The organism is Neptunicoccus cionae (assembly GCF_002860325.1).
GTDB lineage: Bacteria > Pseudomonadota > Alphaproteobacteria > Rhodobacterales > Rhodobacteraceae > Amylibacter > Amylibacter lutimaris.
The window spans coordinates 229,115-286,785 of sequence record NZ_PKOJ01000004.1; the positions used below are offsets into that span (position 1 = coordinate 229,115).

Sequence of the window (57,671 nt, forward strand, 5' to 3'; positions counted from 1 at the left end):
AGCAGCGACTTGGACTTCAGTCCGAACGGACACAAATGCCCCGGCATTGCCATACGATAGAGCGCGGCGGTCTTAGCCTCGCCTGTTGATTTGCTCGCGGCAGTTTGCGGTGTGTCGATTGCTTTGGCCTGTGTCATCAATGCCTCCGGAACATACGGAGCCGCGCAAAGATCTGCGTCGGTCCCACGGGTTTTTACTGTCCCGATAACGGTAGATCGCGGTTAGGTCTTTTCAATAGCGGGCCGGTTGTCCCTGACACCTCGGCGCTGCTTGACTTGTGCCGCCAACCTCCCTAGACCCCCGCTTCCGTCTCAAAACAGGAGCCTTCGCAATGGTCCAGAACAGCCACACACTCGGGATAGATTTCGGTACTTCGAACTCTGCCGCAGGGTATTTTCGCGATGGCAAACCCCAGTTGATTACGATGGACGGTGGTGAAACCACATTGCCGACCACCTTTTTCTTTGACTTTGAAAACCGTGAAACCCTGATTGGGGAGCCTGCCAATCAGGCGCTTCTGGCGGGGGCAGAAGGACGCTTCATGCGTGCTCTCAAGCGGGTGCTTGGCACCAGTCTGATGCACGAAAAACGCCAATTGTTCAACGAGCGTATCAGCTTCGTCGACATCATCGGGCGGTTTCTGGCAGAGATCAAAGCCCGCGCCGAAGCTGAATCCGGCCTGCATTTTGACAAGGCCCTGTCGGGGCGGCCCGTGGTGTTTCACGGCAGCGACGATCCCCGCGAGGATCAGGCCGAAGCAGACTTGCGTGCCTGTTATCTCGCCGCCGGTTTTACAGAGGTCAGCTTTATGGCCGAACCGGAAGCCGCCGCTATAGCTAGCGGTGCGCTGGATCAGTCGCGCGAGATCGGATTGATTGTGGACATCGGCGGCGGTACTTCGGATTTCTCGGTATTTCGCGCGCGGGACGGCGAGGTTGAAATCCTTGCCAATCATGGAATACGGATCGGGGGCACCGATTTTGACCATGACATCAGCTTTGCACAAGTGATGCCTTTGCTTGGCAGGGGCAGCCTGCTGCGCGACGTGATGGGATCAGGCACAAAGCCGGCGCCCAATGCGATCTACAACGATCTGGCTACATGGGAGAAAATCCCATTTCTTTACACCGCGCAGAACCGCAAAATGGTTGCTGATATGGTGCGGCAGGCGGAAGAGGCGGAAAAACTGGAACGCCTTGCAGAGGTACTGGAAGACGAACTTGGCCACGAGATCGCCTTCGGGGTAGAACAGGGCAAAATCCGCGCGAACAAAGGGCTGGTTGATGCGGCGATCCCGCTGGACGGGATTTCACACGGGCTGAAGGCGCCATTGTCGGGAATCGCCCTGTCAGAGCTACTCTCTCCCTATGACACTGCATTGCGGGTCGCGGCGCAGGACACGGTGAAACGGGCGGGACTGAGATATGCGCAGGTTGACAAGGTGATTTATGTCGGCGGGTCGAGCCTGATGTCTGTGGTCGCCCGCGCCATGAAGGCCGAGTTTCCGGAAGCGACACACAGCTTTTCCGAAGTCTTCACAGCGGTAACAGACGGGCTGGCGCTGGCGGCAGGCAGGGCTTAACCTGCCTGCGCATCCAACCTAGTAGAACCAGCGCACCAGAACCATTGTGATCGAGGGGAAGGCCACCAGAATGGCAATCCGGACAATATCGGACGCCACGAAAGGAAGTGAGCCGCGATAGGTTTCCCGAATGCTGATGTTTTTCGCCATCGCATTGATCACAAACAGATTCATACCCACCGGCGGGGTGATCAGGCCGATTTCGGCAGACATCAGCACCAGAATACCAAACCAGATACCGACTTCGGCGGGCGGAATGCCAAAATCCAGTTGCGTAATGATTGGTACGAAAATTGGCACCGTCAAAAAGATCATCGCCAGAGAATCCATCACCGTTCCCAGAACCACGTAGAGCACGAGCATCCCGATCAGAATAAGCCATGGACTGAGGCTCGCCTCAAGAAAGACCGCCGCAAGAGTTTGGGGCACTTGTGCGGATGACAGGAAGGAATTGAAAACCCCTGCGGCAAGAATAATGAAAAAGATCATACCGGAAGTTTTTGCCGTGGATAAAAGGGCGTCTTTCACAGCAGCCCAGTTCAGCGCCCGTTTCGACATGGCAACGATCGCAGTGCCTGCAACGCCGACCGCAGCCGCCGCAGTCGGAGAGAAAGCGCCTGTGTAAATACCGCCGATCACCAGTGTGAAGATCACCACCACTGGCCAAACCGCGACAAGTGCGCGGAACCGGTCTCCATAGGGCATCCGTGGCAGGCTGTTGCCACTGCCCGGCACCATGCGGGTATAAATTGCTACCGTCAGCATATAGCCAAGCATGGCAAGAATGCCCGGGATCAGTGCGGCGGTGAACAGTTTCTCGATGTTTTCTTCTGCCAGAATGGCATAGACCACCAGAACCACAGAGGGCGGGATCAGAATGCCCAATGTGCCACCCGCGGCCAGTGCACCCGTGGACAGGGCACCGCTATAACCAGCACGATCTAGTTCCGGCAGGGCAACGCGCCCCATGCTGGACGCGGTGGCAAGAGATGATCCGCAGACCGCGCCGAAACCGGCAGATGCCCCGATCGCAGCCATGGCCAAGCCGCCGCGACGATGGCCAAGCCATGCTTCGGCCGCTTTGAACAGCGATGAAGACATGCCGCCCCGCGTCGCGAATTCGCTCATCAGCAGGAACAGCGGGATGATTGACAGCGAATAATTCGTCAGCGTGCCGTAGGCAAACGTCTTGAGCTGGCTATCCATCATCCGCATGTTACCCGCCACCAGATAGGTGCCGACAAGCCCGACTATAAACATGGCCGCAGCCAGCGGAATGCGAAATCCGATCAGTACAAGAAGCACCGGAAAACTGAACATGCCGATCTGGAACGGCGTCAGGGAATTTGAAATCAGGTCCAGCATAAATCAGACTTCCGTAGTATGGGGAGAGAGCAGCGCACGCACGCGCCGCCAGACACAAAACAGCGCAACCACAAAGAAAACGGCAACGCAGATTTCGGCCACGATATAGGTAGGCCAGAGCGGCAGGCCGAGGATTTGGGATTCCTGACTGGTGCGCATCCGGTCTGCCGCCGCTGCGAAATCGCCCTGCAACAGAAGATTACCGAGCGGTTCCTTGGAACCCCGCGCTTTGGAAAACAGCATATACCACTGGCGGGTCAGGATCAGATAGGCCAGTGCTGCAAGGATTACATCGCCGATCAGATCCAGCACACGGTTGAACCGTTCACCGAAAACCGGCTCGAACAGATCAATCTTGATATGACCCCGCTGGATCATCACCCAAGGCAGAGCAGCGAAAAGGGCAAATCCTACGCCGTATGTCACCAGCTCCTCTTCCCCGAGAATGGGCCGCAACCATGAGAGAGACTCTGTCGTGTTGCCAAAAACCCGCCCTCCGAGTTTGAGCAGGATACTTGTGCAGGTCACAAGCGTCGCAAAAATCAGGCCCAAGCCGCCAAGCAGCGCCAGTCCAGCCGCAAGCCGTGTCATGCCGCGTTCGGTACGTTCATAAAATGTCATGGGGATATCCGCTCGGGAATGTCCGGCCCCCCGCTTCGGGGACCGGACTGGTTTGGGGTAAAGTCGGGTTACTGGTTTTCAGCAATCAGGCTTTTGGCCTGTTCGATAGCGGCCGCGCCGTCAAAGCCTTCTTCTTTCGCCCGTGCGATCCAGCGGTCGTAGACAGGTTGTGCTGCTTCAATCCAGCGGGCAACTTCGGCTTCGTCCAGTTTAATGATGTTGTTGCCTTCAGCTTTGGAGCGACCGAACGCATCAGCATCCAGCATGGCTTGCGCTGCTTTCGCACCCAGAGCCTTGCCGGTTTCAGCATCCAAAATGGAGCGCAGGTCATCGGGCATGCTTTCGTAAACATCCCAGTTCATCGCCAGAACGAAAACAGCCGTGTAAAGCGCACGGTCCCCGCCCAGTTCGGTGTGATTGCTCACCAGCTCGGCCAGTTTGATCGAAGGGGTTACTTCCCAAGGAACAACCGCACCGCTGATCACACCTTTGGACAGGTTTTCAGGAATCTTCGGCAAAGGCATCCCGACAGGTGTCGCACCCAGTTCGCCCAGCAGGTCTGTCACAAGACGGGTCGGACCACGCATTTCCTTGCCGGCAAGGTCTTCCAGTTTGGCGATAGGCTCTTCGGAGTGGATCACACCCGGACCGTGTACCCAACCTGTCAGGACTTTAACGTCTGCCAGCTCACCATCCTGCAATTCGCTTTCAACCATATCGTAATAGGCTTTGGAGGTTGCAACTGCGTTCTGCATGATAAAGGGCAGTTCGAAAACCTCGGTGCGGTTGAACCGGCCCGAAGTATAACCCGGCAAGGTCAGAACAGCCTCTACCGCGCCATCAGCGGCCTGATCGAACAGATCGCCCGGACGTCCGCCAAGGGACATGCTGTCATAGGGTTCGAGTTTGATGCGCCCGTCGCTGGCCTCGGCCAGACGCTCTGCCAGTGGCACAAGGAAATTGGCATGCAGCGGGGCTTTGGCGGACATGAAGTGGTGCACACGAATGGTGACCTCTTGAGCTTGCGCAAATGTTGTTGCGCTGGCGAGTGCCAAAGCTGTGATAGATGTTTTAATGAACCGGTTCATCGGATCCTCCCAGAGTTTAACTTGATTGCAGATCCACTTGCGCCTTGGTTAATGCAGGGTCCGTTTGGATCGCTATCCTTTAGTCATAGAGCAAAATTGCCTTGCAATCGCAATAACCGTTTCGAGGAAGCTGATCAAGACTCGTTCTAAATGCAACGATTTTAAGGCCCGCCCGCATTAACGGGTCGGGACCCTGTTTTCAAACTTGCGGAACAGCAGAGTGATGACACCGGCAATGATCAAATAGAACAAAGCCAGTAGCAGCAAGGGTTCGTAAACAATCAGCATATCAGAGCGCACCCGCGACGAAACAGCGTAAATTTCCACCACTGTAATTGTCGCCACAAGCGGTGTCGCTTTCAGCTGGAGAATGGTTTCACCGCCAAGCGTAGGCAGCACATTTCGGATCGCTTGAGGCAGCCAGATGCGACGGAACATCGTGAATCGCGGCATCCCAAAAGAATTGGCCGCTTCCAGTTGCCCTTTGTTCACACTTGAAAAAGCCCCGCGCATGACTTCGCCTTCATAGCCTGCATAAGACAGAGTCAGGGCCAGCACCGCATAGGGCCACGCCTGACGCAGATAAGGCCATAAATCGCTGCCACGAATCCAGGGGATTTGTGGAAACAGCGAACCAAGCCCGTAGTACAGCAGCCAGATTTGCAACAAAAGCGGCGTGCCGCGAATGACGGTGCAAAACACCCGCGCCGGTGCCGCAAGATACCAGGGCCCGATTGCCTGTGCCAGCCCGAGCGGGATCGCCAGCAGAAACCCGAGAATACAGGTGACGATCAAAATCCAGATCGTGCGCCACAAGCCCTCCAGCGCAAGGGGAGCATATTGTGGAATCCAGTCCCAACGCAGGGACATGGCGCACCAGATCACGAAGATTGCAAACAGCACCATCATTACGATGCGGTGGGGTTGAAACAAGGCACGCAGGGTCATCGGCTTTGCCCCGCCCGCAAGGAAGGCTGGCCCCGCCGCGCCCATTTTTCAATGCGCCCGAAAACCACGCCGGACAGAAGGGTTACGACAAGATAAAGAGCACCGGCCGCCAGAAAGAAGGTGAAATAGGCCCGCGTACTTGCCGCAGCCTGTTTGGTTTCAAGGGTCAGTTCGCTAAAGCCGACGATCGCCAGCAGAGCAGTGTCTTTAGTTGCGATCAGCCAGAGGTTCGCCAACCCCGGCACGGCAAAAGACATCATCGCCGGAATGGTTACGCGGCGCATCACCAGAAAAGCGGGCATGCCGTAGGCGCGTGCGGCCTCTATCTGGCCCTTGGGCACAGCCTGAATCGCACCGCGCAAAACTTCGGTGGAATAGGCACCCTGCACAACCCCAAGCACCCAGATACCGGCCACGACGCCACTGATTTCAACCCTGCCATATCCCATCGCTTCGGAGGCCTGATTGATCAGATCGGTTCCCACATAATAAAGGATCAGGATCAGCACCAGCTCCGGCACCGCCCTGATGACAGTGGTATAAATGCCGAGGAGGTCACGAATGACCACCCCGCCATAAAGTTTACCATATGCTCCGAAAAGCCCGATCACCAACCCCAGACCGAAAGCGCCAAAGGCGATTTGCAGAGAGTTGACCAGCCCGCGCAGAAGGTTGCCGCCCCAGCCCGGGGGCGAAAGCGACAACAGTTCCATGCTCTGTGCAAGACCGAGCGTATCTAACAGAGTTTCCAAACCGGCGACTTACTTCTTGTAGATGCTGGTTTTGAAGTAGTTGGAAGTGATTTCAGCATGGGTACCGTCATCGAGGATTTTCTGGATACCCGCGTTCAGCTTTTCGCGCAGCGCATCGTCGCCCTTGCGCACACCGGCACCCACACCCAGACCAAGGATCGCCTTGTCATCCGGAACCGACCCTTTGATTTCGCAACATGCACCGCCCGGTGTGCTGACAAAATCGGCCAGCGCAATGCTGTCGGCCTGTGTCGCGTCAATCCGGCCAGCAACCAGATCCTGATTGGCTTCGTCCTGTGTCTGGTAGACGCGGATTTCACCGGCATCAGAGAAATGCGCGTTTACATAAGCCTGATGGACGGTCGAGGCCTGAACGCCAATGATCTTGCCCTTCAGGGATTCAGCCGTCGGCTCAATGTCAGAGTTTTTGTCCGCTGCAATCACGGTAGGCGTGTCGTAATACGGATCGCTGAAATCAATGGTCTTCTTGCGTTCATCCGTAATGGACATAGATGCCATGATCACGTCGATTGTGCCGCCGGTCAGCGAAGGAATGATACCGTCCCAGGCCACAGGTGTAATGACGCAGTCGAGTTCCGCAGCTTCGCACACAGCGTTGATGACATCCACTTCCCAGCCGTTCCAGTTGCCTGCGGAATCAACCGAAGCGAATGGGGGATAGGGTTCGGCGGCAATGCCGACTTTAACTTCTTCGGCAGAGGCAGCGCCTGCGCCCAGCACAGCTGCTGTTACAGTCGCCTTTACGATATTCTTGAGCTTCATGATTTAGTCTCCTTGTTGAATGGGCCGGTTTACCAGCCTACGGTTTTTAAGAATTGCTGTAGCCGGGGGGATTTCGGATTACCGAAAACCTCGTCGGGGGGGCCTTGTTCTTCGATCCGGCCCTCGTACAGATAGATAATATGGGTCGCCACTTCGCGCGCGAATTTCATTTCATGGGTGACAAGCAGCATGGTCCGCCCCTCAGCGGCCAGATCGCGGATCACGGTCAGAACCTCGCCCACCAGTTCCGGATCAAGGGCACTGGTCGGTTCGTCAAACAGCATTACGCTCGGATCAACGGCCAGCGCGCGCGCGATCGCGGCCCGTTGTTGCTGACCGCCAGACAGAAAAGACGGAAAAGTCTCGGCCTTATCGCCGAGCCCGACCCGATCCAGCAGAACCTTTGCCTTCTTGATTGCCTCAGCGCGAGGGGTCTTTAGAACATAGACCGGAACCTCGATCACGTTTTCCAGAAGGGTGCGGTGGGTCCAAAGATTGAACGCCTGAAACACCATTGCAAGCCGCGTGCGGATACGTTCGATCTGGCGCCGGTTGGCAGGGGAACCGTCGGCGCGCATCTCTACATCTTCTCCCCCGACGGTAATCGTGCCGGAAGAAGGTGTCTCAAGAAAATTGATACAACGCAGGAACGTCGACTTACCGGAGCCACTGCCACCGATAATCGCTACAACATCGCCTTTGCGGGCAGTCAGGGAAACCCCTTTCAGGACTTCCAGCGTTCCAAAGGATTTGTGCAGATCCGTGACCTTGATGGCTTCATCTGCTGTGTTCTGGCCGACCTCATTCATGAGGTTATCGTCCAAGCCCATTTGTATCCCCTTCAATTCCTGCCTTGTAGTAATGCAAGATTCGAGTAATTATGCAAGTGTATAATTACTGCAGGAAAGCCCCCGTGTCAGAGCCACGCCCGAAATTCAGGAGAGAATCCGCGACCCAGCGGAAAGAGGCGCTTATCCAAGCTGCGCTTGGCCTGATTGCAGAAAAAGGCATAGGCGGGGCCACAGTGCGCGCTATTGCCCAGAGGGCAGACGTCACGCAGGGGCTGATCCGGCACTATTTTTCCAGCAAGGAAGACCTGATCGCGGCGGCCTATGAATATCACATGGACCAGATGACAGAGCTGACAGCCACCCCCGTTGCGGCCCCCGAGGTAACGGCGCGCCAGCGGCTTTGCACGTTTGTCGCAGCAGGTCTGACGTCTCCGGTCATGGACACACGCTCGGTCACGCTTTGGGCCAGCTTCATCAGTTCGCTGCGTCACGACAACAACATGCGCGCCATGCACCAGCGGACCTATTACAACTTTCGCAACCGTTTGGAAGTTCTGATCGCAGAAGCACTGGCGGAGGCAGGCAAACCCGCACCGAAAAGCGAATTGCGCCGTATGGCCATCGCCGGGAACGCGGTGATTGACGGGTTGTGGATGGAAGGCGGTGCCTTACCCGCAGCTTTTGAAAATGGCGAACTTGCACAGATCGGCCTGCACTCGGTCGGCGCCATCGTTGGGCTCAAGCTGGACCAGAACGCGCCTGAACAAACTGACAAGAATTTACTTACAAAAGAGGAGGGGTGAGCCATGAAACTTGCTGCAATCACAAACCGGCTTGCAGGGCTCGGAGGGGCGAAATGGGAAATCCATGCGCTTGCACGCAAACTGTCGGCACAGGGGCAGAACATTATCGAACTAACCATCGGGGAACCGGATGTCGCTACGCCCGATGCTCTTGTTTCGGCTGCGGTGGATGCGCTTGGCCGGCACCGCACCGGATACTCCAGCGGCGAAGGCGAACCCGGCCTGCGGGCCGCGCTGGCAGAACGTTACAGCACACGCAACGGACGCGAAATCACCCCGAACCAGATCATGTGCTTTCCGGGCACACAGACCTCCCTTTACACGATCTTTACCGGTATCGTTGAAACAGGGGACGAAGTACTTGTCGGAGATCCGATGTACGCCACTTACGAAGGTGTTATCCGTGCAAGTGGCGCGACAATGGTACCCGTGCCGCTGCGCCCTGAAAACGGCTTCCGGATGCAGGCCGCCGACATTGAAAACCGGATCACGCCGAACACGCGCGCCATTTTCCTGAACACGCCGCACAACCCGACGGGTTCGATCCTGACGGCAGAGGATATTACAGCGATCGGCGCTTTAGCGAAGAAGCATGATCTCTGGATTGTCTCGGACGAAGTTTATGAAGACCTGATTTTTGACGGCAGCGCATTTACCTCGCCCCTGTCCTTTCCCGATCTGGCAGACCGCGTAATCGTCGCCTCTTCCATCTCTAAATCCCACGCCGCACCAGGGTTCCGCAGCGGCTGGCTTGTTGGGCCTGCCGACTTCACCGCAGCCCTGTTGCCACTGGCGGAAACCATGTTGTTTGGTAACCAGCCGTTCATCGCAGATATGACCGAAAAAGCCGTGCGGGACGGATCCACCGTGGCGACCGGCATGTGTGAACGCTTCGCCAAGCGGGCGGCACTTCTGGATCAGCGGCTTTCAGACGAAAGTGATCTGGTCGTTCACCGCCCGGATGCGGGTATGTTCGCGCTGATCAATGTGGCCTCCACGGGCATGAGCGGGCTCGACTATGCGAAACACCTGCTGGAACACGGCAATGTTGCAGTTATGCCCGGCAACTCGTTCGGGGACTCGCTGAAGGACTGGGTACGGGTTGCGCTAACAGTGGATGACGCCGCTTTCGACAGGGCCTGCGACCACATCATTAAACACGCACATTCTTTGCAAATGGAAACAGTATGACCGACCCGACCTTCGAATTTACCCGCGCCATCACCCGCAAACCTGCGGCTAGCATTATTGACGGACTGCGCGCCGAGGACATCGGAACGCCGGATCTTGACCGGATGCTGGCGGCCCACGCCCATTACGTCGAAACCTTGAAAAAGACCGGCGCGGAAGTGATCGAATTGCCCCCGTTGGAAGATTTTCCGGACGCGGTGTTTGTGGAAGACACTGCACTTTGCCTGCCGCAAGGCGCTGTCCTGATGCGCCCCGGTGCGCCAAGCCGTATGGGGGAAGTCGCCGAAATGAGCCCGACCCTGAACCGCGTCTACGATGATGTACGCCGGATCGAAGGACCGGGCCATATCGAGGGCGGCGATATTCTGGTCACAGGCCGCGAGGTTCTGGTGGGCCGTTCTGACCGCACGGATGCGGAAGGCGTAGAAGAACTGCGCAACATCATCAGCGAATGGGGCCATAGCTTGCGAGAGGTTTTCACGCCGGAAGGTGTTTTGCACTTCAAGACCGACTGTTCGCTGCTGGACGGAGAAACCATCCTGTCTACCAAACGGCTCGACGACTCCGGTTGCTTTAAAGGGTACCGCGTTCTTCACACCGCCGAAGGAGAGGAAGCGGCGGCCAACAGTATCCGGTTCAACCAGTTCGTTCTTTGCCCCGATGGTTTCCCGAAAACAGCAGAGATGCTCGACAAGGCCGGATATAACGTAGTGCAGATCGACAATACAGAATGCGCCAAACTCGATGGTGGCATGTCCTGCCTGTCCTTGCGCTTCTGAGTCGAAGCACACTCTGAAATTTAGAAAAGTAAGAGACCGCTCCACCTATCGGAGCGGTCTTTTTTTTCAACCACGCGAAAAAAGTTTTGCCGGTTTCGGCTTTGCGACATGCCTGCACCTGATCCTTGCGCCGCGGCATTCTCCGGCTGCCATGGCTAACCCCCTCAACCAGAACAGATTTTCTGAAGCGTAAACAACCTGCGGCGCTGCCGACAGCAGCCTTCCGGTGCTGATGTTGACAGAAATTCGATTCTGTCTCAATATATGATAACTTGTTTCGATAAGCGATACAACACTGGGAGGATTACAATGAAGCATTTTCTTATGACAGCGGCGCTGACCTGCGCCCTGCCCCTGTCCGCAATGGCGCAGGACGTTACGATCAAGATGGGCCATGCGGCCTCTTCCAAACATATTTTCCATGAAGGGCTTGAGATTTTTGCGCAAAAGGTAGCCGAGAAAACCAACGGCGCTGTCGCGGTGGAAGTTTATGGCGACCGCCAGCTTGGCGATGACAAACAACTGCTGGAAGGCCTGCAAATCGGCCTGATCCACGGCGCACTCGTGTCATCTGCGACGCTGCCTCTGGTGCTGGGCGCCGGTGGGTTTGATGCCTTGCAACTGCCATTTGTGGTATCCAGTTACGAACAGATGTCCGGCGTTCTGACGTCCGATCTCGGAGATGAACTTCTGGCCACTCTGGATGAAAAATCCATCAAAGGAGTTGGTTTTGTCGAGGCAGGCCAACGGCACTTTCTGGCAAAATCCAAAGTAGGATCAACCGCCGATTTTGCCGGATTGAAAACACGTATCGTGCCAATCCCGCTGCACAAAGCCACATGGGAAGGCATTGGTGTGAATCCGATCGGCATGGCCTACGGCGAGGTTTACTCTGCCCTTGAAACCGGAACGATTGACGCAGTGGAGATCAATCTGTCCTCTATCCAGTCCGAAAGCCTGTTTGAATCCGCCAAGGATGTGACCTTGACCGGCCACTACTTCTGGCCGGGTGTCATCATGCTGTCCGGCAAAACCTTCGACGGGCTGACCGCGGAACAACAAGAAGCCGTTACAGCCGCCGGTAAAGAAGCTACAGCCGAGGCCTATGCCCTTGCTGCCAGTCAGGAAGCGGACACAACAGCGTTTCTTGAAGAAAACGGTGTGACCATCACGCCACTTTCCGATCTGGATGCAATGAAGGCCAAGACGGAATCTGTGGTTGAGACATGGACCGCCAAAGATCCGATGGTGGCCAAAATCACCGAAGCCTTCCGCGCAGGTAACTGAAACATGGCTACCAATGTCTACCGCTGGACCGATTTGCCCCGCGAAGATGTCCGCCCCGGAGTATCGCGCACTGCCTTTCGGGGTGACGGAGCCATCATGGTGATGAACTGGCTTGAACCGGGAATGGAGAAAAAACCCCATTCCCACCCGTTCGAACAACTCGCCTATATTCTGTCGGGTCGTGTCCGGTTCGAAATCGGCGACGAAGTAATAGAAGTCGGTGCAGGCGAAGTTGTCCGCATTCCGCCTGATGTGGTCCATTGCGGAGAGGCTTTGGGCGATGAAACCGCCGTGAACCTTGATGTCTTTGCACCGGCCCGAAAGGATTATCTGCATCTGACGGAATATCAGGAAGCAGATTTCACCTGAACCATGGGCTGGTCTGTCCCGATCTGGCCAGCCCGACTACCCGCAAATTTACGTTTCCAACTGCCACCGCCTGATAGGGGATTAGGGGAATGACCTTTCTCATGCCTGCCCAAACTGCTTTGCGTTCAGCAATCCGCTGGCTTCTTGTCACATTGATCGCAGCACTGCTGGTGTTGATGACAACCCAGATAGTGATGCGCTACGGGTTCAACGCCTCGTTGTTGTGGGCGGAGGAAATCTGCCGCTACATGCTGATCTGGCTTTCGTTTCTTGGCATTGTACTGGCCTACGAAAGAGGAGAGGTCGCCGCCTTGGGCTTTCTGTCCTTGTCCCTGCCCCGCGTACCAGCCCTTTTACTTGGTTTGCTATGTACAGGGTTGTCCCTCCTGCTTTGTATATTGCTGGTCTGGTATGGTCTGAAATTTGCCGATCTGGCCGGAAGTTCGAAAATCCCTGCCTTGCGTTTCATTCTTGAAGACCTGTTTGGTGCCAATGCCCCCGAAGCAGCGACGATCTATTGGGTCTACCTCGCGCTGCCGGTCGGCATGGCCTTTGTCGGGCTGCGTCTGGTCGTTGATCTGGTGTTGTGCCTGCGGGCGATCGGCTCCGGTGAGACTTTGAAAGACGCACTTCAGCGGTTTGAGAGCGGGGTGGCCCAATGACCCTCTACTTGATCACATTTATCGTTTGCCTGATCCTCGGCGTGCCGGTTGCCTTTTCGCTGGGTCTGGCCTCGGTTGCCTATCTGCTGGTGAACGACCAGTGGCAGTTGATGATCGGTTTCCCCCAGAAGATGATTGCAGGGGTCGATAATTTTGTTCTGCTGACAATTCCTTTCTTTATCCTTGCAGGCAACCTGATGAATTCTGCCGATCTGACCCGTCAGATCGTGCGGTTTGCACAAATGCTGGTGGGCCGTGTCAAAGGCGGGCTGGCGATGGTTAATGTACTGGCCTCCATGATGTTTTCCGGTGTGTCCGGTGCGGCCACTGCGGAAGCCTCTGCAATCGGTTCCGTCATGATCCCGGCCATGCGCCGCGACGGATATCGCGCGGAATATGCCGCGGCGCTGACAGCCGCAGGTTCGATCCTTGGTCCGCTTGTACCGCCTTCGCTGGCGCTGATCCTTTACGGGGTTCTGACCAGCACGTCGATTTCGAGCCTGTTTCTGGCGGGGATCGTGCCAGCCTTCACGCTGTGCGGGCTGTTGATCCTGTACACCTTGTGGCGCGCCCGCGTGGAAGACCACCCCGTTCCGGCCCCTGTCGCCAAAGAAGAACGTTTCGGTCTGACCCTGCGGGCCCTGCCCGCGCTGATGCTGCCGGTGATCATTGTCGGTGGCATCCGCGCAGGGATCTTCACCCCGACAGAAGCCGCCGCAGTTGCCGCCGTTTACGCCTTGTTGATCGGCTTGTTCCTCTATCGCACGCTGTCCCCGTCAAAGATCGTCACCGCCTTTTACGACACAGCCACCATGACCGCGGGTGTGATGCTGATTGTGGCAGTCGCTTCTATGACATCGTTTATTTTGGGGATCGAAAACATCCCACGCGCCATTGCCGCACAAATGCGCGACATCAGCGAGCAGCCTTGGGTTCTGATCCTGCTTTTGAACATCGTTCTGCTGGTCTTGGGCCTGTTTCTGGAACCGCTCGCTGCCCTTGTGCTGGCGATGCCGATCCTGAACGAGGTCTTCCCGCTGCTGCAAATCGACCCTGTGCAATTCGGTGTCATGGTGGTTCTGAACCTGATGATCGGAATGATCACCCCGCCCGTCGGGCTCTGCCTGTTCATTGTCGCTGCCATCAGCCGCGAACCGCTGGAAAAAGTCGCATTGGCCATTCTGCCGATGATCGGACTTTGCCTGCTGGTTTTGATGCTCGTGGCCTTTGTCCCTGTCCTGTCCCTTGGCTTGCCAACCCTATTGGGAGGAAACTGATGCCACCCACCACCGATTCAAACCGCACGAACCAGTCCACTGTGGCCGCTTTCGCGGTGCTTGAGGAAATGGCCCAACACACCGAAGCGGCCCGCGTGACGGATATCGCCAATGCGCTCGGAATGCCGCGCGCGCGCACCCACCGCTATCTGCAAACGCTAGTGCAACTGGGCTATGTGCGGCAGGACGCAGCGACCGAACGCTATCGTCTGACACTGAAACTGTTCCATCTGGGGCAGGCCATTGCGGACGGCACCCAACTGACAGCCGTGGCGCGCCCTGTCATGGCTGCCTTGCGCGATAGTATTCAGCAGACCGTCACCCTGTCCATCCCCGAAGAAGCAGGCATGCGGGTGATTGACATTGTGCGGGTGGAAACCCCTGTGCAGATCATCACCCGACCGGGTGCGCTGTTGCCGCTGCACAGTTCCGCGCAGGGAAAGGTGGCGCTGGCCTGGGGAAACAAGTCCCTGCTGGATCGGTTCAACGCGCGGCTGGAAGCAGGCGATCCCGAACTGGCCGGACTGGACCGCGACACCCTGCAAAGCCAAATCGCAGAAGCGCGGTCCAAGGGTTGGGCAATGGCCCCGCAGGAAATCCTGCCCGGAGTGAACGCCATCTCGACACCTGTCTTTGACAGTGACGGGCAGTTCGTCGCCACGATCACTGTTGTCGGTTCTGTCCAGCAGATCACATCCGAACCCGACTCGTCCTACATCCGCGCCGCACTTGATGCAGCCCGCGAAATTTCGACCAATTTAGGCTATCTGGAGTACCCCGTATGACCCGACATTCCCTTGCAATCGACATTGGCGGCACGTTTACCGATGCTGTACTGTTGTCCTCGGACGGGCAAAGCTATGTGGATAAAACCCTTACAACCCACAATAACCTGCTCGAAGGGTTTTTCAGAGGTGTCGATCTGGTGCTGGGCCGTGCCGGCCTGACAGCAAAAGACGTGGATGATGTGGTTGTCCACGCCACCACCGTTGTGACCAACGCATTGATCGAACGCAAAGGCCCGCCCGTGGCGCTGATCCTGACGGAAGGCTTCCGCGATGTGCTCTATATCCGCGAGGAACACCGCTATGATATGTACGATCCGCAGATCGAATTTGCCGAACCGCTGATCCCCTCCGATCGCACCTTCACGCTAAAAGAACGCACCTTCGCAGATGGCTCCGTTGGCACCCCCGTTGACGCCGATGCCGTACGCGATGTGATCCTCCAGTGCCGCGAAAAAGGTATCGTTTCGGTGGCTGTGTGTTTCCTCAATTCCTACCGCAACGGCGCGAATGAAGATGACGTGCGCCGGATTTTTGCGCAAGAGGCGCCGGACATTTATGTATCTCTGTCCTCCGTCATCGCACCGCAAATGCGCGAATACCTGCGGGCCTCGACCGTGGCAATCAACGCCTATACCGTGCCTATTACGCGCCCCTATCTGACCGCATTGATCGAGGAACTGAAAACCCGCGGCTTTAACCAGCAACCCCTGATCATGCTATCGAACGGCGGCGTGATCGGCGCGGAACGGGCCAGCACCATGCCCGTGCGCATGATCGAAAGCGGCCCCGCAGCTGGCGCGTTGGTGGCCTGCTATTTCAGCCGCATCTTTGATATTCCCGATCTGATTTCCTTTGATATGGGCGGCACCACTGCCAAAGCCTGTCTGGTGCAAAACCACGAACCCCTTGTCACTGGCACATTCGAGGTGGACCGTCGCTACCGCTTCAAACCCGGATCGGGCATGCCGATCACCGTGCCATCCATCGACATGATCGAAATCGGCGCAGGCGGCGGGTCTATTGCATCTGTGGACGATCTTGGCCTGCTGAAAATCGGCCCTGAAAGTGCCGGATCCATGCCCGGACCTGTCAGCTACGGGCGGGGCGGAACCGATCCTTGTGTTACAGATGCTGATCTGGTGCTCGGCGTTCTGGATGCCGATAACTTCCTTGGCGGTGACATGGCGCTGGACCTAGCCGGAGCGCAAGCCGCCTATGATGCGCTTGGCGATGCGCTGTCCCTGCCCCGCCATCAAGCCGCTTGGGGCGTGTTCGAAGTGGTCTGCGAACAGATGGCCGCGGCCACCCGCACCCATGCGACCGAACGGGGCATTGATTATCGCGGCATGCCGCTTCTGGCTTTTGGCGGCGCGGGTCCGGTACACGCCTGTATGGTGGCCGAACTGACCTCCAGCACCAAGGTAATCTACCCCCCGCTGGCCTCTGTTTTGTCGGCTTTCGGCACGCTCGTCACACCGGCGCAAATTGATCTGGTGCGCAGCCATGTCAGCCCCCTTGAATCGCTCGATTGGGATGCTGTTGATACACTTCTGGATGCCATGACCGGCGAAGGTGCAGCAGCTTTGGCCGAGGCCGGCATCCGAGAAGAGGACTTCCACTTCGGCTTTGCCCTTGAAATGCGCTATCTCGGTCAGCAATCCGAAGTGCGTATCACGCTCGACCTTGATCCGCGCAAATCCCGTGATAGCGACGCAATCAAAGAGTTGTTTGAAGCGGAATATTTGCGCCAGTACGGGTTGAAACTGGACGGCATGAAGATCGAAACCGTCAACTGGCTCGTCACTGCTTCAGGCGTGCAGCCGGATCGCAACGCATCGAAATCCGCGGGCGCGGACACATCCGGCCCGAAAGGCACCCGCCCCGTTTACATCCGCGGAGAGGCCCAAGATGTGCCGGTCTGGTCGCGCGACGCAATTACCCCAAACGACAGCATAATTGGCCCGGTCATCATCGAGGAACGGGAAACAACCATCTTCGTTCTGGAAGGCTGGACAGTCACCTATCACGAGAGCGGAAGCCTCGTTGCAGAAAAATCGGGAGAGAAATGATGGACGGCGTAGAACTGCAAATCCTCTGGAGCAATATGATCGGCATCGTCAGCGAACAGGCCCGCGCCCTGCAACGCATCGCCTTCAGCCCTATCGTGCGCGAAGCGGGCGATCTGGCCAACGGGTTGTTTGACGAAAAAGCCCGCATGGTGGCACAGGCGGTCACAGGCACCCCCGGTCACATCAACTCTCTGGCGGCTGCCGCACGGAACCTGTTGAAGGACTATGACCCTGCCAGCCTGAAACCCGGCGATGTGCTGATCACCAATGATCCGTGGATGTCTGCGGGGCATTTCTTTGACATCACGGTCCTGTCGCCAATTTTCCGCAACGGGCGCATCATCGCCTATGCAGGATCGACCATCCACCATTCCGATATCGGCGGCTATGGTATCGGGTCAGGCGCGCGCGACATCCACGAAGAGGGCCTTTGGATTCCCACAATGAAGCTCTATGAAGAAGGCCGCCCGAACGAGACCCTGTTCCAGATCATCAAACGGAATGTGCGCACACCCGATGCGCTGATGGGTGATCTGGGGGCGCAAGTGTCTTCGGGCATGATCGCCTCTGAACGGCTGAACGCCCTGTGCGACCGCTACGGACTGGAGGATATCTCAGAACTTTCGGAAGCAATCATTACTAAATCGGAAACCGCCACTCGCGATGCAATCCGCAAACTGCCCGCTGGCACCTATCATGGATCGTCCAAATTCGATGTTCCGGGCGGCGAGGTGATCGAGTTGAAAACCGCAGTCACCATAGACGCGGAAAAAGGCGAAATCGAAATCGACTTTGAAGGCAGTTCCGGCCCGAGCGCGATGGGGATCAATGTTGTTCCGGCCTACACGCACGCCTATGCGACATTTGCGGTGCGCTCCACTCTCAACCCTGATCTCCCGAATAACGCGGGATCTTTGACGCCTATTAAACTGAAATTGCCTGAAGAATGCGTAGTGAACGCTAAGTATCCGTCGCCCGTAAACGCCCGCCACGTGGTCGGCATGTACGTGCCCTTCCCGATCCTCAAAGCGCTGGCACAAGTGGTGCCGGATGCAGTGGTTGCCGAAGGGTCCGGTGCAGTCTGGACCGTTCAAATTCAGGGGCGCGACGCAGACGGCAAACCCTTCACTTCTTCCATGTTCAACTATTCCGGCGGCATGGGCGCGCGCGCGACAAAACCGGGTATTTCCGCCGTCTGTTACCCCACAGGCGTGTCGGCGGTTCCGGTGGAAGTGCTCGAAGCCTCCTACCCGATCGCCTTTACCTGCAAGGAACTGGAACACGGAACCGGCGGTGCTGGCAAACAGCCCGGCGGCGATGGTCAGCGGATCGGCTATAAAATGCGCACCGATCGCCCGTGGCTGCTCAACACCATCCCGTCCCGCCTGACGTCCGGTCCGGAAGGTTTGCTTGGGGGCTCCGACGGAGCAGCAGGTAGCTTCAAGATCAACGGAAAATCTGTTAGCGACACTCGTAAGAAAGAGATGCAACCGGATGACGAGGTCATGATGGTCACGCCGGGTGGTGGCGGATACGGGGCGGCGTAATGTCTTACCGTGCCACCTTTGCAAAACGACTGCGGGCAAGAGACCGTTTGGTCGGCAGCTTCATAAAATCAAGTGATCCGGCGAATGTGGAAATACTGGGCCTTGCGGGGTTTGACTTTGCCATTCTGGACGCAGAGCACGCCGCCATTGATCGGACCACCATTGCCGCAATGGCAATGGCAGCGCGGGCAGCAAAGCTGCCATTGCTGGTGCGTATCCCTGAAACCGGACACCATTGGGTTGCGACGGCACTGGATGCGGGGGCTGCGGGAATTATGGCCCCACAAGTACGCGACGCAGAAATGGCGCGTGCCTTGGTGGCTGCGACCCGCTTTGGTGCGCAAGGGCGCGGCTTTTCCCCTTCTACTGCAGGGGCGGACTATGGCGCACGTGGTATCTCGGCCCATCTGAAACAGGTCGCACAGGAAACGGTCCTGATCTGCCAGATAGAGGATGAACCCTCCGTCGCACAGGCTGGCGACATTGCTGCCGTTAACGGTGTTGACGGGCTTCTGCTCGGGCCGGTTGATTTGACGGTTTCACTCGGCCTGACCGACCCGGCTGCCGCAGAAGTCGAAACACTCTGTCAGGACACCATCACCGCGGCCGAGGCGACGGGAACCGCCGCGGGGCTGTTTCTGGGGAATCCGGCAGACAGCGGAAAATGGCAGAAAGCTGGGGCAAACCTGTTTGTTATCGGCAGCGATCAGGCATTTCTGATGGGGGCGGCGAGGACTGCGTTGAAACAATTCGGACACAATTCGTAACCATGCGGCACAACGAAAAAAGCGCCTCTTTTGCCCGTGACAGGGCTGGGTCAACTTGCCATAGTTCCGCCAAATGAGGAGAAAACCATGACACATGACATTTGCATCGTTGGCAGTGGCCATACCAAATTCGGCCGGCTGGACGAAAATCTCGAAGACATGATCGTAGCTGCGACCCGCGAAGCGATTGAAGAAGCGGGCGTTGATCCGGCGGATATCGACGCGCTGTTTCTGGGGCATTTCAACTCCGGCATGGTCAGTGACGGTTTTGCCTCGTCGCTGATTATGCAGGCCTATCCGGAGTTCCGCTTCAAACCGGCCATGCGGGCTGAGAACGCCTGTGCCTCCGGCTCCGCAGCGATCCATGCTGGGATGAACGCAATCAGGGCGGGCAAGGCGAAAACCGTGCTGGTTGTCGGGGCTGAAAAGATGACCCACCGCCCGACAGCTGATATTACAACTGCATTGGCGGGTGCCGGATACCAGAACGACAGCACCGAAGCAGGGCTGAGCTTTCCACAGGTGTTTGCACTGGCGGCCAAAGCCTATGGCAAGCAGTATGACAGCCCGCTTGATGCGATGGCGCGGATTGCGTCCAAGAACCATATGAACGCAATGGATAACCCGCTGGCGCAGATGCAAAAGCCTTTCACCTTTGAGGATTGCAGCCAGATCACCAATCGCAATCCGGAAATCGCCCCTCCCCTGCGCCTGACCGACTGTTCGCTGGTCACGGACGGGGCGGCGGCTGTGGTGCTGACCACCGGTGAAAATGCGGTGAATTTCCCCAAGGTGGCGGGTTTCCGTGCGGCGGCCCATGTCAGCGATACGTTGCCCATGTCCTCCCGCGATTTCCTGAAATTCGAGGGTCCGGAGCGGGCGTTCCAGAATGCCTTTGCAGACTCCGGCACCACTGTGAAAGACATCGACTTTGCCGAAGTGCATGACTGTTTCACCATTGCAGAACTGCTCACCTACGAAGCGATGGGCCTGACAGAAAAGGGTCAGGGCGCACGGGCGCTGGAAGACGGCACGGTGTTCAAGGATGGCGCATTACCGGTAAACCTGTCCGGCGGGCTGAAGGCGAAGGGCCACCCTGTTGGCGCGACCGGCGTGTCCATGCACGCACTGGCCTTCCGTCAGGTGACAGGTCAGGCAGGTGGCATCCAGAAAGACGGGGCGAACCTTGGTTTGGTCTTTAACATGGGCGGTTCCGGCGTGGCCAACTACGTCTCTGTTCTGGAAACTGTAAAAGCGTGATAAAATGAACCTCGCTCATTGGCTGCACCAGACTGCGCGGACCCGTCCTGCGCGCCCTGCAATCCAGACAGGCGAGGATCTTCACGCCACATACGAAGATTTTGCTGCGCAAAGCTGTGCCATCGGCCAGCACCTTGCGCAGCACTACAACATCAAAAAGGGCGACCGCGTTGCCCTTTTCACCCGAAACTGCGCCGAATATCTGGAAATTCTCTACGGAGTCCTGTGGATCGGCGCAGTGATTGTTCCGATCAATTACAAACTCCACCCGCGAGAGGCCGCCTGGATTATCGACAACGCCCGCGCTTCGGTTGTTATTACCGAAACCGGCAATGTGTTTGGTGAAGATGCCTCCCTGCCCTGCCCCGAACTTGGCTTGACCGACTTCAATTCACTGCCCCGCGACGTCTATCAACCGCCCCGCCCCGTGGCGATGGATGATGTGGCGTGGCTGTTTTACACGTCCGGTACCACGGGGCGGCCCAAGGGGGTGATGATCACCCACAGGAATATCCACGCGATGGCAGGCAGTTATACGCTGGATGTAGACAGTGTCTCTCCCGATGACGTCTCGCTTTATGCGGCACCCATGTCCCACGGGGCGGGGCTTTATAACTTCCAGTTTGTGCGGGCCGGTGCGCGGCACCTGATCCCCCCGTCCCAAGGGTTTGATCCGGCGGAAATTGCCGCACTCGGCGGGCAGTTCGGCAATCTTGTGTTTTTTGCCGCCCCTACAATGATCAAGCGGCTGGTGGAATACGCCAAGGCCGATGGCTATGACGGCAGCGGTATCCGGACGGTAATTTACGGCGGTGGTCCGATGTATCTGGCCGACATAAACGAGGCGCTGAGGGTGTTGGGACCAAAGTTCGTGCAGATTTACGGACAGGGCGAAAGCCCGATGACCATCACCGCCCTGCCCCGCGATCTGGTGGCAGACCGCGCGCACCCTGATGCCGAGTCGCGGCGCGTGTCGGTCGGTTTCGCCCAAACCTGCGTCACCCTGCGCGTGGTGGATGACGCAATGAACGATATGCCTTCGGGCGAAACGGGCGAGATCATCGTGCAGGGCGACAGTGTAATGGCAGGGTATTGGGACAATCCGGAAGCGACCGGAAAAACCTTGCAGGACGGCTGGCTGAAAACGGGCGATATGGGACGGTTTGACGGAGATGGCTTTCTCACCCTGACAGACCGGTCCAAAGACGTCATCATTTCGGGAGGCAGCAACATTTACCCCCGCGAGGTAGAAGAAGTCCTGCTGACCCATCCCGATGTGTTCGAGGTCTCGGTCGTGGGGGCAACGGATGCCGAATGGGGAGAGATCGTGGTAGCATTTATTGTCTTTGAACAGGACAGGGCTTGCGATACGGCGCAGCTCGACGACTGGTGCAGGTCGCAAATCGCGTCTTTCAAAAAGCCGAAGCGATACGAAATCCTGACTGCTTTACCAAAGAACAGTTACGGAAAAGTGCTGAAAACAGAGCTGCGTCAGCGTCTTTAACCTCTAGCGTAATCTGATCGCGAAAAGATGAGACCGCTTTCCCTTCGCATTTAGACCGTTCCGGCCTAAGTGTGGAGAAAGAAGGCGTAGAAATGACCAGAAAAACTGACAGAGAACAAACCGTACTTGTGTTGCAGGGCGGCGGTGCGCTTGGTGCTTATCAGGCGGGCGCTGTAGAAGAACTGGACGCCCGCGGGCATCATCCCGACTGGGTGGCGGGCATCTCCATCGGTGCGATTAACGCAGCCCTCATTGCGGGCAACCCGCCGGAGACCTGCGTTGATCAACTTCGGGCGTTCTGGACGCGGATCACCTCTAACACAGCATACCTGACACCCTTGAAATTCAACACTGCCCTGACCGTTTTCAATAACATCAGCGCAGCGGCCACCATGACAACAGGCGCTCCCGGTTTTTTCCAGCCCCGTGTCCCCCCTGCCCCGATGCGCCTGCCCGGACAGGAGGGCGCGGACAGCTATTACGATACCTCTGAACTGCGCGAAACCCTGCTGGAACTGGTAGATTTCGACCGGCTGAACAACGGTCCCACCCGACTGAGCATCGGGGCGGTTAATGTGGCCACTGGAAACATGACCTGGTTTGACAGCGCACGGGAAACCATCCGCCCCGAACATATTATGGCCAGCGGTGCACTCCCTCCGGGTTTTCCGGCAGTCGAAATTGACGGGCAATTCTACTGGGACGGCGGACTGGTTTCCAATACACCATTGAAATATGTACTGGACCATCCCGGCGACAGCAGCGAGATGTGCATCTTTCAGATTGACCTTTTTAACGCCAAAGGGCCGGTGCCCCAATCGGTCTGGGACATTGAATCCCGTGTTAAGGACATCCGCTATTCCAGCCGCACGCGGTTTAACACCGAAATGATGAAACGCCTGCACCAGCAACGTGAAGCGGCTGAAAGACTGTTTAAAAAACTCCCAAAAGAGCTGCAAAATGATCCCGACGCCCGCGCACTGTTGTGCGAAGACGACGAACCGGATATCGCAATAGTGCACCTGATTTACAGGCAGGCCCAGTATGAGGGAGGCTCTAAAGATTACGAGTTTTCCCGCAATTCAATGCTGGACCGTTGGGCAGCAGGGCGCGAAGATGTGATGGAAACCCTGACCCATCCGGACTGGGAGAACCGCCACAAGTCCGAAGGGCGGATCGGCATTTACGATCTTGCCGGAGACAGATGGAACAGACACAGGACCGCAAAGGAAGCGAAATGAATTTGAAAGACAAAGTTTGCATTATCACCGGCTCTGCCAGAGGCATCGGGGAATCTATTGCGCGGCGTTATATGGAGGACGGCGCGAAAGTGGTCATTGCGGATCTTGACCTTGATGCGGCCAAAGAGACAGCGGCACGGTTAACCGACGAATTCCCCGGAACGGCCATGGGTGTTGCAATGGATGTGACCGATGAAGACGCCGTCAATGCAGGTGTGGCCGAGGTGATCGACGCTTGGGGACAGATCGATGTTCTTGTATCAAACGCCGGTGTTCAGATCGTCCATCGGGTCGAAGATTTCCCCTATTCCGCCTGGAAGAAAATGCTGGCGATTCATCTGGATGGCGCGTTCCTGACCACCAAAGCCTGCCTGCCCCATATGTATAAGGCCGGGTCCGGCTCGGTTATTTTGATGGGGTCGGTGCATTCCAAAGAAGCCTCTCCCCTGAAATCCGCTTATGTTACGGCAAAGCACGGTTTGCTGGGCCTGTCCCGCGTTATCGCCAAAGAAGGGGCGGCCCATGGTGTGCGCTCCAATGTGATCTGTCCGGGCTTTGTGAAGACACCGCTGGTGGAAAAACAGATCCCCGAACAGGCCAAAGAGTTGGGCATCTCCGAAGAGGAAGTGGTCAAGACCGTGATGCTCGGCAAGACTGTGGATCAGGAGTTCACGACCGTGGAAGACGTGGCCGAGGTCGCGCATATGTTCGCCGCCTTCCCGACCAATGCCCTGACCGGACAGTCACTGGTCGTCAGCCACGGCTGGTTTATGGAGTAGGCGCTGGTGCCGGCGGAAACCGCAGGCTAACCCGCAAACCGGGCTCGTTTGACTCCAGTGTCAGGCGGGCCTCGTGCAAATCGGCAATGACTGAAACAAGGCTAAGGCCAAGTCCGCTGCCCGAAGTCGTGCGGCTTTGCTCCAGCCGGTAAAGGCGCCGTAGTACGTTGTCCCGCTCCTGTTCGGGAATGCCCGGCCCCTTATCCGCAACAGTCAGAACAACATTCGCGCCGGACCGGTCCAGCCGCACATCTATTGGTGTTCCTTCGGGCGTGTGGCGCAGGGCATTTTCAATAAGATTGGCGAGCACCTGTCCCAGCAGCGCTTTGTCGCCCATTACCGTAAGTCCCGTTCCCTCGGGTGCAGTCACCGTCAGGCTGTGGCCCGTTTCCTCGGCAGAGGGTTCGTAAACTTCTACGAAAGTGCCAGCCAGTTTTGCCAGATCAACCGGCACGAAGCGGGATTTCGGACTGCCGCCTTCGATCTGTGCGATTTGGAGCAAAGACTGGAAAGTTGCTACGATCCCTTCGGTTTCCTGTCCGGCGCGGTGCATCAAATCCTCCAGCTCCGGCGGGAGATCCGGCATTTCGCGCGCTTGGTTCAGCATCACAGCAACCCGCTGGATCGGTGTCTTCAAATCATGGGCAATATCGGCCGAGACCTGTTTGAGCGCCGCCACCGAAGATTGCTGCGCCTGTCCCATCCGGTCCACATGGGTCGCAATGAACGACAGGTCATCCCTGCGCCCTGACAATTTTGGCACCCGCGCCCCAAGATCGCCGCCCGCCATCTTGTCCAGTGTGTCCCCGATTGCCCTGATCCGCCGCGCCGTGCGCCGTGCCAGAACCAGACCTGCAGTCATACCGATAGCGGTGGTGGGCAGCACGCTGAGCAGCAGGATCTTTATGAAAAAGTCGCTCAGATTGTCGATCTGCGCCCGACTGATGGCAATGGTCAGCCGCCCCCCGTAAAGCGGGCGGCTGACCGCCAGATAGGTTAGTTGAGACAGGTCATCGTCTTTGGAAATCGACAGCACGCGAAACCCGTCTTCGGTCAGGGCGATATAGCCGTTGCCATAATGCCGCCCGTCCGGTGCGGTGTAGCTGAGGATACGACGGTCGGAGCGTGTAACAGCGGCCTCGGCCTTGACCAATGCGGCCACGGCCCCGGCGGTCGGGGCGGCTTGGAAGCCGGCGAACTCTTGTGTCAGATCGGACCGCATAGCCTGCTGCATGGAATCGCGGATCACCAGAAAGGCCGCCCCGAGACTGATCAGGCTGACCAACGCGAAAAGGGCAATCAACCCCACCGTCAGACGCAAGGGCGTGGATTGTAGCAGGTTGATCCGTCTGGGCGTGCGCTCTGCCATCAATCAGGATGCCTCTATCCGGTAGCCCGCACCGCGCACTGTTTTAATCAGTTCCGTATCAAAGGGTTTGTCCACTTTTGCCCGCAAGCGACTAATATGGGTTTCTACAACATTTGTCTGGGGATCAAAACTGATGTCCCAGACCGCCTCTAGCAGCATCGTACGTGTCTGCACGCGGTTCTTGCGCCGCAACAGATGTTCCAGCAAGGCAAATTCGCGCGGCAAAAGATCAATCTCTACGTCGCCCCGTGTGACCTTACGCCGGATCAGATCCATCGTCAGATCCCCTGCATGCAACGTATTTTCCATTTCAGCCATTTTCGGCCGCCGCGCAAGGGCCGCGACCCGTGCTGACAATTCGCCGAACGCAAAAGGTTTGATTAGATAGTCATCCGCCCCCGCGTTCAGCCCGTCGATCCGGTCATCCACCCCGCCAAGCGAGGTCAGAAATAACACCGGCGTCAGGTTCTTCGCCCCTCGGAGGGTTTTAACAATCGACAATCCGTCGAGATCGGGCAGCATCCGGTCAATAACAAGGATATCATAATCCGAAGTGCTCGCGCGGATTAACCCGTCCCGCCCGTTTTCGATCAGATCAACCGTATGGCCCTCTTCACGCAGACCGTGGGCGACATAATCGCCCGTTGTCTTATCATCTTCGATCACAAGAATTTTCATCCGGCCTTCCTGAATTATCCACGCCCGATGGGATGCGGTCCTGCTGCTCTACACCAGAAAAGTCTAGTGCAGCGAGTTCATCTGCAAAGATTACAAATTTGTATAGCTGCTGCAAAGTCATCCTTAATTGCATGCCCCATCTCCTTGAAACAGGAACAAGACTACGGAGTAGCACCACATGACATCGACTATTATTTCCAAACCCCGCAAAACCCTGACTGCCGCGCTTATGGCTGCAACAATCGCCACAGGCGGTGCGATTTCTCTCTCGCCGTCAACAGCGCTCGCCGTTCCCGCTGGCGGTTACGCCGATCTGGTAGAAACCGTTACCCCCAGCGTGGTCTTTATCGAAGTTACGCAAAAGGCTCTGCCGGTTTCTGCAGAAAGCAAGCTGCTGCAACAATTCCAGAACCGTTACGGGCTTCAAGTGCCTGTGCCACCCCAAGCAGCCCCAAGAACCGGGCTCGGCTCCGGCTTTATCATCAGCGCTGACGGCGACATTGTGACCAATCACCATGTTGTGGCGGACGCAGATGAAGTTAAGGTAAAAATGGCCGACGGGCGCAGCTTTACGGCGACTGTAGTGGGCAGTGACTCGCTTACAGATATTGCCCTCCTTCGGATTGAAACAGACGAAGAATTGCCGGTCGTCAAATTCGGCAGCTCTGAAGAGATCCGTGTTGGCGACGAAGCCATTGCGATTGGCAATCCTTTCGGCTTGGGCGGCACAGTAACCACTGGTATTATTTCTGCTAAATCCCGAGACATCAAATCCGGCCCCTTTGACAATTACATCCAGACAGACGCTGCCATTAACCGCGGCAATTCCGGTGGACCGTTGTTCAACGCCGATGGTGAAGTCATCGGGGTGAACACCGCAATCTTCTCTCCGGATGGTGGATCGGTTGGCATTGGCTTTGCCGTTCCGGCAGACATGGTCAAAACGATCGTGGCCGATCTGTCCGCAGATGGCACCATTGATCGCGGCTGGCTGGGTGTCCAAATACGTCCGATGAGCGACGAAGTCGCCGCAGTTCTGGGCTATGACGCTCCGAAAGGGGCCGTCATCGAGGCGGTTCAGGCTGACAGCCCTGCAGATAAGGCCGGTTTCAAAGCAGGTGACATCGTTATGTCCTTCGCCGGAACCGAAATTGAAACGCTTCGGGATCTACCCCGCGCTGTGGCCGGTGCCGAACCGGAAAGCAAACAGACCGTTACCGTTCTGCGTAAAGGGCGTGAACTGGAACTGGAAGTAACGCTCGGGCATCTGCCAAAACAGGACGCCTGAAAATAACCCCGTATTCGGAAGGGTCGACAGTCAGCCCTTCCGGATAAATGTCTTCCCGGATCAGGCTTCCCCGAAAAGCCGGTCTGTGGAAGCTCCCACCGGTGTAGCAATGCGCCGGTGGATTTTTACATTTATTCTGACACTTGGACAAATGCTATTACGAATGTCACAGCTGAATAGAAACAACGAACGGCGCTTTACATTGCTTTCCTAAAGGAAAAGCGCCCCAGCTTGAAGCCTTCTTTCAAACTGTAATTCGGATCTCGTCCAGAATACCAAACTCCTGTTCCAATGCATGATGCAGCTCATCGAAAAGATGGGTTTGTATGTAATTGGCAACAAACCTGCTGGGCGCAAGAATTTCAGCTTTCCGATCTTTGCATACTTTCAAACTCAGACGGGAGTACCAGTTATTATGGATCGCCTCGTCTTTGCTTCGGAGAGCCTGTTGGACAGCCCGCCATGTTCCGGATCGTGTTTCCTTAGGTTCAGGTTCACTTGAAGGAAGAGAAGCCGCAGCGAAATCGACTTTAACCACATTTTCAACGCGCTGTGGGAAATAGCCAGCCATACGCTCCGCAAAGTCCGGCCCTATGGTATCCCATTGGTCGGCGGACAGTTTGGCAATAGCAGCGAGGTTCAGCACATAGGCGCCCACCCTGCCCCGCACGCCCTGCCGTTTGCAGGTCAGGATCTGGCTGTCGAGCAGCCGCTTTATTTCCCGCTTTACTGTGCGTTCGTTCACAGCCCACATACGGGCCATGTCCCGCTGACCAACTGAAAGTTCGTTCGCACGCCAGTTATACCGTGCTGTGACCAAAGCAGTCAGTCTGAGAACTGTCATCTGCTGGGTTGTCGTGCCGTTCAACCCGATTAGGGTCAATGCTGTGAGAATGTCATACTTTAGCGCCCCGGCCTCGGGGCCGGTTAGTCGCTTGGGTTCCATAGTTTGCCTGTCATACTGCTGCCTCTGATGCGATCGACTTTTTTATTGGTGTCGATTCTGTCTGCATTTGGAGGAGGCACGAATTCCCGTTTTTTGTCAATCACTTTGAAATATCGGGAAAAAGAGAGAAAAACTTAAAAAAGAGGAATAGATAAGGTTTATTGGTTAAGGGGGACATTCAGGATGTCACCTTATTGGGGCCTCGGTGTCACCTTATTTGCCTGTATAGGCAGGGTTGCTGTCCCCTTATTATTTATCTTACCCGGCAATTCGACCCGTTTTTCCTGTTTTTCGTCCGAATCGGGGGATTACAGGAAAATATCGAAAATTCGGTTTTGCTCTTTCTGTCAATTCCCGTTATTCAACATCTATGTGGCAAAAACAAGAGTAGAGCAATGCGCAACCATAAAGACCTTCAGCAGATGAACGAACGCAGTCTCGCACAACAGGCGGCGGTCCGGCGTTCAACTTTTTCCCCGGGCGAGGTTAAAACCCTGCGTCCTTTTTCTATATGGGAGATCAGCCAGTTTATGTTTGATGTGTCAGCGGACACACTTCGTAAAAAGCTGATGGATGATCCCTCCCTGCCCCAAGGGTCCACAGAAGAAGACGGTCGTCAACGCTGGTTTTCGCTGGAGGAGATTAACGAACTTCGCCGTCGCGCAAAGTTTCGCGGGAAGACGCTGCTTCCAAAGCGCCCAAAAGGTCGCGCCATGCGGGCGGCGGTTTCAAACTTCAAAGGAGGTGTCGGCAAGACAGTCGTGGCCCAGCATCTTGCCAATGCGGCGGCGCTCGACGGGTATCGGGTTCTTTGTGTCGATTTCGATCCGCAGGCGACATTGACCCACTCTATGGGTCTGACCGAGGTTAAGGAATGGAATACAGTCTGGGGTATCATGTGCCGCGATCTGTGCCGTGAAGCTGACAGGATTATAGAGAGCTACGATGATCCGGATGATTGCCCCTACCCTTCTTCCGAAGAATTGCCGGATGACGTGCGGTCTATCGGGTCGCAGCGGGTTCAGGATTTTATCCAGCCAACTTGCTGGCCGACGATTGATATTATTCCATCCTGCGCCAACGCGGCCTTTGTGGAATTTGCCTCTGCACAGTATCGGGCCTTGCATAAAGCGTGGAGCTTTTTTGGATGTATGGCGCGCTATCTTGATGAACTTCCGGACGATCAGTACGACATTATCATTTTCGATTGCCCGCCAGCGATTGGCTATCAATCTCTGAACGCTGCCTTTGCGGCAGACATTCTGTATATCCCGTCCGGTCCCGGATATTGGGAATATGACAGCACCACCAGTTACCTCGGGCAATTGGGCGATGCGATGGCAGATATATCTGATGGCTTCGGGGCGCTGGCGGAAGATGCCGGCATCACCCTGCCAAAAGCCTTTGCTGACATTCGCGTTTTGATGACCCGTTTTGAAAACACCAACCCGTTGCACGCTGCTATGATGGATGCCTTCCGGAACGTCTTTGGGGCGGACGTTTGTCAGAACCCGATCGAAATGACCCGCGCGGTCGAACAATCCGGCAGGTTCCAAATGTCGGTCTACGAGCAGGACTACCGGCATATGACGCGGGAAACTTGGAAACGGGCGCGGCACAGTTTCGATCGGGCATACGGCGAATTTCTCGGAACCGTGCTAGATGCCTGGGACAAAAGAAACGGCAGTGAGGGAGCGAAGCAATGACATCAAAAAACAAATTCGGATTTGGCCCTTTAGATACGACCGAACCTGTTTCTCGCAGATCGCGCAGTGTTGGCCCGATGGGGGCTGCGGTGCGCGAGGCTGCGGATAGTCTGCAGGAAACAACCGAAGCGAAAGTCGAACAGCGCCGTTTGAATGCACGGGATGCGAAGGAATTTCGGGAAGCGTCACAGCAAGGGCGTGTATTGCAGGCTTTGGACCTTTCGGAAATTTCAACCGATGAATTGCCCCGCGACCGTCTGGAACTGGAGGCTGTGGCTGTATCCGCTGAGATGGACGAGTTGAAGGCATCCATTCGCGAGCGCGGGCAGAAAGAACCGATCGAGGTTTTCTTGGGTGCCGACGGGGGGTATCAGTTGAAGAAAGGTTGGCGGCGGTTTACGGCGCTGACCCAGCTTCTGGAAGAAACCGGCGATCCGCAATTTAAAACCATTCTGGCGCGGGTGGATCGGGCGGACGATGACCGGATCACACGTTACATTGACATGGTCGAAGAAAATGTTGTGCGGGAGGATCTGACCTTTGCTGAAATGGCGCAGGTTGTTCTGGCCGCAGCGCAGGACGATCAGGTGGAAGGACGCGACCCCGATGCGCTCGTCGGGCGGCTTTATGCGTCGCTGCACAAAATGAAACGCTCTTACATTCGCAGCTTCGTCTATCTGTTGACGACGCTTGGCGATGCGCTGCAATGGCCGAAAGACGTTTCGCGCAACCTTGGAGCTGACGTGGCGCGGGCGTTGAAGTCGGGGCAGGGCGACATTGCAGAGCTTCGGCAGTCCCTGTCAAACTGTGCGAACCGCGATGCGCAGGCCGCGGTTTTGGCGGCGTTCGTCTCGGCATCGAAATCCGGCAACGGAACCAAGACAATCAAAAGCGAACCGAAGGAGAAGTTCGAGTTCCACGTCGGTGAATTAAAGGTCACTGCCCGCAATGGAGAGTGCCGGATCGTCGGGCGGGTTGATTTCGCGGGGGTGCCGAAAGATCAACTGGAGCGGGCCATTCGTGCGTTCAACGCTGCGCTTGGAGACTGAAGTAACCCGCGGGTTACGGTGTAAGGGGGGTAATCCACGGGTTACCCCTTTTTTTATGTGGTTAGCCGTTTTAAGGGGGTGCGAACGCTTGTTTGGGCGCGAAGCACTGGTGGAGAAAAGTATTTATAATGATTTTCAATGTGTTACGCGAATTTTAAGCGCTTCATCCAACATTTGATGCAAAATGGCGCAATGCGACCGGATTCTAGGCAATTCAGGTGTTGCATCCGGATTGAAGGCTGTGCAATTCCCCGCAAGAACTTGTTCCAAGCCACTGTTCTTAATAGGGAAGCGGGCAGTTTGTAACGCAGGGTAAAGTTGCATCCGCAAAAAATCTTGACCTGTTGGTCAGACTCATCGTTACATGTTGCCATCCAGAGGGAGATACACCGTGAAAATAGCAAACAAAATGAACCGTCGCCATTTCTTGGGGACGAGTGCAGCAACATCATTGTTAATTGGAACAGCCGGGGCAGGGCGCGTGCTCGCCGCGGAACCCATTAAAACCGCTGGTGTCTACACCGTGCCTGTTGAACAGCAGTGGGTCAGCCGGATTCACAAAGCCGCCGTAGCCGCGCAGGATCGGGGCGACATTGACTATTCGTTCTCGGAAAATGTGAGCAACACCGACTATGCCCGCGTGCTTCGCGAATATGCCGAAGCTGGCAACAAGCTCATCATTGGTGAGGTCTTCGGCGCTGAACAGGAAGCTCGCGAAGTGGCGGCGGAATACCCGGATGTTGCTTTCCTGATGGGGTCCAGTGTCAAGGAAGACGCTGCACTGCCAAACTTTGCAGTGTTTGATAATTACATTCAGGACGCGTCTTACCTGTCCGGAATCATTGCCGGCTCCATGACGGAGAGCGGGAACATCGGGCTCGTCGGTGGCTTCCCGATTCCCGAGGTGAACAGACTGATGCACGCCTTCATGGCTGGCGCGAAAGAGATGAACCCGGACATTAAATTCCAGGTCAGCTTTATCGGCAGCTGGTTTGATCCGCCCAAAGCCAAGGAAACCGCTTTCGCGATGATCGAAAACGGCGCAGACGTGCTGTATGCAGAACGCTTCGGTGTGTCTGACGCCGCCAAAGAAAAGGGCATTCTGGCCATTGGCAACGTGATCGACACGCAAGCAGAATATCCAGACACAGTGGTGGCGTCCGCCATCTGGCACTTTGAGCCAACGCTCGACAAAGCCATTGCCGAAGTTCAAGCCGGTACCTTTAAAGCCGCCGATTACGGTGTTTATTCCTTTATGGGTGAGGGGGGTACATCACTGGCGCCCCTTGGAACTTTTGAAGGTAAGGTTCCGGCGAAGGCTATGGATCTGGTGAAAACACGCGAAGCAGAGATCAAATCCGGAGCCTATACGGTAGAGATCAACGACGCCGAGCCGAAGTCATCCTGACCTTATGAGCACGCACCCAGAAGAGGTTTTGCGCCTCGACGGGATCACCAAACGTTTCGGAGAGCTGACCGCAAATGACGCGGTCAGCTTTTCTCTGGCAAAGGGTGAGGTCGTCGCGCTGCTTGGTGAAAACGGAGCTGGCAAAACCACATTGATGAACATTCTCTTCGGCCAGTATACGGCTGATAACGGGACGGTTTCTGTCTTTGGCAAGACACTTCCGCCGGGCAATCCCCGTGCGGCATTGGATGCGGGCGTGGGGATGGTGCACCAGCATTTCACGCTGGCCGATAACATGACCGTTCAAGAGAATATAACACTTGGGACAAGACCCTTGTTCAGTGCGCGGCTTGACCGCAAGGAGGCACGGAAGCGGATTATCGAACTGTCCGAACGCTTTCACCTTGCTGTGTCGCCGGACGCGAAAGTTGGCAGTCTGAGTGTGGGTGAAAGACAGCGGGTCGAGATCCTGAAGGCGCTTTACCGCGATGTGCGCATTCTTATTCTGGACGAGCCGACGGCAGTTCTGACACCGCAGGAAACGGACGATCTGTTTGCTACGCTGCGACAGGCGATTGCGAATGGTCTGTCCATTATTTTCATTTCTCACAAACTTCACGAAGTTATGGCGATTGCTGATCGTGTGGTTGTCTTGCGTCACGGAAAAATGGTGGATGGCGTTGCAATCAAAGACACTGATAAAGCAGCACTCGCTGCCCTGATGATGGGGGCGGAAGCGACACCTCCGGCCGTGGCGCCTGCTAATCCGGGTGAGACACTTATGGAGCTAAAGGGCGTATCTACGCCTGATATTGGCAGCGCCCCTGGATTGAAATCTGTCTCGCTTGAATTGAAGGCAGGGCAGATCATCGGTCTTGCTGGGGTTTCGGGAAACGGGCAGGCCGCAATGGCAGAAGTCGTTGGCGGACAGCGCGTTCCCGTAACAGGCTCTTTGGCCCTTTCGGGGCTGGAAATTCCCCAATGGTCACCGCGCAAGGCGGTTGAAAGTGGAATAGCCCGCATTCCGGAGGACCGGCACAAAACGGGAACGATTGCAGATTTCGATCTGACGGAAAACGCGATTCTGGAACGATACAGCAATACGCCGTTCAGTCGGGGAGGGTGGCTGGACTGGCGAAAATCCCGCAGTTTTGCCAACGAGATTATTGAGAAATACGACGTGCGGTGTCCGGGGCCGGACACGACGATCCGTCTGTTGTCCGGCGGGAATATGCAAAAGCTGATCCTCGGGCGTGTGCTTGAAGCTGCACCTCAGATCATCCTGGCGAACCAGCCGGTGCGCGGGCTTGATATCGGCGCTGTGAACTATGTGCATTCCCAACTTCTGGAAGCTCGGGATCGGGGGGCGGCGGTTCTGCTGATCTCTGAGGATTTGGATGAAATCATGGGTTTGGCAGATGTCATTCATGTGATAGCCGAAGGACGTCTGTCACCCGCCTTTAACCGCGGTGAAAAATCACCGGCAGAGCTTGGGTTATGGATGGCAGGGCAGGGGTTCGAGGAACCTGCGCGAAAACAAGAGAGTCACCATGCGTCTTGAACCGATAGAAAATCCGACTGTAATCCGGAGGCTGGGCCTGCCCGCCGCGGCATTGGCTGCGACCTTTCTGGTGGCTTCCCTGCTGGCAATGGTGGCAGGTGCCAATCCGTTTTCAGTCTTCGGGTTGATCATGAAAGGGGCGTTCGGATCAAAGTTTGCGGTACTGGAAACCTTGAACCGTGCAACGCCCCTGATCTTTACAGGTTTGGCGGTGGCCGTCGCCTTTCGCGCCAAATTCTGGAATATCGGTGCAGAGGCCCAGCTTTATGCTGGCGCACTGGTGACTGTGGTTCTGGGAACAGGGTTCCTCCCATGGCCGGCTTTTGCGATCTTACCGGCACTGTTTGTGTGTGCAATCTTGGCGGGTGCGATTGTTCTGTTGGTTCCGGCCCTTCTAAAGACCCGTTTCGGAGTGGACGAGGTTGTGACAACATTGTTGTTCAATTTTATCTTTTTACTGTTTATTTCCATGCTGCTGGAAGGCCCGCTTAAAGATCCGATGGGCATGGGCTGGCCCAAATCCGCACGACTGGTTCCAGAGGCGCGTCTGCCCCGTATCGTAGACGGGCTGCGGTTGCACTGGGGGTTTGCACTGGCGCTGATTTCGGCTGTACTGGTCTGGATCATTCAGACCAGAAGCACACTCGGGTATGAAATGCGTGCCGTCGGTCTGAACAAGGAAGCGGCAGCTTTTGCCGGTATTCCGGTCAATCGCGTGCTGGTGAAAACAGCACTGTTGTCCGGTGGTCTGGCCGCGCTTGCCGGATTTTCCGAAGTGGCGGGTCTGAAGGGGAGCCTGACGCTCGATCTGTCTCCGGGGTTCGGATACACGGGGATTATCGTGGCGATGCTGGCGCTGCTCAACCCGCTTGGTGTTGTTGTGGCGGCGCTTTTTGTTGCCGGCATTTTTGTCGGGGCTGATAGTATGAGCCGCGCTGCGGACGTGCCGACCTATCTGGCAGATATTATGCTGGCAAGCGCGCTACTGATGATGGTTTTGGCGATCATGCTGACCCGTTTCCGAGTGGTAAGAGGCTGAATATGGACATTATCGAAATCCTCTTCACCGCCAGTTTCTGGGCCGCAGCGATCCGAATTGCCACGCCATTGATCCTTGCCACAATGGGAGAGTTGATCTGCGAAAGGGCAGGGGTGCTGAACCTCGGGATCGAGGGTATCATGGTCGTTGGCGCATTCGCTGGATGGATGGCGGTTTATTCGGGCACGGGGCTTTGGGTCGGGGTTGCTGTAGCCTTTGCAGTGGGCATGTTGTTCGGTTTGTTGCACAGCACATTGACGGTGCCTTTCGGGCTGTCTCAGCACGTTGTCGGGCTTGGCGTTACGCTGCTGGCAACATCAGCAACCTATTACGCCTACCGGCTGGCCCTGCCCGAAGTGACCAGCCCGCCGAAAATTGCAGCCTTTCAACCTTACGAAATCCCAATCCTTTCCGATATTCCATTCCTTGGCGAGGCTGTTTTCTCGCAAACCCCTTTCACCTACTTTGCCTTTTTGCTGGTTTTGGCCGTGGCGGTCGTGCTCTATCGCACGCCTCTCGGGTTGGCGGTGCGCGCAGTAGGCGAAAATCCTTCCGCTGTGGCGGCGCAGGGCCTGTCCGTTACAGCCATCCGAATGGGCGCGGTGATTGTTGGCAGCGGGTTTATGGCAATGGGGGGCGCATTCCTGACCATGTCCGCTTTCGACAGTTTTTTCTTTGAAATGGTAAACGGTCGGGGCTGGATCTGCATTGCCCTTGTGGTTTTCGGCTCGTGGCGTCCGGGCAAAGCCTTGCTCGGGGCAGTCTTGTTTGCCGCTTTCGATGCCTTGCAAATCAGGGTGCAACAAACTGATATAGGGGCAGAAATACCCTATCAAATCTTCCTGATGATGCCCTATATCCTGTCTATTCTTGCGCTTGTGGTTATGTCCCGCCGCGCCGAAGTTCCGGCTGCACTGATGGTGCCGTTCAATAAAGGAGAACGCTGATGTTTGATCTGATCGTCAAGGGGGGCAATCTGCCCGACGGGCGCGTAACGGACATTGGTATTCGGGGTGGCAAGATCACGGCGATAGAGAGTCTTGACGGCGCAGAAGCGGGTGAAGTTCTGGAGGCACAGGGTGATCTTGTATCGCCGCCCTTTGTCGACCCGCATTTTCATATGGACGCGACCCTGTCCTATGGCCTGCCACGGATCAATGAATCCGGCACGCTGCTGGAAGGGATCGGTCTTTGGGGAGAACTGAAAGAGATCGTCACACAGGACGATATGGTCACCCGCGCATTGGAATATTGCGACTGGGCAGCGAGCATGGGGTTGTTGTCCATCCGAAGCCATGTAGACACTTGCGACGACCGTCTGCTCGGGGTCGAGGCCCTATTGGACGTACGGGAAAAGGTAAAGGATTACATTGATCTGCAACTCGTTGCTTTCCCGCAGGACGGATTCTATCGTGACCCGACTGCGCGGGACAACACCATCCGTGCTTTGGACATGGGCGTAGATGTTGTCGGCGGCATTCCCCACTTTGAACGGACAATGGCAGACGGCGCGGCCTCGGTAAAAGAACTCTGCGAAATCGCGGCAGAACGGGGTTTGCAGGTGGATATGCACTGCGACGAAACCGACGATCCGATGTCGCGTCATATCGAAACGCTGGCCTATGAAACAACGCGGCTGGGGTTGCAAGGACGGGTGGCAGGCTCTCATCTGACGTCCATGCACTCGATGGATAACTACTACGTTTCCAAACTCTTGCCGATGGTTGCTGAAGCGCAGATCAGCGCAATTCCGAACCCGCTGATCAATATTGTTATTCAGGGAAGGCATGACAGTTTCCCGAAACGCCGCGGCCTGACGCGGGTCAAGGAAATGCTGGCGATGGGTATCAATGTGGGTTGGGGGCAGGATTGTGTGCTTGACCCTTGGTATTCGCTGGGCACTGCGGATATGCTGGACGTTGCTTTCATGGGGTTACACGTGGCGCAGATGACCAGCCCGGAAGAAATGCGTACCTGTTTTGACATGGTGACCGAAAACAACGCGAAGACCCTTGGGCTTCAGGATTACGGCCTGCGCGTCGGGGCGCAAGCATCGCTGGTTGTTCTGGATGCGGCTGACCCGATTGAAGCACTGCGGCTGAGGGCGGCGCGGCTGTGTGTCGTGTCCAAAGGACGGGTGATCAGCCGAACACCGCGCGGGGATGCTAGCCTGTCTATTGCAGGACGGCCTGATCGGGTACGCCGCCGCCATCAGGTGATGTCCTGACCGCAAGGTCCTGTGCCAGTCGATGTGCTCGGGTCAGGTCTGTTCGCAGTAAATCGGTTGCGGCTTTCCGTGCGTCAGGGTCTTGCAGACGCAGCAGGTACGACGGGTGGAACGTCAGCACCACTGGTGTTCCGTCTTCCAGCTGTTGAACCTTGCCGCGTCGGCTGCGAATATCTTTCCCATTGCCGGTTAACGACAAAGCGGCACTGGCCCCCATAGCCAGAATCACACGGGGCTGAACCGCTACCCGTTCCGCGTCCAGCCACCATTTGCATTGCTCCACTTCGGTCGTGCTTGGCTGTTGGTGAATCCGCCGTTTGCCGCGGGGTTTGAATTTGAAATGTTTCACAGCATTGGTGACATAGGCTTTGCTGCGGTCTACCTCTGTTTCTGCACATAGCTGATCCAACAGCTTACCCGCGGGACCAACAAAGGGGCGACCGGCCAGATCTTCGGTATCGCCCGGCTGTTCCCCGACGATCATCAGGGGCGCATCTATCGGCCCTTCGCCGTGCACTGCTTGCGTTGCATGGCAATGTAGCGGGCAGCGCGTACAGGCAGAGATTGCGGCGCGCAGCGCATCGGCGTTACCGGACCAGACAGACTCGGGTAGCTGCGCAAGTTGCTGCTGTACCTTTTCCACGCGCAGCGGCGGTAAAGTGGGTGCGGCATCGTTCATGGCGCGGACGCGGGCAGGGGCCGAAGCGATAAGATCGGGAATGGCGGCGGCCTCTGGCATATTCTTCCAGTATTTCTTTGGCATCTCCGATTGCATCGCTTTCACTTTCACCCGTGCCGGATTGAAAATATTGCGAAAATAGGTGGTCCAGAGCTGTTCGCTGGCGTCTTCGGGTAGGGGTGGTTTGCTTTGGCCTTCAGTGTAGCGAAGCTCTCCGTTTGTAAAACTGGCCGTGACGCTTGGTGTTATGATGCGCCAGTCCATATCGCCAAAGCGGCGGGCGAACCACGGGGCGGTCGGTTCCACAGTGAAATGGCTCGGTTCGAACCACGCGGCGAAGGACCGGCGCGGATCGTCCGGCGAACCGATTTCGCGAAACCGCACAAAAGCCTTCATCTTGTGCTGGCAGCGGTGCACGTTTTTTTGCAACTGCCGCAATCTGGCCAGTTCGGGATCGGCCCGATCCTGCAGCAATCGGGGCGTGTCCCGCAACCGCCACAAAACCTGATAGAGCAGGGAAAAGCGGGCAGGATCGCTGTGCCAAACAACAGAGCGGGCAATAGAGACGAACTCCTTTGGTACCGTTAGAACCTTATCGGTGCAGGGGGGGGGGGGGCTGTCCCACAGCCCTGCAGGTGTCGTCTCATCCCCCCAACTGACATCACAGGGCGGGACATTGGCGCTGATCAAGCCCCGCGCTGCGTCCCGCCACGCCTGCGCGGTGCCGATCGCCGGCATGGTTACAAATACAGTCATAACAGCGTCAGTTGTTCCGGTGGTGGCGCGAATCTCGCGCGTAGATCAGTGCTGTCGATCAGTTTACCCGGCGACCATCCCGTCACCGTCACAAAAGCGCGGGCCTTTTTCATCGATACGCCCATTCGGGTCAGATCTTCGTATCGCAGGCTGCGGTGCCGACGTGTGGACAGGATCCGGTTCACCGTGCGCACCCCAAATCCGGGCACGCGCAGTAACATCTCCCGGCTGGCCTTATTCACATCAAGCGGAAACAGCCCGCGATGGGCCAGCGCCCAGGCCAGTTTCGGATCGTAATCCAGCTCCAGATTCCCGTCTTTGGTCACATCCGTGATTTCATCCAGTTCAAACCCGTAGAAGCGCAGCAGCCAGTCTGCCTGATACAGCCGGTGTTCCCGCTTCAAAGGCGGGCGGATCAGGGGCAGGTTTTTGGAACTGTCAGGGATCGGAGAAAAGGCAGAGTAATAGACCCGTTTCAAACCGTAACTGGAATAGAGCCGCGTAGACTGGCCAAGGATCGTCGCATCGTTAGACGCATCCGCCCCGACAATGACCTGTGTAGACTGTCCCGCCGGTGCGAACTTTGGTGGCCGCTTTCCGGTATGGGAACGGTCGTTGCTATCTTCTTTGCGCAACCGGACATGGCCCATTGCCTTGCGAATCTGGGCAGGGTCTTTTTCAGGGGCGTATTGGGTGACAGCCGCATCGGTGGGCAGTTCCACATTGATAGACAGCCGGTCCGCCAGCAATCCGGCCTCGGCAATCAGTTCCGGCGCGGCATCGGGGATTGTTTTAAGATGGATATAACCGCGGAAGTTTTCTTCGTGTCGCAGCTTGCGGGCGATTTGTACCATTTCGGACATGGTCACATCCGGAGAGCGGATAATACCGGAGGACAGAAACAGCCCTTCAATGTAATTTCTGCGGTAGAATTCGATGGTTAGTTTCACAACCTCATCCACCGTAAACCGAGCCCGCTCTACGTTTGATGACACGCGGTTGACGCAATAGGCGCAATCGTAAATGCAAAAATTCGTCATCAGGATTTTCAGCAGCGAAATACAGCGCCCGTCCGGTGCATAGGCGTGACAGATACCGCTGCCGCCATTGGATCCGAGCCCCTTTCCATCACGGGAATCCCGTTTGGTGGAGCCGGAGGAGGCGCAGGACGCATCATATTTTGCGGCATCGCTGAGGATGGCAAGTTTGGATTCTATGGATCGTGTGCTCATGTGTTCACTATATGTTCTCAATCCGACAGAAACAATAGCAATACCCCTATAACGGGATTCCACCGGTAGAAATTCGCCGATGACGTAAAGGAAATCTGGGCAGGGGGTTAGCGGATCAGGGCGCCGGGGTTCATAATGTTAAACGGGTCCAGCGCGTTTTTTATACTGCGAAGCGCTTTCTGTTTGGCAGAACTTGCATAAGATTCCAGATCGGCAGCCTTCAACCGTCCGATACCATGTTCGGCACTGATCGAACCGCCGTTCTGGTGGGTGACTTCATTGATCGCCATACGGACCGCGTCGATAATTTCGGGATGTGCCTGAATGAAATCGCCCTTTGTGGTTCCTTCGGGGGCAAAAACGTTGTGATGAATATTACCATCCCCGATATGACCATAGGTGTTTATCCGCAATCCGGCATGAATGTCGCGCAGTGCTTCATTGGTTTCATTCACAAAATGTCCGATCCTGCGGATCGGCACGGATGTATCGCTGCTGCAAAACGCACCTTCCATGCGGTTCGCCTCGGGCGTGTTTTCCCGCAGCGCCCAAAGGTCTTCGGACTGGGTTTCGGACTGGGCGACAACCGCGTCAACCAGAAGGCTTTCTTCGAACATACGTCCCAAAACCTCCTCAACTTTGTCGTTCAGTCCGGTAGGCCCGTCAAATTGCAACAGCAGGTGCCACGAGTGTTTTTCGGCAAATGGTGCTGGGAGCTTGGGAAAATGGTTGCGTACGAGATCTACGCCAAAGCCGCTCATCAGTTCAAAGGCGGACAAAGACTCGCCAAGGGATGCGCGGAGTTCCTTATAGAGTTTCACCCCATCCGAATGATCGCGGATCGCGCAAAATACGGTGACAGTTTCCGGATCCTGCGGCTTGAGGACAAGGCTGGCGGCCGTGATGATGCCAAGGGTACCTTCGCTTCCGATCAACAGATGGCGCAGATCGTAACCGGTGTTGTTTTTACGTAACGGGCTGAGCTCGTGCAGGATTGAACCGTCCGGTAACACCGCTTCCACCCCAAGGCAAAGATCCCGTGCATTGCCATGGCGCAGAACCTGAATACCACCTGCATTCGTGGCCAGATTGCCGCCGATGCAACAGCTGCCTTTTGACGCCATGCTGAGTGGAAAGATCATGTTTTCCAGTTCGGCGCGGCTATGTATATCCTGCAGGATACATCCGGCTTCTGCCACCAAAACTCCGTCTTCAACAGATACTTCACGGACTTTGTTCATACGCTCCAGCGATACAATGACCGCATGGGGGCTGTAAGGCGAAAGCTGGCCGGCGACAACGCCAGTGCCGCCGCTGTAAGGAATGATACCGATTTTCTGCGCACAACAGTAGCGCACGATTTTTGCTACCGTTTCAACTGTATCGGGCAGCAAAACCAGTGTGGCCTGTCCAGTGAACCGCCCGCGCGGGTCTTCGAAATAACGGGCCATATCCGTTCCGGCCCGCCAGCCGCCAGTTCCGGCGATGTCTTGCAAAGCGGCCACGGCTTGCGGTTCGGGAGGAGTAAAACCTGCTGTCATGGTCGGTGCCTGTTTTGCATTCGTTCAAAGTCGGCTCAAACCTATATGAAAGTTCTTCTTTCGCAAATCATTTGATTTTTAGAGAACGTAAAGAAAATTTTAAAGCGCACGTCCGGGGTGGTTGTCTTCGATTGTAGCGTGAATCTGGTCATACAAGCGCTGGACAAGCCGGATTTTAGAACAATCGGTGCGCGTCAGAATTCCCAAAGTCCGTGCCGTTGCGGTTGGCCCAAGAGAAATTTTCCGCAGCCCTTCAAAAATCGGATCGGGGACGCAGATGTTCGGCCCGATTGAAACCCCGAGGTCATGGGCAATCATGCTGGCGAGATTTTCAAGAGACCCCATTTCCATAGCATCATGAACCGTCACCTTGTTGTCAGAGAGCCATTCCTCTGCCAGCATTCCGACAGAGGCCTGTCGCGTGTGGCGGATGTAGGGTTTCATGGCGAGAATTTCCAAAGGATCGTTTTCGGTTACTTCAGGTGAGGTCAGCAGAACCAGTTCTTCCCGCACGAAAGGCTTCCAGTCGAGATTGCGGGACAGGCGGGTCGGTTCGCTGAGTACGGCGGCATCCAGCGTTCCCCGCTCGATTTGTTCCAGCAGATTGGGGGACAAGTCCGGCACCACGCGGATGTGCAGATCGGGGTAAAGTTGCACTAGTCGTTTCATCGCCTGTGGGATCAGCCCGCGAATGGTAGAAGGCACTGCGCCCAATACCAGTTCCCCGATCATGCGGGGGTCGCCTGTCAGATCGTCCAGAATGGTTTCATATTCCGCCACCACGGCTTTGGCCTTGGGCACCAGAGCTTTTCCCAACTGGTTCAGTCGCGGGGTTTTGGCAGAGCGGTCAAACAGGGAAACGTTCAGCGAATCCTCCAGCCTTTTCATCTGCTGGCCCACTGCTGCGTGGGTAACGCAAATCTCTTCGGCGGCGGCGCTAAAGCTGCCGTGTTCGGAAATGGCAATGAGGGTTTTGAACAGGGCTATGGTCATGGGGCGCTTTCGCTGGCGGGGTATTATCGCCAATAAACAGATTCTTTACTTAAACGCAAATATTAATGATTTGATTTAGATCGCCTTTACAACAACGGTAGGCAGGGACTGTAACTTTTGGGATCTTACCGTGGATATAGACAAGAAGATCGTCGCGGATTTCGTGAACAACGACATCGAACTGGTGACAACCGTGCCGTGCAAACAACTGGCAGGGGTAATTGATGAAATTGACGCCTGCAAGGACATCTATCACATTCCGAGCAATAAAGAGGACGAAGGCATCGGGATCTGCGCAGGTGCGTTTATGGGGGGGAAGCGTTCGGCCATAATCATGCAGAACACTGCGATCGGTGTGACGGTAAACACGCTTGTGACACTGACACAGTTCTACCGGATGCCACTGCCGATGCTGATTTCCTATCGCGGAGAGCTGAAAGAGCCGGTGGCCTGTCAGGTGGAAATGGCGGTTCACACCAAGGCGCTGCTCAACCAGCTTCATATCCCAACCTATCACTTCCATCAGCAATCCGACGCGGAAGAGCTGGATACAATCCTGAAATACACATTCATGTGCAACAAACCGGTCGCGATCCTGACCGATGCAACCTTCTGGGGAGGCTACGGCGACCAATGATCCGTTCCGAAGTATTAAAAGAGCTTGTTCCAGTCATTTCCGACCAGCTTGTCGTTTGTAATATCGGCCTGCCCAGTCAGGAGCTTCACATGCTCGATGACCAGCCGACAAATTTTTACATGTTGGGAACGATGGGGCTGTCATCCTCTATCGGTCTGGGGGTGGCGCTGGCGCAGGACAAAAAGGTGATCTCCATTGACGGTGACGGTTCGGTCCTGACCAATTTCGGTACATTGCCAACCATTGCCAATAACGTGGCGGACAATTTTATCCTGCTGATCATCGACAATGGCAGCTATGGATCGACCGGCGACCAACCCACCTATGCGGGCAAGAAAACGTCTTTGGCTGCGGTTGCCAAAGCCTGCGGCTGTGAAACTGTAATCGAATGTCAGGCCGAAGACTGCACCGATGTCATGCGCGAGGCGATTGCGAGTGACAAGATGACGATCATCGTGTGTAAATGTAAAAGTGGAAATATCAAGGTACCTGTCATTACCAAGGATCCGGTTGTGATCCGCGACAGGTTTATGACAGCGATACGGGAGGCAAATACCTGATAGATCAACAGAATTAAGCTTTACAGCACAATAGGGAGGAAAATTATGCTGAGAAGAACCATTTTGAAAGCCGGTGCCGCAATGGCGCTGGTTACCAGTCTTGCAACCGTCGCATCGGCGGAGTTAAGCGGTCCGGTCAATTACATCATTCCATTCGGTCCGGGCGGTGAATCCGACATTTCCGCACGGTTGCAACAACCTTTCTTTAAAGAGAAATTCGGACAGGATCTGGTTGTGTCTTACCAGCCGGGCGGCGGCGGGGCCGTGGGTTGGGCTTCGCTCAACGGGTTGAGCAGTGACGGCCAGACCATCATGGGCGTGAACCTGCCTCATATCGTGATCAAACCGGCGCAAAAGGATGTTGGTTTTACCACGGATGAACTGAATACATTTTACATGTTCCATTTCACACCGGATGCGTTGGTTGTGACAGCGGACAGCCCTTACCAGACTCTTGAAGATCTGGTGGCCGATGCCAAGGCAAACCCCGGTCAGGTGACTATTTCCGGATCAGGCAAGGCCAGCGCAAACCATCTTGCGCAAATCAAGTTCGACAAGATGACCGGTGCGATGACCACCTATGTTCCGTTCAAGGGGACCGGCGCTGCTGTGACGGCCCTGCTTGGCAAACAGGTAAAGGCAGAATGGGGATATACCACCGTAGGCGCTGCGCAGGGTGATGCGGTGCGACTGCTGGCCGTTGCAATGGAAGAACGCCACCCGCTGTTCCCCGATGTGCCGACCTTCAAGGAACTCGGCTATGACATGGTCGGTGGTGCCTATCGCGGGATTGCCCTGCCCAATACAGCCAGCGAGGAAACCACCAAAATGTGGTCCGACATGATTGGCGAAGTCAACGCAGACGAAGCTTTCCGCCAGAAAATGCTGGATGCGGGATTTGCCTTGCTGGACGTTGATGCCGCCGGAATGGAAGCCTTCATGGCAGAGCGTAAAGAGGAGTATCTGAAAGACGCCCGCGAAGCCGGACTCATTAAATAAATCAGGTCACGCCGGAGAGACTTCTATGAATTTCGAGCATTTTCTAACCGCTGCGACGCCGTTCAACCTGTGTTTGGCACTGTTCGGTGTGGCGGCGGGGACGATTGTTGGATCAATCCCCGGCCTGACCGCTACTATGGCACTGGCTGTTCTGGTGCCGATCACCTTCAGCATGGATCCCGCGTCGGCGTTGATCCTGCTGGGGGCGATTTATACTGGCGCCCTTTATGGCGGGGCCTATGCCGCCATTCTTCTTAATACTCCCGGCACGCCTTCCGCGATTGCGACCACCTTTGACGGTTATCCCATGGCCAAGAAAGGGGACGGAGACCTGGCTGTCGCGTTAGCCTGTTTTGCTTCGGTTTGCGGCGGCCTGATCGGGGCTTTCGCGCTGCTGTTGCTTGCGCCACCTTTGTCCAAGGTCGCGCTTGCCTTCGGCCCCGTAGAATATTTCTGGCTCTCGGTCTTTGGTCTGTCCCTGATCGCTTCCCTGTCCACAGGTAACCTGATGAAAGGTCTCGCTGGCGGGGCGTTCGGAATGATCCTTTCTACCGTCGGCGTGGCCGAGATTTCCGCCGACATCCGCCTGACCTTTGGCAGCCAGACCCTGATCAGCGGCTTTGGAGTGGTGGGTACATTGATCGGGCTTTATTGTATTCCCGTCCTGATAGACCTTGTGGCTGTGCCGGACCGTCACCTGAAGGTCGAAAAAGACGTTAAATCCGTGCGCATCGGAGAAGCATTCGGTCTTGCTATGCGCTCCAAATTCAATCTTGTCCGCTCTTCAATCATCGGCACGCTGGTCGGTATCCTGCCGGGTGCAGGGGGTTCGGTGGCAGGACTTGTGGCTTATTCCGAAGTGAAGCGCGGCGCAAAACCCCACCAGAAATTCGGCGAGGGCGAACCCGATGGCATCATGGCCGTTGAATCCGCCAATAACGCCACTGTGGGCGGCGGGTTCATCCCGACGCTGGTGCTGGGAATTCCCGGAACGCCGCCGGATGCCATCGTGCTGGGTGCGCTGCTGGTGCAAGGTGTGCGCACGGGTCCGACCATGTTTCAGCAAAGCGGTTCGATCGTCTACACTTTCATCTACGGGCTAATCATTGCAACAATCATGATGCTGCCCGCGGGCCTGCTGATCGGGCGCTATGCCTATAAATCCATCGTTACCATCCCGAAGGCCGTATTGGTGCCGGCGGTGGGCTTTATGACGATCATCGGCACCTTTGCCATCCGCAACAGTATCTCTGATGTGGTTATTATGCTGTGCCTTGGTCTCTTCGGCTGGGTCGTGGCACGGTTCGGATTTGCAGCCTCCCCGATTGTGTTGGGCCTGATCCTCGGTCCAATTGCCGAACAGGGGTTTGTGCAGGGCTGGACCATTGGTGCGGCGACCAACAACCTGACAGGAATGTTCTTCGGGCGCCCCATTTCCCAAGGTATCATTGCCTTTACCCTGATCACTCTGGTGTTGCCGGTATTCATGGCCAAACGCCGCGCCAAAGCTGCGGGAGGAACTGCACAATGAGCGTTTCAACTTCTCAAGGTCACATCGGTTCGCTACTCACATCGGCGTTTTTCATGCTGGCAGGCGCGGCGACGCTTTATGATGCAGCGAGTTATACGGATCGCGACAGTCAGGTGTTTCCGCAAACCGTTGCGGTGATCCTGATCATTACGGCGGGGCTGTCGCTGATAACCCGGCTACTGCGCCCGTCTGATCGGGGCGGGTTCGGCACTGGGAGCTGGTGGCGACGTATCCTGCTGGTGGTCAGCATGTTGGCTGCCTGCTTTGCGATGCCGGTGATCGGCTTCCTTCCGGCTGGTGTGATCGCCTTTGCCGGCGGCCTGATCGCGGCGATGCACGACAAATGGACGACACGCACGGTGCTGCTTTACTGGAGCAGCGGCGCGGTGGTCATGGTCTGTTTTTTCGCTTTGTTCAAGTATGTGCTGAATGTACCGCTGCCCTGAACCGGACCTGTCGGAAAGGGACTCCCGCCATGTTCTTCAATAATGCGATCCACAGTTTTGAGGACGCCCGCCGGATCGCAAAGCGGCGGCTGCCGTGGATGGTGTTCGACTATATCGACGGCACGGCGGGGACGGGATGCGGTGCGCGGACAAATCGTGCGGCGATGGAGCGGATCAAACTACAACCGCGCGTGTTGAACAACGTGGAAAACCGCAGCATCGCGGGGCAGGTGTTTGGCAAGGCTTGCAAATTACCCTTCGGGATCGCGCCGATGGGGATGTGCAATCTGGCCAGTCCTTCCGCGGATCGGTTGCTCGCGCAAATGGCTGCTGCGGATCGTATTCCAATTGGTGTCAGCACCGTCGCTTCTACCTCGCTTGAGGAGATGTGGGAGCAGTCACAGGGCAACGCCTGGTTCCAGCTTTATATAAGCCGCAGCACCGGAACGGCGGACCGTCTAATCGCGCGGGCTAAATCCGCAGGGTATGAGACGCTCGTCCTGACGGTTGATGTGCCGGAAGTGGGCCGTCGCCCGCGGGAACTGCGCCGTGGTTTCAAGATGCCCTTCCGCATCGGCCCGCGTCAGTTCGTGGATTTCGCCTGCCATCCGTCGTGGTCTTTGCCCCAACTGATCAAAGGCAAACCGGATATGGGCAATTTCGGAGGTGCCTTCGGGGAGTTCGATCGCGAGGAAAGCCGCGCCGGGGCGGATTGGGACACACTGGCACGGGTGCGGGACCAATGGTCCGGCAAGCTGGTTCTGAAAGGCGTGATGGACGCGCGGGACGCAAAACGGGCGCGGGAAGCGGGCGTGGATGCAGTGCAGGTTTCAAGCCACGGCAGCCGCCAGCTTGACAGCGCCCCGCCCGCCATCCACGCGTTGAGAAATATCCGCGAGGCACTGGGGCCGGAATTTCCGCTGTTTTTTGACAGCGGTATCCAAAGCGGTGAAGACATCGTCAAAGCCTATGCTATGGGGGCGGATTTCGTCTTTGCAGGGCGGGTGTTTTCCTACGCGATTGCAGCAAACGGGGCAGGGGGGCTGCGCCAGATGCGGGATGTTCTGGCGCAGGAGGTCAGCATCACGCTGGCCCAGCTTGGCCTGCGAAAGTTAAAGCAGATCACACCGGAGGTGATCGCCCCGCCTGTGTGAACACGCCCCTTTAATCAGGCCCAATCACGGCAGACGTATTTCACATCTGTGAAGGCTTCCAACCCCAGCCGCGATCCTTCCCGACCCAAACCGGATTGTTTCACCCCGCCAAAGGGGATCGGTGCGCCGGTGACTTTGGTCCGGTTTACCGCCACCATCCCGAATTGCAGCGCACGACTTGCACGGTAAATACGGCGTGGGTCCTGACTGTGAACATAGGCGACCAGCCCGTATTCTGTGTCATTGGCCCGCGCGATCACCTCTTCTTCCGTGTCAAAGGCTGCGATGGCTGCCATTGGCCCAAAGGTTTCTTCGTGCATGATCCGCGCATTTGCGGGAACATCGGCCAGCACAGTAGGTTCAAAGAACAGCGGCCCCTTGGCGGGACGCTTGCCGCCGCACAGCAACCGCGCGCCCTTGTCCAGCGCATCGCGGATTTGTTCTTCCTGCTTCACAACCGCGTTTTCATTCATCAGCGGACCGATGTCCGGATCGTCGACGCCTGCTCCGACTGTCAGAGCTTGCGTGGCTTTGGCAAATTCGGCGCAAAAGGTATCATAGCAATCCCGCGCAATGAGAAAGCGGTTCGCGCCGAGACAATCCTGTCCCGAGGTGGCAAATTTCGCCTTGATCCCCTCGGTAACGGCACGATCCATATCAGCATCGTCAAACACAATAAACGGTGCGTGCCCGCCCAGTTCCAGAACCAACCGCTTGATCGTGTCTGCCCCTTGGGAATAGAGCAGACGTCCGATTTCGGTCGATCCGGTAAAGGAAACAGCCCGCACGCGGGTGTCTTCCATCCATGCGCCGACGATCTCTGCGGCGTCTCCGGTGACAACGTTGAACACACCCTTGGGCAACCCGGCCCGTTCCCCCAGTTCAGCCAGCGCCAGCGCGGAAAACGGGGTTTCGGCGGAAGGATGAGCCACAACGGTACAACCCGCCGCAAGTGCGGCACCGGCCTTGCGGGTCAGCATGGCAGACGGAAAATTCCACGGCGTCACAAGGGCCGCAACCCCGACCGGTTCGCGCCAGACTTCTACCTCTGCATCCGGCAAGTGGGATGTGACGCCCTCGATATTCGGCCGACGGGCCTCTTCGGCGTAGAATTCGAAAAATGCGGCTGCGTAGTCGATTTCGCCGCGGGATTCCGAGATCGGCTTGCCTTGTTCCGCAGTCATAATCTGCGCAAGGTCTTCCTTATGTTCCAGCATGAGTTCATACCACCGCCGCAGAATATGGGACCGCTCTTGCGGAAGCAATCCCGACCATTGCGCAAAAGTAGACTGGGCTGCAGTCACCGCCTCACGCGCGTCCTGACCGCTCAGTTTTGCCACTTGTCCGAGCTTTTGCCCGTTGGCAGGGTCCGTCACTGCGAAAACCTCTTTCGCGGTACCGCTGCTCCATGCGCCATCCACATAAGCCAGATCGCGCCACAAGGCAGGGCAGGCTAGATTTGAAAATCCGGCGGGGGTGCAGGTTGTGTGCTGTGTCATCGGTTCCGATCCTTTACGAGAGGCCTGTTTCGTGCAGGCTAGTGCAAAGGCGGGGGAGAGTGCTTCGGGATTTAGAGGCCTGCGCCGATGATTTATCGCCTGGTGCCGGTTTTTGACGGGTAATTTTTCGGTGCGGACGTCAGGCGTCGAATAGAAGATCAAAGGGCAGGGCGGCGTTCTTCACAGCTTTCGTCACGATATAGGTGAAGTACCGTGCAAGTCCTGCGTCCTCTTCCAGCACCGTTTCTATTAGCTGTTGGTAACTTTCAATGTCGCGGCTGATGACCTGTAACAAATAGTCAAAACCGCCGCCCAAAGCCCAGCATCCGGTTATTTCGGGATGGCGTTGAACGATTTTTTCGAAGGTCTGAAAGGCCTCGGCATTATGATTGGCCAGTTCGGCTAATACGAACACGGTGACATGGGGCGCGAGCTTTCGCAGTTCAACTTCCGCATGATACCCTTTGATCAGACCCGAAGATTCCAGCCGTTGTAGCCTGTCCCAGCAAGCCGTCGCGCTAAGATTCACCCGATCCGCAAGGGCGGTTTTGGAAATCCGACCCTCTGCCGAAAGGGTCTTGAGAATGGCAATATCGCGTTTATCAAGTTTCGTGAAGCTCATATCACAGTCATGGGCGTGACGGGAGGGCTTGTCAATTGTACTGATTAGCGTGAGTATCCCGTATCATGACAAAATGGCTCCCCGATCCCGAAACCATCACCCGTCCGGCCTACCGTTCTTTGGTTCAGGCCATAGAACTCGCCATTCAACATGGTGATCTCAAGCCCGGGGACCAACTGCCGCCCCATCGTAAACTGGCCTATGATCTGAAGTTGAGCGTGCAGACTGTCAGCCGGGCCTATGACAAGCTGACCGAGGCAGGCAGGGTAGTCGGTGAAGTCGGTCGGGGCACATTTGTACGAGGCGTGCAGGATGAATTTCCGGTGCCCTTTGTCAGCCGCAAGACCGCTGACAAGGTGCTGGATATGTCCCTGATCAAACCGGTGCTGGATCAGATACACGACATCGCGATGGAAAAGGTTTTGCGCAGCATGGCCCGCTCTTTGCCACCGGCGGTGTTGTCGGGGTTTCGTCCTGACGAACCGCAGGACGACGAGCCGGAATCCGCGCGGCGATGGTTGAAGCTTTGCGGTCTGGATACAGGCAGCTCTGGCGTGGTCGTCACCAATGGCAGCACCAGCGCGATGAGCATGGCGCTCATGACCGCGGCACAGGCAGGCGATCTGGTGCTGAGCGAAGATGTTGGCCATCATACCTTACGCTCCCTGACACGATATCTGGGGATGCGGCTTGAAGGGGTGCGTGTCGACGACGACGGTATCTGTCCGGATGCTCTGGAGCAACGTTGCGCACAAGAGCCTGTAAAAGCTTTGTATTTGATGCCCGGCGGCACGAATCCTTTAGGTTTTGTCATGTCGGCAGAACGGCGTGCCCGCATTGTCGATATTGCCCGACGTTATGATATTTTGATCGTAGAAAATCATGCTTGGGGGCCGTTGTTGCAGGGGCCGCCACCTCTGGCCGCGCTGGCGCCGGAGCGGGTTTTGTTCTTTACCAGTCTGACCAAATCCATCTTGCCCGGCCTGCGGGTGGGCTATCTGGTGGTCCCCGATCATCTTGCGCGGGCGGCGGCAAACCGGCATCTGGTGATGAACTGGATGGCGACGAACCTGATGACTGAAATCGCCTATCGCTGGATTATGGACGGCACAGCGCAAATCCTTCTGGACCGCCAAAAGGCAGCTTTGTCGGACCGCGCCGGGGTCGTAGAAAACCTGTTTCGCGGCCTTGATTACAAGATGGCACCGAACGGCCTGCACGTTTGGTTGAACACTCGCGGTGCCGAACAGGAACAGCGTCTGGTCGACACAGCCCGCCAGATGGGAGTCGCCGTTGCGGCAGGTGCCAGTTTCAGTATCGGTCCGCATGAGAATCACACAGGTGTTCGCATCGCTTTGGGGGGGCTGAGCTTTCCGGATTTCACCCAAGGTCTGCGGATCATTGCCGGTATCATGGGTCAGGAACCGCACCTCAATCCTGCTTAAACCCGCTCGCGCATGGGTGGAATTGTCATGGTTCAATAATGACATTGACATGATTGTCATGGTTCGAAATGGTTAATTAATCATGACAATTTGTGTGGCACCACTTTCGGGTGGTGCCTGCACGCGTTTAAGGAGGACTTTATGTCTCTATTTAAAAATCTTCTCGCGGGGGGCATTGTCGCCTCTGTTGCCTCTATCGCTGCAATGGGCACCGCATCGGCGGAGACCTGGCGCTATGCTTTCGAAGAAGCGATGGACGAGGTTCAGGGGAAATACGCCCAGAAATTCAAGGAAGTGGTTGAGGCAAATTCCGATCACGAGATCCAGTTGTTCCCCTACGGGACACTGGGCGAAAGTGCGGATATCATGGAACAGGCACAGGCCGGCATCCTGCAGTTCGTGGACCAGTCACCGGGATTCACAGGCGCGTTGATCCCCGAAGCGCAAGTGTTCTTTGTGCCTTACCTGCTGCCGGACAATGAAGAAGAACTGTTCGAGTTCTTCCGCACCTCCAAGGCCGTGAACGAGATGTTCCCGAAACTTTATGCCGAGCAGGGGCTGGAATTGCTGACCATGTTCCCAGAAGGCGAAGTCGGGATTACCACGCAGGAACCAATCAGCTCTCCTGAAGATTTTGATCAGGTCAAAGTCCGCGTGATGACCAACCCGCTGCTAGTTGAAAGCTACAAAGCCTTCGGCGCAACACCCACCCCGCTGCCGTGGGGCGAGGTTTACGGTGCGCTGCAAACCGGCATCATTCAGGGGCAGGAAAACCCGACATTCTACATCCTGTCCAACAAGCTGTACGAGGTGAGCGAACATCTGACCTATATCGGTCACAACAATTTCACCACCGCTGTTATGGCCAATCAGGACTTTTATCAGGGACTGTCGGATGCGGATAAAGAAGTGATTCAGAAGGCCACGGATGAAGCATTCGAGTATATTCTCGAATACCAGAAGGGCCAGACACAGGCGTCTATCGACGGGATCAAGAAAGCCAAGCCGGATTACACGATCACCGTGCTGGACGATGAACAGCGCCAGCCTTTCCGCGACGCGGCTGCGCAGGTTGAAGAAGCCTTCATCGAAATGACAGGCGACAGTGGCAAGGAACTGCTGGAGCAGTTCAAGGCCGATCTCGAAGCGGTCAAGAAATAACACTCCTCCAAGAGTTTACGGTTCCCCGATTACCGGTCGGGGGATCGTTCCCAATTTATTGTTTCGGTCATAGATGCGAAGGATTCTGAAGGTGACAGACGCAAACCACGGGTCACAGGAACAATCGAACACCGATACCACCGGACTCGATGATGCGCCGCTGACGGCCTATGAATCCAGCCTTCCGGGATTTCTGGGAACCATCGACAACGGCATCAGCCGGATCGAATCCCTGATGCTGGCAGCAGGTGTGTTGCTGATGGCCGCGAACACCATGTCCAATGTGGTAGGGCGTTTTGTGTTCCAGAGTTCGATCTTCTTTTCCGAAGAGCTCAACCGCATCCTGATTATCCTGATTACATTTGCCGGTATTTCCTATGCTGCGCGCCACGGTCGGCACATTCGGATGTCCGCGATTTTTGATGCCATGCCGCCAAAGCTGCGCAAATTGATGATGATCGTGATCTCTCTGGTAACGGCCGTGTTCATGTTCGGACTGGCCTGGTACGCGCTGCAATACCTGCTGACACAGGCGGGGCGGGGCAGGGTGCTGCCTGCCTTGCAGATTCCGGTCTGGATGCCGCTGGTCTGGGTGCCTGTCGGATTCTTTATGACCGGACTTCAATACCTTCTGACTGCGGTCAAGAACATGATCGAGAAGGACATCTACCTGTCCACCAACGTGCTGGAAGGCTACGACGACAACGAGCAGGAGATCTGAGCCATGGCTTTGACCATTTTTTCAATCATGATCGTGCTTCTTCTGCTCGGCTTTCCGATGATGATCCCGCTGATCGTCGGGGCCTTCGTTGGTTTTTTCATGTTGTTTGGCGGGTTGGACCAAATGGAGACCATGATCCAGCAAATGATGGCGGGGATACGCCCTGCCTCGCTCATCGCGGTGCCGATGTTCATTTTTGCAGCCGACATCATGACGCGGGGCCAGTCTGCGGGCCGGTTAATTGATATGGTGATGTCCTTTGTCGGCCATATGAAGGGTGGTCTTGCCGTGTCCACGGCGGCGGCCTGTACCATGTTCGGGGCGGTGTCCGGTTCGACACAGGCCACAGTGGTGGCGATCGGTTCACCGTTGCGGCCGCGTATGTTGAAAGCAGGTTATAAAGACAGCTTCATTCTGGCGCTGATTGTAAATTCCTCTGACATTGCCTTTTTGATTCCGCCCTCCATTGGGATGATTATTTACGGTGTGGTATCCAACACCTCTATTGCCGAACTGTTTATCGCGGGGATCGGGCCGGGGCTGCTGATCCTTGTGCTGTTTTCCATCTATGCAGTGATTTACGCGATCCGCCATGATGTGCCGACCGAGGAGAAAACAACTTGGGGCCAGCGCGCACGTGCGGTGCAAAAGGCGCTCTGGCCGCTCGGGTTTCCGGCCATTATCATCGGCGGGATCTACGGCGGGATCTTTTCCCCGACAGAGGCCGCTGCGGCCTGTGTGCTATACGCGCTGATACTGGAAACCATCGTGTTCCGCTCGTTGAACTGGCACGGCGTTTACGAAACCGCCAAATCCACCGGATTGATCACCGCTGTTGTGTTTATCCTTGTGGGGGCAGGGGCGGCATTTTCATGGGTCATCTCCTTTGCGCAAATCCCGCAGGCCATTCTCGGGTCTATCGGCATTGACGAAATGGGCGCGATCGGCGTTCTCTTCGTGATCTCCATTGCCTTTTTTATCGGTTGTATGTTCGTTGATCCAATTGTGGTGATCCTCGTGCTGGTGCCAATCTTTGCGCCGGTGGTAAAATCCGTCGGGCTTGATCCGGTATTGGTGGGGACAGTGATCACATTGCAGGTGGCGATCGGCTCGGCCACGCCGCCCTTCGGCTGTGATATTTTCACGGCCATAGCAGTCTTCAAACGCCCCTATATAGAAGTGGTGCGCGGCACCCCGCCGTTTATTCTGATGCTGTTGAGCGTGTCCGTCGCGCTGATCTTTTTCCCGCAAATCGCGTTGTTCCTGCGCGATCTGGCATTCGCAAAATAGACCGGAGGAGACGCCTATGTTTACCCACATCCTTGCGCCTTATGACGGATCGGTCACCGCCAATCGTGCCCTTCACAAGGCGGCAGAAATGGCGCTGCTGACCGGCGCAAAAGTGACCTTGCTGACAGTCTATCGCCACCATTCTATGCTGGAGGCATCGCTTTCGATGGTGCGGGTCAGCGATCCGGGCAATCTGGATGATGCCATGAAAGAACACGCAACCGAGATTATCAACCACGGTAAAGCGGTCATGGCTGAGGCCGGAGTCACAAATTTACGCGCCTTCGTGCGCAACGGCCGACCGGCGCGGGCGATTACGGAATTTGCCCAAAAGCACGAAGCTGACCTGATCGTGCTCAGCAGCCGCGGGCTTGGTTCTTCCGGCGACAGCTATCTGCTTGGCAGTGTCTCGCACAAGGTAATAGGGCTGGCAAAGATGCCGGTCCTTGTCGTCTAAACGTCGCTTTGAACCGCAATTCTCGGTTTATAAGATTAAAGTCTTTCTTATCATTGACATCGCGGCAAAAGGTGATGCCAATGAACCTATCCCTGCCGGTTGTTACATAGTCTATCGCTCCGGTCTGGAAACACTCTGACATTTGTATAACCGGAGAAGCGCCATGACGACATTTCAGGCCAATTTCACCACCACAGAATACCTGCGCCGGATCGACAAAACCCGCAAGGCAATGGCTGCAAAAGGTCTTGATGCGATCGTCGTTAGCGACCCGTCCAATATCTCGTGGCTGTCGGGTTATGACGGCTGGTCGTTCTACACCTATCAGGCGGTGATCCTGACACACGAGGGAGAGCCGGTCTGGTGGGGCCGTGGCATGGATGCGCTTGGCGCGCGGCGGACCGTCTTTATGGAAGACGATTGTATTCGCGGCTATGACGACACTTACGTGCAGAACCCTGAAAAACATCCGATGGAAGATTTGTCAGCGCTGCTGAAAGAAAAGGGTCTGGAAAAGGCGCGGCTTGGCGTGGAGATGGACAATTATTATTACGCCGCTGCTGCCCATGCGACCCTTGTCCGCGAATTGCCCGAGGCGAAACTTCAGGATGCAACGGGGCTGGTGAACTGGCAGCGGGCCGTCAAGTCAGAGCGCGAGATCGAATATATGCAGCGCGCGGGCCGGATTGTCGAAGTTATGCACGAACATATCCTAGAGGTGGCCGAACCCGGAATGCGTAAAAACGATCTGGTGGCCGAGATCTATGCCGCTGGCATTCGCGGCGCGGACGGGTTTTGGGGCGATTATCCCGCGATTGTGCCGATGGCGCCTTCCGGCATGGACGCCACCGCACCGCATCTGACATGGGACGACCGCCCGATGGAAACAGGGGAGGCGACCTTCTTTGAAATCGCAGGGGCGCACCGGCGGTACCAATGCCCGCAATCCCGCACCCTGTTCTTTGGCGAGGTGCCGCAGAAATACCGCGATGCGGAAGCCGCTGTCCTGGATGCGATTGATGCGGGGCTGGAACAGGCCAAACCGGGGAACCGTGCCGAGGATATTGCCAATGCTTTTAACGCAACGCTGAACAAGGCAGGCTTTGAAAAGGACTCCCGCTGCGGCTATGCCATCGGCATCAGCTATCCACCCGATTGGGGCGAGCGGACGATTTCGTTCCGGCGCGGTGACCAGACGGTTCTGGAACCGGATATGACGTTCCACTTCATGCCCGCGCTCTGGCTGGATGATGGCGGTCTGGAAATTACCGAACCCATCCGGATTACAGAAACCGGCCACGAATGTTTCTGTACCACCCCACGCAAACTGTTTGTGAAGGACTGATTTTTTAGATCAAAAAGCGCGGCGGTTTAACGGTTTCAAGTAGCCCGAACCGCCGTTTGCTGTTAGCCTTCCACTATGAAGCAGGCCAAAATCACCCCCGCTGCGCAAGATGTTGATTTCGCGCCTTTCCCCCACTGGGCCGAGCCTGCAAGCGGGCAATCGCCAGAGGCAGCAGCTTTCGCATCCGGTGCTGCGCTTTGCGTGTTGCACGGATTGGTGACGCACCATAGCGGCGCGGTGCCTGTCACACTGCTGCGCAACCGTCTGGCATTGCTGGCAAGCGAGGCAACGCTGAGGATCGAAGGCCGTGCCGAAACGGCAGCAGCGATCCGCGATGCGGTCTACCTTACACGTCCCGGCGACAGTATGGGCCCCGCGGGAGAGATGTACCTGCGCTGGCGCCGCGCTGCTGCCCTACGGCTGCGGGGCAAGGACTGGATCGACCCGTTTAACGAAATCCTGCCCAAACCCTTTGCAGAGGCATTGCCCCACTGGTTCAAACAGACAGAGACAGCGGGCAGCCCAGTGGCGCAAGCTGTCGGCCTTATGCGACTTATCCTAGAGGCGGACCCCCGCGAAGAAGCAACCGCGATGATCTGCGCGGATGTTGTGCTGGCCCGCGGGTTTGGGTGGTCCGCTCCGCTGCCGCTGACTGCGCTGCATTTGACCCGCGCCGCCTTGCGCGATCTTCAGGTCGCTGATCTTCATCTGCTTTTGACCCGCGCCGCCCGCACTGCAACTGCTCTGGCCCATGACCTCAGCCGCCGCGCGACCATGTTGCAGCAGGTTGCCCCGAAACTGCGCTCCAAGGGTTCGGGTCATGCGGTCGCGCTGTTTCTGCAAGAAGACGCGATCTCGCCCGGAACCATGTTGTCGCCCGTCATAAAGGGCACCAAGACGGCCATGACGGACCGTTCGGCCCGCCGGCTTTGCGACCGTCTGGTCAGCCTTGGCGCCGTGAAAGAACTGACGGGGCGGGGCAGCTTTCGGCTCTACGGGTTGGCGTGATGGAAGAGGAAGAATTTGATCGCGAACTTGCGGGATTACCCGAAGATGTGCGGTGGCAGGAATGGATGGCG

The 57,671-nt window shown here is 56.4% G+C and carries 55 protein-coding genes (2 of these 55 running past the window's edge); 38 read left to right on the top strand and 17 right to left on the bottom strand.

The window, feature by feature from the left end; genetic code table 11:
- A protein-coding gene (locus tag C0U40_RS11830; protein ID WP_101655996.1) for a MauE/DoxX family redox-associated membrane protein crosses the window boundary here: on the bottom strand, positions 1-137 show its start. 679 nt of this gene lie to the left of the window's left edge; only the first 137 of its 816 coding nucleotides appear in the window; the start codon lies at positions 135-137; the stop codon falls past the left edge of the window.
- Between the two features lie 194 nt (positions 138-331).
- On the opposite strand from C0U40_RS11830, the gene C0U40_RS11835 reads away from it, so the two are divergent.
- On the top strand, positions 332-1,582 hold the full coding sequence (locus C0U40_RS11835) for an Hsp70 family protein (protein ID WP_101655997.1): 1,251 nt from the start codon (positions 332-334) through the stop codon (positions 1,580-1,582).
- Positions 1,583-1,600: 18 nt separating this feature from the next.
- Here C0U40_RS11835 and C0U40_RS11840 read toward each other — a convergent pair whose 3' ends face one another.
- From C0U40_RS11840 to C0U40_RS11870, 7 genes are all read right to left on the bottom strand, one after another.
- Positions 1,601-2,923 carry a TRAP transporter large permease gene (locus tag C0U40_RS11840; protein ID WP_101656128.1) on the bottom strand — a complete coding sequence of 441 codons (1,323 nt, stop codon included), beginning with the start codon at positions 2,921-2,923 and terminating at the stop codon, positions 1,601-1,603.
- A 27-nt stretch (positions 2,924-2,950) separates the two neighbouring features.
- On the bottom strand, positions 2,951-3,568 hold the full coding sequence (locus tag C0U40_RS11845; RefSeq protein WP_101655998.1) for a TRAP transporter small permease: 618 nt from the start codon (positions 3,566-3,568) through the stop codon (positions 2,951-2,953).
- A 68-nt stretch (positions 3,569-3,636) separates the two neighbouring features.
- On the bottom strand, positions 3,637-4,656 hold the full coding sequence (locus C0U40_RS11850) for a TRAP transporter substrate-binding protein (protein ID WP_101655999.1): 1,020 nt from the start codon (positions 4,654-4,656) through the stop codon (positions 3,637-3,639).
- A gap of 177 nt (positions 4,657-4,833) precedes the next feature.
- Positions 4,834-5,604 carry an ABC transporter permease gene (locus C0U40_RS11855; RefSeq protein WP_101656000.1) on the bottom strand — a complete coding sequence of 257 codons (771 nt, stop codon included), beginning with the start codon at positions 5,602-5,604 and terminating at the stop codon, positions 4,834-4,836.
- Positions 5,601-6,317, bottom strand: coding sequence for an ABC transporter permease (locus C0U40_RS11860; RefSeq protein ID WP_435673794.1), 717 nt, complete (start codon positions 6,315-6,317; stop codon positions 5,601-5,603). Before C0U40_RS11860 ends, C0U40_RS11855 begins: the two co-directional genes overlap by 4 nt.
- A gap of 48 nt (positions 6,318-6,365) precedes the next feature.
- Positions 6,366-7,139 (bottom strand): transporter substrate-binding domain-containing protein, encoded by a 774-nt coding sequence (locus tag C0U40_RS11865; protein ID WP_101656002.1) that lies wholly within the window; start codon positions 7,137-7,139, stop codon positions 6,366-6,368.
- Positions 7,140-7,168: 29 nt separating this feature from the next.
- Positions 7,169-7,969 carry an ABC transporter ATP-binding protein gene (locus C0U40_RS11870; protein ID WP_101656003.1) on the bottom strand — a complete coding sequence of 267 codons (801 nt, stop codon included), beginning with the start codon at positions 7,967-7,969 and terminating at the stop codon, positions 7,169-7,171.
- 83 nt (positions 7,970-8,052) lie between these two features.
- Here C0U40_RS11870 and C0U40_RS11875 point away from each other — a divergent pair, with 83 nt between their 5' ends.
- The 15 genes from C0U40_RS11875 to C0U40_RS11945 all read left to right on the top strand — a co-directional run bounded on the left by C0U40_RS11875 (position 8,053) and on the right by C0U40_RS11945 (position 24,253).
- Positions 8,053-8,733: a TetR/AcrR family transcriptional regulator gene (locus C0U40_RS11875; protein WP_286134935.1), complete on the top strand. Its 681-nt coding sequence runs from the start codon at positions 8,053-8,055 to the stop codon at positions 8,731-8,733.
- Positions 8,734-8,736: 3 nt separating this feature from the next.
- Positions 8,737-9,924, top strand: coding sequence for a pyridoxal phosphate-dependent aminotransferase (locus C0U40_RS11880; RefSeq protein WP_101656005.1), 1,188 nt, complete (start codon positions 8,737-8,739; stop codon positions 9,922-9,924).
- A complete protein-coding gene (locus tag C0U40_RS11885) occupies positions 9,921-10,703 on the top strand; it encodes a dimethylarginine dimethylaminohydrolase family protein (protein ID WP_101656006.1) in 783 nt (260 codons plus the stop codon). Before C0U40_RS11880 ends, C0U40_RS11885 begins: the two co-directional genes overlap by 4 nt.
- Before the next feature lie 309 nt (positions 10,704-11,012).
- A complete protein-coding gene (locus C0U40_RS11890) occupies positions 11,013-11,990 on the top strand; it encodes a TRAP transporter substrate-binding protein (protein ID WP_180957683.1) in 978 nt (325 codons plus the stop codon).
- Between the two features lie 3 nt (positions 11,991-11,993).
- The gene (locus C0U40_RS11895; protein WP_101656008.1) at positions 11,994-12,359 is read left to right on the top strand and encodes a cupin domain-containing protein; all 366 of its coding nucleotides are present in this window, start codon (positions 11,994-11,996) and stop codon (positions 12,357-12,359) included.
- Between the two features lie 89 nt (positions 12,360-12,448).
- Positions 12,449-13,021 (top strand): TRAP transporter small permease, encoded by a 573-nt coding sequence (locus C0U40_RS11900; RefSeq protein ID WP_101656009.1) that lies wholly within the window; start codon positions 12,449-12,451, stop codon positions 13,019-13,021.
- Positions 13,018-14,298, top strand: coding sequence for a TRAP transporter large permease (locus C0U40_RS11905; protein WP_101656010.1), 1,281 nt, complete (start codon positions 13,018-13,020; stop codon positions 14,296-14,298). The genes C0U40_RS11900 and C0U40_RS11905 overlap by 4 nt, the downstream gene beginning before the upstream one ends.
- On the top strand, positions 14,298-15,083 hold the full coding sequence (locus C0U40_RS11910; RefSeq protein ID WP_101656011.1) for an IclR family transcriptional regulator: 786 nt from the start codon (positions 14,298-14,300) through the stop codon (positions 15,081-15,083). The genes C0U40_RS11905 and C0U40_RS11910 overlap by 1 nt, the downstream gene beginning before the upstream one ends.
- Positions 15,080-17,155: a hydantoinase/oxoprolinase family protein gene (locus tag C0U40_RS11915; RefSeq protein ID WP_101656012.1), complete on the top strand. Its 2,076-nt coding sequence runs from the start codon at positions 15,080-15,082 to the stop codon at positions 17,153-17,155. Before C0U40_RS11910 ends, C0U40_RS11915 begins: the two co-directional genes overlap by 4 nt.
- Positions 17,155-18,702, top strand: a complete 1,548-nt coding sequence (locus C0U40_RS11920) for a hydantoinase B/oxoprolinase family protein (protein WP_101656013.1) — start codon at positions 17,155-17,157, stop codon at positions 18,700-18,702. Before C0U40_RS11915 ends, C0U40_RS11920 begins: the two co-directional genes overlap by 1 nt.
- Entirely contained in the window at positions 18,702-19,469 is a 768-nt protein-coding gene (locus tag C0U40_RS11925) for an HpcH/HpaI aldolase family protein (protein ID WP_101656014.1), read from the top strand. Before C0U40_RS11920 ends, C0U40_RS11925 begins: the two co-directional genes overlap by 1 nt.
- Before the next feature lie 87 nt (positions 19,470-19,556).
- A complete protein-coding gene (locus C0U40_RS11930; RefSeq protein WP_101656015.1) occupies positions 19,557-20,729 on the top strand; it encodes an acetyl-CoA acetyltransferase in 1,173 nt (390 codons plus the stop codon).
- 4 nt (positions 20,730-20,733) lie between these two features.
- Positions 20,734-22,233 (top strand): class I adenylate-forming enzyme family protein, encoded by a 1,500-nt coding sequence (locus C0U40_RS11935; protein ID WP_101656016.1) that lies wholly within the window; start codon positions 20,734-20,736, stop codon positions 22,231-22,233.
- Positions 22,234-22,325: 92 nt separating this feature from the next.
- Complete coding sequence (locus C0U40_RS11940; RefSeq protein WP_101656017.1) at positions 22,326-23,474, top strand: patatin-like phospholipase family protein; 1,149 nt, start codon at positions 22,326-22,328, stop codon at positions 23,472-23,474.
- On the top strand, positions 23,471-24,253 hold the full coding sequence (locus tag C0U40_RS11945) for a 3-hydroxybutyrate dehydrogenase (RefSeq protein WP_101656018.1): 783 nt from the start codon (positions 23,471-23,473) through the stop codon (positions 24,251-24,253). Before C0U40_RS11940 ends, C0U40_RS11945 begins: the two co-directional genes overlap by 4 nt.
- On the opposite strand, the gene C0U40_RS11950 is transcribed toward C0U40_RS11945, so the two are convergent.
- Entirely contained in the window at positions 24,243-25,622 is a 1,380-nt protein-coding gene (locus tag C0U40_RS11950; RefSeq protein WP_101656019.1) for a HAMP domain-containing sensor histidine kinase, read from the bottom strand. The genes C0U40_RS11945 and C0U40_RS11950 overlap by 11 nt on opposite strands.
- A 3-nt stretch (positions 25,623-25,625) precedes the next feature.
- Positions 25,626-26,300, bottom strand: a complete 675-nt coding sequence (locus C0U40_RS11955) for a winged helix-turn-helix domain-containing protein (protein WP_101656020.1) — start codon at positions 26,298-26,300, stop codon at positions 25,626-25,628.
- Between the two features lie 178 nt (positions 26,301-26,478).
- Between C0U40_RS11955 and C0U40_RS11960 the strand changes: the two genes are divergently transcribed.
- Positions 26,479-27,588: a Do family serine endopeptidase gene (locus tag C0U40_RS11960; protein WP_101656021.1), complete on the top strand. Its 1,110-nt coding sequence runs from the start codon at positions 26,479-26,481 to the stop codon at positions 27,586-27,588.
- A gap of 244 nt (positions 27,589-27,832) precedes the next feature.
- On the opposite strand, the gene C0U40_RS11965 is transcribed toward C0U40_RS11960, so the two are convergent.
- Positions 27,833-28,534, bottom strand: a complete 702-nt coding sequence (locus tag C0U40_RS11965; protein WP_101656022.1) for a DnaA N-terminal domain-containing protein — start codon at positions 28,532-28,534, stop codon at positions 27,833-27,835.
- Positions 28,535-28,929: 395 nt separating this feature from the next.
- Here C0U40_RS11965 and C0U40_RS11970 point away from each other — a divergent pair, with 395 nt between their 5' ends.
- The 7 genes from C0U40_RS11970 (at position 28,930) to C0U40_RS12000 (ending at position 37,524) form a co-directional block, all read left to right on the top strand.
- Entirely contained in the window at positions 28,930-30,240 is a 1,311-nt protein-coding gene (locus C0U40_RS11970; protein WP_101656023.1) for an AAA family ATPase, read from the top strand.
- The gene (locus C0U40_RS11975; protein ID WP_101656024.1) at positions 30,237-31,289 is read left to right on the top strand and encodes a ParB/RepB/Spo0J family partition protein; all 1,053 of its coding nucleotides are present in this window, start codon (positions 30,237-30,239) and stop codon (positions 31,287-31,289) included. The genes C0U40_RS11970 and C0U40_RS11975 overlap by 4 nt, the downstream gene beginning before the upstream one ends.
- 409 nt (positions 31,290-31,698) lie before the next feature.
- Positions 31,699-32,697, top strand: a complete 999-nt coding sequence (locus C0U40_RS11980) for a BMP family protein (protein WP_435673795.1) — start codon at positions 31,699-31,701, stop codon at positions 32,695-32,697.
- A gap of 4 nt (positions 32,698-32,701) precedes the next feature.
- The gene (locus C0U40_RS11985; RefSeq protein WP_101656026.1) at positions 32,702-34,258 is read left to right on the top strand and encodes an ABC transporter ATP-binding protein; all 1,557 of its coding nucleotides are present in this window, start codon (positions 32,702-32,704) and stop codon (positions 34,256-34,258) included.
- Positions 34,248-35,297 (top strand): ABC transporter permease, encoded by a 1,050-nt coding sequence (locus C0U40_RS11990; RefSeq protein WP_101656027.1) that lies wholly within the window; start codon positions 34,248-34,250, stop codon positions 35,295-35,297. The genes C0U40_RS11985 and C0U40_RS11990 overlap by 11 nt, the downstream gene beginning before the upstream one ends.
- A 2-nt stretch (positions 35,298-35,299) precedes the next feature.
- Positions 35,300-36,244 carry an ABC transporter permease gene (locus C0U40_RS11995; protein ID WP_101656028.1) on the top strand — a complete coding sequence of 315 codons (945 nt, stop codon included), beginning with the start codon at positions 35,300-35,302 and terminating at the stop codon, positions 36,242-36,244.
- Complete coding sequence (locus C0U40_RS12000) at positions 36,244-37,524, top strand: amidohydrolase family protein (RefSeq protein WP_101656029.1); 1,281 nt, start codon at positions 36,244-36,246, stop codon at positions 37,522-37,524. Before C0U40_RS11995 ends, C0U40_RS12000 begins: the two co-directional genes overlap by 1 nt.
- Here the strand turns inward: C0U40_RS12000 and C0U40_RS12005 are convergent.
- From C0U40_RS12005 to C0U40_RS12020, 4 genes are all read right to left on the bottom strand, one after another.
- Positions 37,472-38,959, bottom strand: a complete 1,488-nt coding sequence (locus C0U40_RS12005; protein WP_101656030.1) for a UdgX family uracil-DNA binding protein — start codon at positions 38,957-38,959, stop codon at positions 37,472-37,474. The two genes, C0U40_RS12000 and C0U40_RS12005, sit on opposite strands and share 53 nt — an antisense overlap.
- Complete coding sequence (locus C0U40_RS12010) at positions 38,956-40,191, bottom strand: putative DNA modification/repair radical SAM protein (RefSeq protein ID WP_101656031.1); 1,236 nt, start codon at positions 40,189-40,191, stop codon at positions 38,956-38,958. Before C0U40_RS12010 ends, C0U40_RS12005 begins: the two co-directional genes overlap by 4 nt.
- 107 nt (positions 40,192-40,298) lie before the next feature.
- Positions 40,299-41,732, bottom strand: coding sequence for an FAD-binding oxidoreductase (locus C0U40_RS12015; protein WP_101656032.1), 1,434 nt, complete (start codon positions 41,730-41,732; stop codon positions 40,299-40,301).
- 99 nt (positions 41,733-41,831) lie between these two features.
- Complete coding sequence (locus tag C0U40_RS12020; protein WP_101656033.1) at positions 41,832-42,725, bottom strand: LysR family transcriptional regulator; 894 nt, start codon at positions 42,723-42,725, stop codon at positions 41,832-41,834.
- Positions 42,726-42,855: 130 nt separating this feature from the next.
- Between C0U40_RS12020 and comD the strand changes: the two genes are divergently transcribed.
- The 6 genes from comD to C0U40_RS12050 are packed head-to-tail and all read left to right on the top strand — an operon-like array spanning position 42,856 to position 48,052.
- Positions 42,856-43,362, top strand: coding sequence for a sulfopyruvate decarboxylase subunit alpha (gene comD, locus C0U40_RS12025; protein WP_101656034.1), 507 nt, complete (start codon positions 42,856-42,858; stop codon positions 43,360-43,362).
- Positions 43,359-43,922: a sulfopyruvate decarboxylase subunit beta gene (gene comE / locus C0U40_RS12030; protein ID WP_101656035.1), complete on the top strand. Its 564-nt coding sequence runs from the start codon at positions 43,359-43,361 to the stop codon at positions 43,920-43,922. The genes comD and comE overlap by 4 nt, the downstream gene beginning before the upstream one ends.
- 45 nt (positions 43,923-43,967) lie before the next feature.
- The gene (locus tag C0U40_RS12035; protein WP_101656036.1) at positions 43,968-44,921 is read left to right on the top strand and encodes a tripartite tricarboxylate transporter substrate binding protein; all 954 of its coding nucleotides are present in this window, start codon (positions 43,968-43,970) and stop codon (positions 44,919-44,921) included.
- A gap of 25 nt (positions 44,922-44,946) precedes the next feature.
- Complete coding sequence (locus tag C0U40_RS12040; protein ID WP_101656037.1) at positions 44,947-46,452, top strand: tripartite tricarboxylate transporter permease; 1,506 nt, start codon at positions 44,947-44,949, stop codon at positions 46,450-46,452.
- Positions 46,449-46,898 carry a tripartite tricarboxylate transporter TctB family protein gene (locus tag C0U40_RS12045; protein ID WP_101656038.1) on the top strand — a complete coding sequence of 150 codons (450 nt, stop codon included), beginning with the start codon at positions 46,449-46,451 and terminating at the stop codon, positions 46,896-46,898. Before C0U40_RS12040 ends, C0U40_RS12045 begins: the two co-directional genes overlap by 4 nt.
- Positions 46,899-46,927: 29 nt before the next feature.
- Positions 46,928-48,052, top strand: a complete 1,125-nt coding sequence (locus tag C0U40_RS12050) for an alpha-hydroxy acid oxidase (protein WP_101656039.1) — start codon at positions 46,928-46,930, stop codon at positions 48,050-48,052.
- A gap of 14 nt (positions 48,053-48,066) precedes the next feature.
- On the opposite strand, the gene C0U40_RS12055 is transcribed toward C0U40_RS12050, so the two are convergent.
- Positions 48,067-49,551 carry an NAD-dependent succinate-semialdehyde dehydrogenase gene (locus tag C0U40_RS12055; RefSeq protein WP_101656040.1) on the bottom strand — a complete coding sequence of 495 codons (1,485 nt, stop codon included), beginning with the start codon at positions 49,549-49,551 and terminating at the stop codon, positions 48,067-48,069.
- Positions 49,552-49,690: 139 nt separating this feature from the next.
- A complete protein-coding gene (locus C0U40_RS12060; protein ID WP_101656041.1) occupies positions 49,691-50,173 on the bottom strand; it encodes an Lrp/AsnC family transcriptional regulator in 483 nt (160 codons plus the stop codon).
- 65 nt (positions 50,174-50,238) lie between these two features.
- Between C0U40_RS12060 and C0U40_RS12065 the strand changes: the two genes are divergently transcribed.
- From C0U40_RS12065 to scpB, 8 genes are all read left to right on the top strand, one after another.
- A complete protein-coding gene (locus C0U40_RS12065) occupies positions 50,239-51,618 on the top strand; it encodes a PLP-dependent aminotransferase family protein (RefSeq protein ID WP_101656042.1) in 1,380 nt (459 codons plus the stop codon).
- 141 nt (positions 51,619-51,759) lie between these two features.
- Positions 51,760-52,779, top strand: coding sequence for a TRAP transporter substrate-binding protein (locus tag C0U40_RS12070; protein WP_101656043.1), 1,020 nt, complete (start codon positions 51,760-51,762; stop codon positions 52,777-52,779).
- Between the two features lie 73 nt (positions 52,780-52,852).
- A complete protein-coding gene (locus C0U40_RS12075) occupies positions 52,853-53,500 on the top strand; it encodes a TRAP transporter small permease (protein WP_101656044.1) in 648 nt (215 codons plus the stop codon).
- A gap of 3 nt (positions 53,501-53,503) precedes the next feature.
- Entirely contained in the window at positions 53,504-54,790 is a 1,287-nt protein-coding gene (locus C0U40_RS12080) for a TRAP transporter large permease (RefSeq protein ID WP_101656045.1), read from the top strand.
- Between the two features lie 16 nt (positions 54,791-54,806).
- Positions 54,807-55,247, top strand: a complete 441-nt coding sequence (locus tag C0U40_RS12085; RefSeq protein ID WP_101656046.1) for a universal stress protein — start codon at positions 54,807-54,809, stop codon at positions 55,245-55,247.
- Positions 55,248-55,410: 163 nt separating this feature from the next.
- A complete protein-coding gene (doeA, locus tag C0U40_RS12090; protein ID WP_101656047.1) occupies positions 55,411-56,592 on the top strand; it encodes an ectoine hydrolase DoeA in 1,182 nt (393 codons plus the stop codon).
- A 75-nt stretch (positions 56,593-56,667) separates the two neighbouring features.
- A complete protein-coding gene (locus C0U40_RS12095) occupies positions 56,668-57,600 on the top strand; it encodes a DUF1403 family protein (RefSeq protein WP_101656048.1) in 933 nt (310 codons plus the stop codon).
- Positions 57,600-57,671 carry the 5' end (the start) of an SMC-Scp complex subunit ScpB gene (gene scpB / locus C0U40_RS12100; protein ID WP_101656049.1) on the top strand. It continues 492 nt past the right edge of the window, so only the first 72 of its 564 coding nucleotides appear in the window; its start codon is at positions 57,600-57,602; the stop codon falls past the right edge of the window. The genes C0U40_RS12095 and scpB overlap by 1 nt, the downstream gene beginning before the upstream one ends.

Coding starts and splice junctions, on each gene's coding strand:
- C0U40_RS12020 (WP_101656033.1), bottom strand. CDS start 42,725: ATGACCATAGCCCTGTTCAAAACCCTCATTGCCATTTCCGAACACGGC.
- C0U40_RS11885 (WP_101656006.1), top strand. CDS start 9,921: ATGACCGACCCGACCTTCGAATTTACCCGCGCCATCACCCGCAAACCT.
- C0U40_RS11855 (WP_101656000.1), bottom strand. CDS start 5,604: ATGACCCTGCGTGCCTTGTTTCAACCCCACCGCATCGTAATGATGGTG.
- C0U40_RS11970 (WP_101656023.1), top strand. CDS start 28,930: ATGCGCAACCATAAAGACCTTCAGCAGATGAACGAACGCAGTCTCGCA.
- C0U40_RS11835 (WP_101655997.1), top strand. CDS start 332: ATGGTCCAGAACAGCCACACACTCGGGATAGATTTCGGTACTTCGAAC.
- C0U40_RS11870 (WP_101656003.1), bottom strand. CDS start 7,969: ATGGGCTTGGACGATAACCTCATGAATGAGGTCGGCCAGAACACAGCA.
- C0U40_RS12060 (WP_101656041.1), bottom strand. CDS start 50,173: ATGAGCTTCACGAAACTTGATAAACGCGATATTGCCATTCTCAAGACC.
- C0U40_RS11980 (WP_435673795.1), top strand. CDS start 31,699: ATGAACCGTCGCCATTTCTTGGGGACGAGTGCAGCAACATCATTGTTA.
- C0U40_RS11930 (WP_101656015.1), top strand. CDS start 19,557: ATGACACATGACATTTGCATCGTTGGCAGTGGCCATACCAAATTCGGC.
- C0U40_RS12075 (WP_101656044.1), top strand. CDS start 52,853: ATGCGAAGGATTCTGAAGGTGACAGACGCAAACCACGGGTCACAGGAA.
- C0U40_RS11975 (WP_101656024.1), top strand. CDS start 30,237: ATGACATCAAAAAACAAATTCGGATTTGGCCCTTTAGATACGACCGAA.
- C0U40_RS11990 (WP_101656027.1), top strand. CDS start 34,248: ATGCGTCTTGAACCGATAGAAAATCCGACTGTAATCCGGAGGCTGGGC.
- C0U40_RS11890 (WP_180957683.1), top strand. CDS start 11,013: ATGAAGCATTTTCTTATGACAGCGGCGCTGACCTGCGCCCTGCCCCTG.
- C0U40_RS11915 (WP_101656012.1), top strand. CDS start 15,080: ATGACCCGACATTCCCTTGCAATCGACATTGGCGGCACGTTTACCGAT.
- C0U40_RS11945 (WP_101656018.1), top strand. CDS start 23,471: ATGAATTTGAAAGACAAAGTTTGCATTATCACCGGCTCTGCCAGAGGC.
- C0U40_RS12095 (WP_101656048.1), top strand. CDS start 56,668: ATGAAGCAGGCCAAAATCACCCCCGCTGCGCAAGATGTTGATTTCGCG.
- C0U40_RS11880 (WP_101656005.1), top strand. CDS start 8,737: ATGAAACTTGCTGCAATCACAAACCGGCTTGCAGGGCTCGGAGGGGCG.
- C0U40_RS11865 (WP_101656002.1), bottom strand. CDS start 7,139: ATGAAGCTCAAGAATATCGTAAAGGCGACTGTAACAGCAGCTGTGCTG.
- C0U40_RS11860 (WP_435673794.1), bottom strand. CDS start 6,317: ATGGAACTGTTGTCGCTTTCGCCCCCGGGCTGGGGCGGCAACCTTCTG.
- C0U40_RS12065 (WP_101656042.1), top strand. CDS start 50,239: ATGACAAAATGGCTCCCCGATCCCGAAACCATCACCCGTCCGGCCTAC.
- C0U40_RS11960 (WP_101656021.1), top strand. CDS start 26,479: ATGACATCGACTATTATTTCCAAACCCCGCAAAACCCTGACTGCCGCG.
- C0U40_RS11965 (WP_101656022.1), bottom strand. CDS start 28,534: ATGGAACCCAAGCGACTAACCGGCCCCGAGGCCGGGGCGCTAAAGTAT.
- doeA (WP_101656047.1), top strand. CDS start 55,411: ATGACGACATTTCAGGCCAATTTCACCACCACAGAATACCTGCGCCGG.
- comE (WP_101656035.1), top strand. CDS start 43,359: ATGATCCGTTCCGAAGTATTAAAAGAGCTTGTTCCAGTCATTTCCGAC.
- C0U40_RS11985 (WP_101656026.1), top strand. CDS start 32,702: ATGAGCACGCACCCAGAAGAGGTTTTGCGCCTCGACGGGATCACCAAA.
- C0U40_RS11895 (WP_101656008.1), top strand. CDS start 11,994: ATGGCTACCAATGTCTACCGCTGGACCGATTTGCCCCGCGAAGATGTC.
- C0U40_RS12005 (WP_101656030.1), bottom strand. CDS start 38,959: ATGACTGTATTTGTAACCATGCCGGCGATCGGCACCGCGCAGGCGTGG.
- C0U40_RS12085 (WP_101656046.1), top strand. CDS start 54,807: ATGTTTACCCACATCCTTGCGCCTTATGACGGATCGGTCACCGCCAAT.
- C0U40_RS11905 (WP_101656010.1), top strand. CDS start 13,018: ATGACCCTCTACTTGATCACATTTATCGTTTGCCTGATCCTCGGCGTG.
- C0U40_RS11910 (WP_101656011.1), top strand. CDS start 14,298: ATGCCACCCACCACCGATTCAAACCGCACGAACCAGTCCACTGTGGCC.
- C0U40_RS11900 (WP_101656009.1), top strand. CDS start 12,449: ATGACCTTTCTCATGCCTGCCCAAACTGCTTTGCGTTCAGCAATCCGC.
- C0U40_RS12015 (WP_101656032.1), bottom strand. CDS start 41,732: ATGACAGCAGGTTTTACTCCTCCCGAACCGCAAGCCGTGGCCGCTTTG.
- C0U40_RS11955 (WP_101656020.1), bottom strand. CDS start 26,300: ATGAAAATTCTTGTGATCGAAGATGATAAGACAACGGGCGATTATGTC.
- C0U40_RS12045 (WP_101656038.1), top strand. CDS start 46,449: ATGAGCGTTTCAACTTCTCAAGGTCACATCGGTTCGCTACTCACATCG.
- C0U40_RS12050 (WP_101656039.1), top strand. CDS start 46,928: ATGTTCTTCAATAATGCGATCCACAGTTTTGAGGACGCCCGCCGGATC.
- C0U40_RS11850 (WP_101655999.1), bottom strand. CDS start 4,656: ATGAACCGGTTCATTAAAACATCTATCACAGCTTTGGCACTCGCCAGC.
- C0U40_RS11920 (WP_101656013.1), top strand. CDS start 17,155: ATGGACGGCGTAGAACTGCAAATCCTCTGGAGCAATATGATCGGCATC.
- C0U40_RS11950 (WP_101656019.1), bottom strand. CDS start 25,622: ATGGCAGAGCGCACGCCCAGACGGATCAACCTGCTACAATCCACGCCC.
- C0U40_RS11940 (WP_101656017.1), top strand. CDS start 22,326: ATGACCAGAAAAACTGACAGAGAACAAACCGTACTTGTGTTGCAGGGC.
- C0U40_RS11845 (WP_101655998.1), bottom strand. CDS start 3,568: ATGACATTTTATGAACGTACCGAACGCGGCATGACACGGCTTGCGGCT.
- C0U40_RS11925 (WP_101656014.1), top strand. CDS start 18,702: ATGTCTTACCGTGCCACCTTTGCAAAACGACTGCGGGCAAGAGACCGT.
- C0U40_RS12040 (WP_101656037.1), top strand. CDS start 44,947: ATGAATTTCGAGCATTTTCTAACCGCTGCGACGCCGTTCAACCTGTGT.
- C0U40_RS12055 (WP_101656040.1), bottom strand. CDS start 49,551: ATGACACAGCACACAACCTGCACCCCCGCCGGATTTTCAAATCTAGCC.
- C0U40_RS12010 (WP_101656031.1), bottom strand. CDS start 40,191: ATGAGCACACGATCCATAGAATCCAAACTTGCCATCCTCAGCGATGCC.
- C0U40_RS12035 (WP_101656036.1), top strand. CDS start 43,968: ATGCTGAGAAGAACCATTTTGAAAGCCGGTGCCGCAATGGCGCTGGTT.
- C0U40_RS11935 (WP_101656016.1), top strand. CDS start 20,734: ATGAACCTCGCTCATTGGCTGCACCAGACTGCGCGGACCCGTCCTGCG.
- C0U40_RS12000 (WP_101656029.1), top strand. CDS start 36,244: ATGTTTGATCTGATCGTCAAGGGGGGCAATCTGCCCGACGGGCGCGTA.
- C0U40_RS11995 (WP_101656028.1), top strand. CDS start 35,300: ATGGACATTATCGAAATCCTCTTCACCGCCAGTTTCTGGGCCGCAGCG.
- C0U40_RS12080 (WP_101656045.1), top strand. CDS start 53,504: ATGGCTTTGACCATTTTTTCAATCATGATCGTGCTTCTTCTGCTCGGC.
- C0U40_RS12070 (WP_101656043.1), top strand. CDS start 51,760: ATGTCTCTATTTAAAAATCTTCTCGCGGGGGGCATTGTCGCCTCTGTT.